This window comes from Janthinobacterium leeuwenhoeki, assembly GCF_051380795.1.
Lineage (GTDB): Bacteria > Pseudomonadota > Gammaproteobacteria > Burkholderiales > Burkholderiaceae_D > Janthinobacterium.
In genome coordinates this window covers 399,263-456,078 of record NZ_JBNYXT010000001.1, presented here as the reverse complement: position 1 = coordinate 456,078, position 56,816 = coordinate 399,263, and the positions used below count along the sequence as shown (strand labels likewise).

48 protein-coding genes (1 of these 48 cut by a window edge) are annotated in these 56,816 nt (G+C 63.1%); 35 read left to right on the top strand and 13 right to left on the bottom strand.

Going from position 1 to position 56,816, the window contains the following annotated elements:
• The 5 genes from ACQ4WS_RS01920 to bla form a co-directional block, all read left to right on the top strand.
• Window positions 1–1,280, top strand: the 3' portion of a protein-coding gene (locus ACQ4WS_RS01920; protein ID WP_436473144.1) for a DUF3422 family protein. Its footprint begins 67 nt before the window's first position; 1,280 of the gene's 1,347 nt are visible here — the last part of the coding sequence; its start codon lies off the left edge, out of view; the stop codon is at window positions 1,278–1,280.
• A 238-nt stretch (window positions 1,281–1,518) separates the two neighbouring features.
• Window positions 1,519–2,325, top strand: coding sequence for a hypothetical protein (locus ACQ4WS_RS01915; RefSeq protein WP_436473142.1), 807 nt, complete (start codon window positions 1,519–1,521; stop codon window positions 2,323–2,325).
• A 63-nt stretch (window positions 2,326–2,388) separates the two neighbouring features.
• Complete coding sequence (locus ACQ4WS_RS01910; protein ID WP_436473140.1) at window positions 2,389–2,781, top strand: BlaI/MecI/CopY family transcriptional regulator; 393 nt, start codon at window positions 2,389–2,391, stop codon at window positions 2,779–2,781.
• Window positions 2,778–4,535 carry a M56 family metallopeptidase gene (locus ACQ4WS_RS01905; RefSeq protein ID WP_436473138.1) on the top strand — a complete coding sequence of 586 codons (1,758 nt, stop codon included), beginning with the start codon at window positions 2,778–2,780 and terminating at the stop codon, window positions 4,533–4,535. The genes ACQ4WS_RS01910 and ACQ4WS_RS01905 overlap by 4 nt, the downstream gene beginning before the upstream one ends.
• A 79-nt stretch (window positions 4,536–4,614) precedes the next feature.
• The gene (bla, locus tag ACQ4WS_RS01900; protein ID WP_436473136.1) at window positions 4,615–5,556 is read left to right on the top strand and encodes a subclass B3 metallo-beta-lactamase; all 942 of its coding nucleotides are present in this window, start codon (window positions 4,615–4,617) and stop codon (window positions 5,554–5,556) included.
• A 5-nt stretch (window positions 5,557–5,561) separates the two neighbouring features.
• Here bla and ACQ4WS_RS01895 read toward each other — a convergent pair whose 3' ends face one another.
• Window positions 5,562–5,885: a tetratricopeptide repeat protein gene (locus tag ACQ4WS_RS01895; RefSeq protein WP_436473135.1), complete on the bottom strand. Its 324-nt coding sequence runs from the start codon at window positions 5,883–5,885 to the stop codon at window positions 5,562–5,564.
• 206 nt (window positions 5,886–6,091) lie between these two features.
• On the opposite strand from ACQ4WS_RS01895, the gene ACQ4WS_RS01890 reads away from it, so the two are divergent.
• Complete coding sequence (locus tag ACQ4WS_RS01890; protein WP_436473134.1) at window positions 6,092–8,179, top strand: TonB-dependent siderophore receptor; 2,088 nt, start codon at window positions 6,092–6,094, stop codon at window positions 8,177–8,179.
• A 135-nt stretch (window positions 8,180–8,314) separates the two neighbouring features.
• Complete coding sequence (locus tag ACQ4WS_RS01885; protein ID WP_436473132.1) at window positions 8,315–9,478, top strand: acetyltransferase domain-containing protein; 1,164 nt, start codon at window positions 8,315–8,317, stop codon at window positions 9,476–9,478.
• A 23-nt stretch (window positions 9,479–9,501) separates the two neighbouring features.
• Here ACQ4WS_RS01885 and ACQ4WS_RS01880 read toward each other — a convergent pair whose 3' ends face one another.
• Window positions 9,502–10,032 carry an isochorismatase family protein gene (locus tag ACQ4WS_RS01880; protein WP_436473130.1) on the bottom strand — a complete coding sequence of 177 codons (531 nt, stop codon included), beginning with the start codon at window positions 10,030–10,032 and terminating at the stop codon, window positions 9,502–9,504.
• A gap of 41 nt (window positions 10,033–10,073) precedes the next feature.
• On the bottom strand, window positions 10,074–10,991 hold the full coding sequence (locus ACQ4WS_RS01875) for a LysR family transcriptional regulator (RefSeq protein ID WP_436473128.1): 918 nt from the start codon (window positions 10,989–10,991) through the stop codon (window positions 10,074–10,076).
• Between the two features lie 142 nt (window positions 10,992–11,133).
• Between ACQ4WS_RS01875 and ACQ4WS_RS01870 the strand changes: the two genes are divergently transcribed.
• From ACQ4WS_RS01870 to mmsB, 3 genes are all read left to right on the top strand, one after another.
• On the top strand, window positions 11,134–12,330 hold the full coding sequence (locus ACQ4WS_RS01870; protein WP_436473171.1) for an ABC transporter substrate-binding protein: 1,197 nt from the start codon (window positions 11,134–11,136) through the stop codon (window positions 12,328–12,330).
• 117 nt (window positions 12,331–12,447) lie between these two features.
• Entirely contained in the window at window positions 12,448–13,962 is a 1,515-nt protein-coding gene (locus ACQ4WS_RS01865; protein WP_436473125.1) for a CoA-acylating methylmalonate-semialdehyde dehydrogenase, read from the top strand.
• A gap of 51 nt (window positions 13,963–14,013) precedes the next feature.
• Window positions 14,014–14,871: a 3-hydroxyisobutyrate dehydrogenase gene (gene mmsB, locus ACQ4WS_RS01860; protein WP_436473169.1), complete on the top strand. Its 858-nt coding sequence runs from the start codon at window positions 14,014–14,016 to the stop codon at window positions 14,869–14,871.
• Here the strand turns inward: mmsB and ACQ4WS_RS01855 are convergent.
• A complete protein-coding gene (locus ACQ4WS_RS01855) occupies window positions 14,868–15,257 on the bottom strand; it encodes a DUF1090 family protein (RefSeq protein ID WP_436473124.1) in 390 nt (129 codons plus the stop codon). The two genes, mmsB and ACQ4WS_RS01855, sit on opposite strands and share 4 nt — an antisense overlap.
• Window positions 15,258–15,410: 153 nt before the next feature.
• Here ACQ4WS_RS01855 and ACQ4WS_RS01850 point away from each other — a divergent pair, with 153 nt between their 5' ends.
• The 5 genes from ACQ4WS_RS01850 to ACQ4WS_RS01830 all read left to right on the top strand — a co-directional run bounded on the left by ACQ4WS_RS01850 (window position 15,411) and on the right by ACQ4WS_RS01830 (window position 21,307).
• On the top strand, window positions 15,411–16,232 hold the full coding sequence (locus tag ACQ4WS_RS01850; protein WP_436473122.1) for a tetratricopeptide repeat protein: 822 nt from the start codon (window positions 15,411–15,413) through the stop codon (window positions 16,230–16,232).
• Complete coding sequence (locus tag ACQ4WS_RS01845; protein WP_436473120.1) at window positions 16,229–17,224, top strand: tetratricopeptide repeat protein; 996 nt, start codon at window positions 16,229–16,231, stop codon at window positions 17,222–17,224. Before ACQ4WS_RS01850 ends, ACQ4WS_RS01845 begins: the two co-directional genes overlap by 4 nt.
• A gap of 65 nt (window positions 17,225–17,289) precedes the next feature.
• A complete protein-coding gene (locus ACQ4WS_RS01840) occupies window positions 17,290–18,504 on the top strand; it encodes an AGE family epimerase/isomerase (protein ID WP_436473118.1) in 1,215 nt (404 codons plus the stop codon).
• Window positions 18,501–19,424: a carbohydrate kinase family protein gene (locus ACQ4WS_RS01835; RefSeq protein ID WP_436473116.1), complete on the top strand. Its 924-nt coding sequence runs from the start codon at window positions 18,501–18,503 to the stop codon at window positions 19,422–19,424. Before ACQ4WS_RS01840 ends, ACQ4WS_RS01835 begins: the two co-directional genes overlap by 4 nt.
• 242 nt (window positions 19,425–19,666) lie before the next feature.
• Window positions 19,667–21,307 carry a diguanylate cyclase domain-containing protein gene (locus ACQ4WS_RS01830; RefSeq protein ID WP_436473114.1) on the top strand — a complete coding sequence of 547 codons (1,641 nt, stop codon included), beginning with the start codon at window positions 19,667–19,669 and terminating at the stop codon, window positions 21,305–21,307.
• 34 nt (window positions 21,308–21,341) lie between these two features.
• Here the strand turns inward: ACQ4WS_RS01830 and ACQ4WS_RS01825 are convergent, their stop codons facing one another.
• Together ACQ4WS_RS01825 and ACQ4WS_RS01820 are read right to left on the bottom strand one after the other, a co-directional pair.
• Window positions 21,342–22,427 carry a LacI family DNA-binding transcriptional regulator gene (locus tag ACQ4WS_RS01825; RefSeq protein ID WP_436473111.1) on the bottom strand — a complete coding sequence of 362 codons (1,086 nt, stop codon included), beginning with the start codon at window positions 22,425–22,427 and terminating at the stop codon, window positions 21,342–21,344.
• Window positions 22,411–24,324: a glucokinase gene (locus ACQ4WS_RS01820; protein ID WP_436473110.1), complete on the bottom strand. Its 1,914-nt coding sequence runs from the start codon at window positions 24,322–24,324 to the stop codon at window positions 22,411–22,413. The genes ACQ4WS_RS01825 and ACQ4WS_RS01820 overlap by 17 nt, the downstream gene beginning before the upstream one ends.
• A gap of 344 nt (window positions 24,325–24,668) precedes the next feature.
• Here ACQ4WS_RS01820 and ACQ4WS_RS01815 point away from each other — a divergent pair, with 344 nt between their 5' ends.
• The 5 genes from ACQ4WS_RS01815 to ACQ4WS_RS01795 all read left to right on the top strand — a co-directional run bounded on the left by ACQ4WS_RS01815 (window position 24,669) and on the right by ACQ4WS_RS01795 (window position 30,465).
• On the top strand, window positions 24,669–25,955 hold the full coding sequence (locus ACQ4WS_RS01815) for a maltoporin (RefSeq protein WP_436473108.1): 1,287 nt from the start codon (window positions 24,669–24,671) through the stop codon (window positions 25,953–25,955).
• Window positions 25,956–26,223: 268 nt separating this feature from the next.
• Window positions 26,224–27,477, top strand: a complete 1,254-nt coding sequence (locus ACQ4WS_RS01810; RefSeq protein WP_436473106.1) for an ABC transporter substrate-binding protein — start codon at window positions 26,224–26,226, stop codon at window positions 27,475–27,477.
• Window positions 27,478–27,589: 112 nt separating this feature from the next.
• Window positions 27,590–28,474: a carbohydrate ABC transporter permease gene (locus ACQ4WS_RS01805; RefSeq protein ID WP_071077887.1), complete on the top strand. Its 885-nt coding sequence runs from the start codon at window positions 27,590–27,592 to the stop codon at window positions 28,472–28,474.
• Window positions 28,471–29,346 carry a carbohydrate ABC transporter permease gene (locus ACQ4WS_RS01800; RefSeq protein ID WP_034757607.1) on the top strand — a complete coding sequence of 292 codons (876 nt, stop codon included), beginning with the start codon at window positions 28,471–28,473 and terminating at the stop codon, window positions 29,344–29,346. Before ACQ4WS_RS01805 ends, ACQ4WS_RS01800 begins: the two co-directional genes overlap by 4 nt.
• A 9-nt stretch (window positions 29,347–29,355) precedes the next feature.
• Window positions 29,356–30,465 carry an ABC transporter ATP-binding protein gene (locus tag ACQ4WS_RS01795; RefSeq protein ID WP_436473103.1) on the top strand — a complete coding sequence of 370 codons (1,110 nt, stop codon included), beginning with the start codon at window positions 29,356–29,358 and terminating at the stop codon, window positions 30,463–30,465.
• Between the two features lie 70 nt (window positions 30,466–30,535).
• Here the strand turns inward: ACQ4WS_RS01795 and ACQ4WS_RS01790 are convergent, their stop codons facing one another.
• From ACQ4WS_RS01790 to ACQ4WS_RS01780, 3 genes are all read right to left on the bottom strand, one after another.
• Entirely contained in the window at window positions 30,536–32,203 is a 1,668-nt protein-coding gene (locus tag ACQ4WS_RS01790; protein WP_436473101.1) for a ParB-like protein, read from the bottom strand.
• A 77-nt stretch (window positions 32,204–32,280) separates the two neighbouring features.
• Entirely contained in the window at window positions 32,281–33,312 is a 1,032-nt protein-coding gene (locus tag ACQ4WS_RS01785) for a ParB/Srx family N-terminal domain-containing protein (protein ID WP_436473099.1), read from the bottom strand.
• A 25-nt stretch (window positions 33,313–33,337) separates the two neighbouring features.
• A complete protein-coding gene (locus ACQ4WS_RS01780; RefSeq protein WP_436473098.1) occupies window positions 33,338–34,555 on the bottom strand; it encodes a hypothetical protein in 1,218 nt (405 codons plus the stop codon).
• 190 nt (window positions 34,556–34,745) lie between these two features.
• On the opposite strand from ACQ4WS_RS01780, the gene ACQ4WS_RS01775 reads away from it, so the two are divergent.
• Both ACQ4WS_RS01775 and ACQ4WS_RS01770 read left to right on the top strand, forming a co-directional pair.
• The gene (locus tag ACQ4WS_RS01775; RefSeq protein WP_436473096.1) at window positions 34,746–35,168 is read left to right on the top strand and encodes a type II toxin-antitoxin system RelE/ParE family toxin; all 423 of its coding nucleotides are present in this window, start codon (window positions 34,746–34,748) and stop codon (window positions 35,166–35,168) included.
• Window positions 35,113–35,463 carry a helix-turn-helix domain-containing transcriptional regulator gene (locus tag ACQ4WS_RS01770; protein ID WP_436473094.1) on the top strand — a complete coding sequence of 117 codons (351 nt, stop codon included), beginning with the start codon at window positions 35,113–35,115 and terminating at the stop codon, window positions 35,461–35,463. The genes ACQ4WS_RS01775 and ACQ4WS_RS01770 overlap by 56 nt, the downstream gene beginning before the upstream one ends.
• 15 nt (window positions 35,464–35,478) lie before the next feature.
• On the opposite strand, the gene ACQ4WS_RS01765 is transcribed toward ACQ4WS_RS01770, so the two are convergent.
• Genes ACQ4WS_RS01765 through ACQ4WS_RS01755 form a run of 3 tightly spaced genes read right to left on the bottom strand, consistent with a single transcriptional unit; the run spans window position 35,479 to window position 38,375 of the window.
• Complete coding sequence (locus ACQ4WS_RS01765; protein WP_436473092.1) at window positions 35,479–36,501, bottom strand: Gfo/Idh/MocA family oxidoreductase; 1,023 nt, start codon at window positions 36,499–36,501, stop codon at window positions 35,479–35,481.
• Window positions 36,502–36,529: 28 nt separating this feature from the next.
• A complete protein-coding gene (iolG, locus tag ACQ4WS_RS01760; RefSeq protein WP_436473167.1) occupies window positions 36,530–37,516 on the bottom strand; it encodes an inositol 2-dehydrogenase in 987 nt (328 codons plus the stop codon).
• On the bottom strand, window positions 37,509–38,375 hold the full coding sequence (locus tag ACQ4WS_RS01755) for a MurR/RpiR family transcriptional regulator (protein ID WP_034757651.1): 867 nt from the start codon (window positions 38,373–38,375) through the stop codon (window positions 37,509–37,511). Before ACQ4WS_RS01755 ends, iolG begins: the two co-directional genes overlap by 8 nt.
• A 288-nt stretch (window positions 38,376–38,663) precedes the next feature.
• On the opposite strand from ACQ4WS_RS01755, the gene ACQ4WS_RS01750 reads away from it, so the two are divergent.
• The 11 genes from ACQ4WS_RS01750 (at window position 38,664) to cobA (ending at window position 51,600) form a co-directional block, all read left to right on the top strand.
• Window positions 38,664–39,668: a sugar ABC transporter substrate-binding protein gene (locus ACQ4WS_RS01750; RefSeq protein ID WP_495542686.1), complete on the top strand. Its 1,005-nt coding sequence runs from the start codon at window positions 38,664–38,666 to the stop codon at window positions 39,666–39,668.
• A 171-nt stretch (window positions 39,669–39,839) separates the two neighbouring features.
• Window positions 39,840–40,961: an ABC transporter permease gene (locus ACQ4WS_RS01745; protein WP_086147302.1), complete on the top strand. Its 1,122-nt coding sequence runs from the start codon at window positions 39,840–39,842 to the stop codon at window positions 40,959–40,961.
• Window positions 40,962–40,964: 3 nt separating this feature from the next.
• Window positions 40,965–41,750 carry an ATP-binding cassette domain-containing protein gene (locus ACQ4WS_RS01740; protein ID WP_436473089.1) on the top strand — a complete coding sequence of 262 codons (786 nt, stop codon included), beginning with the start codon at window positions 40,965–40,967 and terminating at the stop codon, window positions 41,748–41,750.
• 8 nt (window positions 41,751–41,758) lie between these two features.
• Window positions 41,759–43,705 (top strand): bifunctional 5-dehydro-2-deoxygluconokinase/5-dehydro-2-deoxyphosphogluconate aldolase, encoded by a 1,947-nt coding sequence (locus ACQ4WS_RS01735; protein ID WP_436473087.1) that lies wholly within the window; start codon window positions 41,759–41,761, stop codon window positions 43,703–43,705.
• Window positions 43,702–45,531 carry a 3D-(3,5/4)-trihydroxycyclohexane-1,2-dione acylhydrolase (decyclizing) gene (gene iolD / locus ACQ4WS_RS01730; RefSeq protein WP_436473085.1) on the top strand — a complete coding sequence of 610 codons (1,830 nt, stop codon included), beginning with the start codon at window positions 43,702–43,704 and terminating at the stop codon, window positions 45,529–45,531. Before ACQ4WS_RS01735 ends, iolD begins: the two co-directional genes overlap by 4 nt.
• Window positions 45,528–46,448 (top strand): myo-inosose-2 dehydratase, encoded by a 921-nt coding sequence (iolE, locus tag ACQ4WS_RS01725; RefSeq protein WP_436473083.1) that lies wholly within the window; start codon window positions 45,528–45,530, stop codon window positions 46,446–46,448. The genes iolD and iolE overlap by 4 nt, the downstream gene beginning before the upstream one ends.
• Entirely contained in the window at window positions 46,445–47,242 is a 798-nt protein-coding gene (gene iolB / locus ACQ4WS_RS01720) for a 5-deoxy-glucuronate isomerase (RefSeq protein ID WP_436473082.1), read from the top strand. The genes iolE and iolB overlap by 4 nt, the downstream gene beginning before the upstream one ends.
• Before the next feature lie 13 nt (window positions 47,243–47,255).
• On the top strand, window positions 47,256–48,755 hold the full coding sequence (locus ACQ4WS_RS01715; protein WP_436473080.1) for a CoA-acylating methylmalonate-semialdehyde dehydrogenase: 1,500 nt from the start codon (window positions 47,256–47,258) through the stop codon (window positions 48,753–48,755).
• A gap of 73 nt (window positions 48,756–48,828) precedes the next feature.
• A complete protein-coding gene (locus ACQ4WS_RS01710) occupies window positions 48,829–49,467 on the top strand; it encodes an ANTAR domain-containing response regulator (RefSeq protein ID WP_436473078.1) in 639 nt (212 codons plus the stop codon).
• Window positions 49,468–49,624: 157 nt separating this feature from the next.
• A complete protein-coding gene (locus tag ACQ4WS_RS01705) occupies window positions 49,625–50,815 on the top strand; it encodes a CmpA/NrtA family ABC transporter substrate-binding protein (protein ID WP_436473076.1) in 1,191 nt (396 codons plus the stop codon).
• Between the two features lie 14 nt (window positions 50,816–50,829).
• Window positions 50,830–51,600 (top strand): uroporphyrinogen-III C-methyltransferase, encoded by a 771-nt coding sequence (gene cobA / locus ACQ4WS_RS01700; protein WP_436473074.1) that lies wholly within the window; start codon window positions 50,830–50,832, stop codon window positions 51,598–51,600.
• A 2-nt stretch (window positions 51,601–51,602) separates the two neighbouring features.
• Here the strand turns inward: cobA and ACQ4WS_RS01695 are convergent, their stop codons facing one another.
• Window positions 51,603–52,595, bottom strand: a complete 993-nt coding sequence (locus ACQ4WS_RS01695; protein WP_436473072.1) for a cyclase family protein — start codon at window positions 52,593–52,595, stop codon at window positions 51,603–51,605.
• Window positions 52,596–52,702: 107 nt separating this feature from the next.
• Here ACQ4WS_RS01695 and ACQ4WS_RS01690 point away from each other — a divergent pair, with 107 nt between their 5' ends.
• Together ACQ4WS_RS01690 and ACQ4WS_RS01685 are read left to right on the top strand one after the other, a co-directional pair.
• Complete coding sequence (locus tag ACQ4WS_RS01690) at window positions 52,703–53,593, top strand: LysR family transcriptional regulator (RefSeq protein WP_436473070.1); 891 nt, start codon at window positions 52,703–52,705, stop codon at window positions 53,591–53,593.
• A 138-nt stretch (window positions 53,594–53,731) separates the two neighbouring features.
• On the top strand, window positions 53,732–56,770 hold the full coding sequence (locus ACQ4WS_RS01685) for a CHASE domain-containing protein (RefSeq protein ID WP_436473068.1): 3,039 nt from the start codon (window positions 53,732–53,734) through the stop codon (window positions 56,768–56,770).
• Window positions 56,771–56,816 lie beyond the last annotated feature (46 nt).

Here is a 56,816-nt window from a genome sequence, read left to right as displayed (position 1 = left end):
GGCCGTTTTTGCAGCTCGATGCCCCCGAGCTGATCACCCATCTGGCCGTATATAAAGATGACAGCGGAGCGCCGGGCGCGTCGAATATGGCGGCCCAGCACGCCACTCTGGCGGCCCTGTGCACGCATTTCGGCGTCACGCCGCCCGCTGCCGAAGCCAAGTATTTTTATTACGACTTTGGCCGCTTCCGCCTGAAATGGGAATGCCACACGGAATTTGCCACGTTTACCTTTGCCGAGCATCCGGCCGCCGCCTTGCCTTTGGCGCAGGCGTTCGAGCGCATGCCGCTGGAGCAATTGCCGCAGCAGTGGCTGGTGGGCTTGAAGGGCAAGCTGATGGTGGCGGCCCACGTGGTGCTGGAGCAAGCAACTGAACCGGCCGAAATCTTCATGCAGGGCTTGTCGCACGTGTTTGAAGGCAATACCCTGGCCGGCAGCAAGGTGCTGCAGGGCGGCGAATTGTGGACGGATTTCACCATCCAGTCGGACGGCTTCAGCCGTTTCGTCATCCGCGATGCGGGCATGCGCTCGCAGCAGTCGGGTCGTTTGGTGCAGCGCGTGCTGGAAATCGAAACCTACCGCATGATGGCTTTATTGGGCTTGCCCTACGCCATGCAGGCGGCGCCATCCTTGAACGCCATCGAAAACGAACTGGCGACCCTGGCCGCCGCCATGGTCGACACGGATGACGCACCGGGTCTGGCCAAGGCGGACGAGGGCGTTGCCGAGCAAGCCTTGCTCGACCGTATCACGCGCCTGGCGGCCCGCATTGAAAAGCTGTCACTCGACAATAGCTACCGTTTTTCCGCCTCGAAAGCCTACATGGGCCTGGTCAAGGCGCGCATCGAGGAGTTGCGCGAAGTGCGTATCGAAGGCATTCCCACGGTCGAGGAATTCATGGACCGCCGTTTGACGCCCGCCATGAACACCTGCGAAGCGATGGCCAGCCGCCAGGAAGCGATGGCGCAACGCATCGCCAACACGAATGACTTGCTGCGCACGCGTGTGGGCATCGTGCAGGAATTGCAGAACCGGCAAATCCTGCAATCGATGAACGCCCGCGCGGCGCAGCAGCTGCGCTTGCAGCAAGCGGTGGAAGGCTTGTCGGTGGCGGCCATTTCGTATTACGTGATCGGCCTGTTCAGCTACACGGGCAAGGCGGCCAAGGTAATGGGCTTGCCCGTGAACCCGGAAATCCTCGTCGGCGCCCTGGTGCCCTTCGTGGCGGCCGGCGTCTGGCTGGGCCTGCGCCGCATGCATCACAAGCTGCACGTGGACTGAGCCGAACGACAGGGGCGCTGAAAATTTGCCATGTTTCAACATTCGACCGTCAGGTGTTGTTGAATGGAAGCAGAGTGTCAGCGGATGTTGCCGATGTTGTTAGTGAATATGTTTCTAAGCGCACGCTTGTCGATGAAGCCAGGCAACAGCAATTCAATGCACCTGTCGGTGACGATGATGCCATGGTTGGCGGACAATTATTGCCGCCATATACGTCCAGGATCGATTGCCACGGCTGATGCGCCTCGCCACCCGCCACGGCACGCGTGAACTGATGGAGTATGTTGTCCGGCATGCCTTCCTTCATGAACTGAGCTGGCAATCGTCCACCGTCAGCGAGCTCGATTTCAGCCAAGGCAATCTGGCGCGCCTGAACGTGCACATGGCAGGCGTCACATACTTGAAGCTCAACAAGGTTCTGCTTTCCCTGGCCTTGCGCAGGGCGCCGCCAGCCGGGCTGCGGCAGTTGCGCATCTGGGGCAAGCCGGGCATGGTCACGCATCTGCCCGCCACTGCGCAACTGAAACAGTTGCAGACGTGCGCCGCTCAAGTGCCAGAGCTTTCCACCTTGTGGATGAATAGCCTGCCGGACGACGCGGCCAAGGCCATCAAGGCCAACGTCAAGCCGGCGGCGGCGCAGGGACTGGAACTGTACATTAGCAAGCCGCCCAAGCCGGAATGGCTGGCTGAACACCTGCTCAATCCCTTGCGCGACTGGGATGGCCGCGAGCATATTTCCCCCGCGCATGCGAAAAAGGCGGCGCTGACCTACAAGAACATGCTGGCCGTGACGCGCAGCATCGATAGCGCCATGGAGGTGACGGCGGCCGCCGCCGCGCTGGAGGCGATGGTCACCGCCTATGTGGATGAATTCAACAAGATCGAGTGTCGGACGAGCATCATCGAAACGGTCGAGCGCGAGGAAATCTACACGGTGCTGGCGGAACTGCTGGCACAGCTCGGCGGGCAACTGGGTGGGCAGGGAGCGGCACTCGTCGATGAGGCAGCCTTGCTGGACTTGTTCGACCGCTTGCGCGAATTTTAGCCGCTTTCACACTCTAGAAAAAAAGTTCTAGACATGAGGTTCTAGAATGGGTATTCTAGCTGCATGTTAAAAAATACCTCCACTCCCCATCCCACCGCCGCCGAGCTGGACTTGCTGCGCATCCTGTGGCGGCGCGGTCCGTCCGACGCCCGCGCCGTGTATGAGGCCCTGGCTGCTGAGCGTGCCGATGCCAGCTACGCCACCGTGCTGCGCCAGTTGCAACTGATGCATGGCAAGGGCTTGCTGAGCCGCGATGAAAGCCAGCGGCCGCAGCTGTATGCCGCCGTCGAAGCGCAGGAAAAGCTGCAAACGAGTTTGCTCAAGGACTTGATCGGCAAGGTGTTTTCGGGTTCCGGCAAGGCGCTGGTGCTGACGGCGTTGCGCGAGCACGTGAGCGATGCGGAACGCCTGGAAATTGAAAAAATCCTGCGCAGCAAGGATGGCAAGGCGCCATGAACCTGGACATGCGCTTGGGCATAGAGTTGGGCAAGCTGGTCCCTGCACTGGGCTGGGTCTTGCTGTATTTTATCTGGCAGGGCTTGATCGTCGGCACCGTCTCCGCTGTCCTGCTCTGGCTGCTGCGCCACGCCAGCGCGCGCTGGCGCTATGCCGTCTGCGCGCTGGCGCTGCTGCTGTGCCTGTGCATTCCCTCGCTTCACCTGCTGTCTCTGTTGTCCGGCACCTCGCTGGCCCAGTTGCCGGTGGACGCGCCGCCCGCCTGGCGTGCCGCGCTGCAAGCGTGGATGCCGGCCCTGGTGCTGGCCTGGAGCGCGGGCGTTGGTTTGATGAGCTTGCGCCTGTGCCTGGGCCTGGCCTGGGTCGGCAAGCTGCGCCGCCAGGCCGTGGCTGCCCCCGCCATCTGGCAGGCGCGCCTCGATGCGCTGGCGCTGCGCATGGGCTTGCGCGGGCGGCCGCCGCTGAAGCTGCATGCGGGACTGAGCAGCCCCGTCACGGTGGGCTTCTGGCGTCCCGTCATCCTGCTGCCGGCCGCCTTGCTGAGCGGCATGCCCGTCGCCTTGCTCGAAGCGCTGCTGGCGCATGAACTGGCGCACGTGCGGCGCTGGGATTACCTGGTCAACCTGTTGCAAAGCGTGGCCGAGGCGCTGCTGTTTTTTCACCCCGTCGTCTGGTGGTTGTCAGCGCGCATGCGGGCCGAACGGGAACAGGTGGCTGATGCCCTGGCCGCGCATGGGCTGCAGGACCCGCAGCGGCTGGCCACGGCGTTGCATGCGCTGTCCCTGCACACGGCTGTGCCGCAGCATTCCGGCTTGCTGATGTCGGCACGGGGCGGGGCGTTGCTCACCCGCATCGAACGCCTGATGGCGCCCGGCCTTGATACGGCCGGCTGGAAACTGGCCGTGCCCGCCTTGCTGCTGGCTTGCGCCACCTTGCTGCTGCAGGTGCCGGGCAAGCCTGCCGTCAACGGGGCGGTGCTGGCCGAGGCTGCCGCCGCGATGCTGGCCTTGCCCGTCAGCGCGAAACACATGCTGGTATTCGATGACGCCAGCGGCAAGGTGCTGATGGCGAAGGATGCGGACGCCGTCGTGCCGATCGCCTCGATCACCAAGCTGATGACGGCCATGGTGGTGCTGGACGCGGGACTCGATCCCGATGAACAGCTGCGCATCGTGCGCGCCGATGGGGATGCTTCGCTGCAGCGCCACAGCCTGCTGGCCGATGGCGTGGCCGTGTCGCGCGGCGCGCTGTTGCAACTGGCGCTGCTGCCATCCGAAAACCGCGCCGCCGCCGCGTTGGCGCGTACCTATCCGGGCGGCAGCGCGGCGTTTCAGCAGGCACTCCAGGCGAAGATCCGCCACCTGGGCTTGCACCGCACTACCTTGCTGGACCCGGTCGGCAGTTCGCCCGCGAATACGTCCACGGCCAGCGAGGTGGCGAAGATCGTCGCGGCGGCCGCGCGCTATCCGGACATCGCGCGCATCACCAGCCATCCGCAAGCGAACGTGGCCGTCAATGGCAAGACGCGCACCTTGCATAACACCAACCCGCTGGTGGGCGGCAAGGGCTGGGACATTTTGCTGTCCAAGACGGGCAGCAGCAATGAGGCCGGCAGCTGTCTGACGATGCGCATGCGCAGCGGCGGCAAGCACGTCACCGTGGTGTTGCTGGACGCCGACGGCGCGCAGCGGCGCTCGCTCGACGCCGGACACATCCGCGACACCCTGGCCGACAGGACTGGCCGCATGCACTGATACCCCCCCCCGGGCGCGCCAGTGCGGGCGCCCTTCTTTTTACACTCTGGAGATGAAGATGACACTATTGGCGAAGTTGATGCTGGCTACGGTTGCGACCATGGCGGCAAGCACGGTGCAGGCAAAAACGCCGGCCCCGCTGCAGGATAAACCGGTTAATTGTGACAATTGCAAGGAATGGAATGCGCCCGTCAAGCCATTCAATATCCATGGCAATAGCTGGTATGTGGGTACGGCCGGGCTGTCGGCCGTGCTGGTGACGAGCCCGCAGGGCCATATCCTGCTCGACGGCGCGCTGCCCCAATCGGCGCCCTTGATCATCGCAAATATCCAGGCGCTGGGCTTTCGCATTGAGGATGTGAAATACATCCTCAATTCGCACGCCCATTGGGACCATGCGGGCGGCATTGCCGCACTGCAACGGGCCAGCGGTGCCACCGTGATGGCCAGCGCAGCGGCCGCCCCGGCGCTGCAAAGCGGCACCAATGGCAAGGATGATCCGCAATACCAGGCCAATCCCGTCGTGCACGTCGCCAAGGTGAGCAAGGTCAGCCTGGTGGGCGAGGGCGATACCGTCAAGCTGGGCCCTGTGACCTTGACGGCCCACATGACGCCGGGCCACACGCCCGGCGGCACGACGTGGACCTGGACCTCGTGCGAAGACACGCGCTGCCTGAACGTGGTGTATGCGGACAGCCTGAACCCGTATGCCAGCGGCGATTTCCGCTATACGGGCAAAGGCGCGGGCAAGGGCGGCTCGCCTGACGTTTCGGCCTCGTTCGAAGCGAGCATCGCCAAGGTGGCTGCCTTGCCATGCGACATCATCATTCCCGTGCATCCGGGCACGACGGACGTGCTGGGAAAGGCCGCCAGGCGCAGCGCTACAAGCAATCCCCTGATCGACGCCAACGCCTGCCGCGCCTATGCGGCTGAAGCGGGTGGCTTGCTGGCCAAGCGTTTGGCGAAGGAGCGGGGCGAGGCGGCACCGGCCGATGCCAAGGGCGACGCGCACGCGCATTAGCCGTTTTACGCTGCCGCCTGCTGCTGTTTTTGCAGGCGTTTCAGGAACACCGTCATTTCCTTGACGGCTTGCAGGTCGCCTTGCTGCTGGGCCACAGTCACGCCCGTGGTCCAGGCGGCCTGCGCTTCGTCCAGCCGGGTCAATTGGTGCAAGGCCTTGCCCAGCAGTTTCCAGGCGGCGGAATAGCCAGGCTGCTGTTGCGTCGCCTGCGCCAGATGGAGGGCGGCTTGCTCGGCGTCATGGTCTTTCAGGCAGGCGTCGCCCAGGCCAAAGCGCAGCAGGGCGTTGTCGCGCCCCTGCGCCAGCAGTTTTTCCAGTTTTTCACGCATCCCGGCTCCAGATTAATATACAAGTTAATTCTTGCATATTAATGCCTGGGGCGTTTCTTCGCAAACTATCGCTGGCCTGCAGTACTCAGCTGATGCTCTGATTTTCTGCCCATGGGTGGTGCCGTGCCGCAGGCAATGCTTTAATGAGACTTGATTATCATTTATAATGCAATTCGTTTGCATTTAATGCTCTTTCAGGAATCTCTATGCTCCTCTCTTTACCGCGTCCGATGGCGCTGCTGCTGGCCGCCGCCAGTCCGCTGGCCCTGGCGGACGGACTCGCTGCGCCGGATGTCGTCACCGTCAGCGCCGAGCGCCAGCATTACCGCAGCCTGTCCGCCACGGGCGCCACCAAGACGGACGCCTTGCTGATGGATTTGCCGCAAAGCGTGCGCGTGCTGACCGGCGACCTGCTGCGCGACGCGGGCGTGACGACACTGGCCGGCGCGCTGGATCTGGCCAGCGGCATCGCAAAGCAAAGTCCGCTGGGCGGCTTGTGGGACAGTTATGCCATGCGCGGCTTTACGGGCGACCCGAATTTCGGTTCCGACTACATGGTCAACGGTTTCAGTTCCAGCCGGGGCTACAACGGCATGCGCGACGCCGGCAACACGCAGAACGTGGAAGTGCTGAAAGGCCCCGCCTCGGCCCTGTACGGCCGGGGCGAGCCGGGTGGCACGGTGAACATCACGACGAAAAAGCCGAAGTTCGCGCCGGAATACGCCGCCGACGTTTCCCTCGGCAGTTTCCAGACGCGCCGCGCCGCCGTCGATTTGACGGGGCCCTTGAGCGACAGCATCGCTTACCGCCTGAACGCGGCGCATGAAGCAGGGCACAGCTTCCGCGATACGGTGAAAGTTGAACGCAGCCTGTTTTCTCCCTCCTTCCTCTGGCTGCTGGGCGAGCACACCACCGTGTCATATGAAATCGAAGCAGTGCGGCAGCGTGTGCCGTTCGACCGTGGCGTGGTGGCCGTGAATGGCCAGCTGGGTCTTGTCCCCGTGTCGCGCTTCCTGGGCGAACCGGGCGATGGCTCCATGACGGTCAAGTCGCTGGGCCAGCAGCTGTTTATCCACCATGCGCTGTCAGACGACTGGACGCTGCAGGCGGGCGCTTCTTACCGTGAAAGCGAATTGACTGGCTATTCGACCGAGGCGAACAAGCTGCTGGCCGATGGCCGCAGCCTGAACCGCCAGCGCCGCCACCGCGATTTTTCGGCCACCGATGTCTCCGCGCGCGTCGAGGTGCTGGGCAAGTTCAGGACTGGCGCGCTGGCGCACGAGGTGCTGGCCGGTGTCGACGCCTATCACTTCGACGACCACCGGGTACAGCTGCGGCGCAATCCCACCGCCGCGAATGCCTATGCCATCGACATTGTCAATCCCGTGTATGGCGGCAAGGCCGCTCCGCTGGCCCTGTCCATCGACACGCAGGAGGGGCAACAGGCGCGTGGCCTGTATGCGCAGGATCAGGTCGGCCTGGGCGCGCAATGGAAGGCGCTGGTCGGCGTGCGCCACGATACGTACACGCAGGACGTGACGAACAACCGCCTGAATGTGAGCAACCGCCAGTCGCTGTCGGCCACCAGCCCCCGCGCGGGCCTCGTCTACCAGCCGTCGAAAATGTGGTCGCTGTATGCGAGCGCGGCCAAGGGTTTCCGGCCCAACAGTGGCATCAGCATCGCCAACCAGGCGTTTCCGGCCGAGCGCAGCCGCTCGTATGAACTGGGCGCCAAGCTGGAAACGGGCAAGCTGACGGGCACCGTGGCCGTGTACGACATCCGCAAGAGCAATGTGCTGACGACGAATCCCGCCAACACGGACTTCGCCATCGCGGCGGGCGAGGTGGACAGCCGGGGCCTGGAGCTGGACGTGTCGGGCGAAATGGCGCGCGGCTTGCGCGTCTCGGGCGCGTATGCTTATACGGACGCCAGCGTCACGCGCGGCGACACTACGATAGTGACGGGCAGCCGCTTCGCCAACGTGCCGCGCCACAGTGCCAACCTGCTGGCCACGCAGCAATTTGCGCTGGCCACGGGCACGGCCAGCGTGGGCGGCGGTGTGCAATATGTGGGCGAGCGCCTTGGCGACGTCGCCGTCAGCAGCAGCTTTACCCTGCCGGCCTATACGACGGCCAGATTGCTGGCGTCGTATTCGCCGACGGTGAAACTGCGCCTGGCTTTGAGCGTGGATAATCTGTTCAACCGCAGCTACTATGCCAGTTCCTATAGCCAGCTGTGGGTGGCGCCGGGGGCCGAGCGCACGGTGACTTTGAATGCGCATTACAGGTTTTAACTGTGGTGCTGTTTGCATGTCATACACGTCCCAACCCACAGGCGGAAGGCCGGGGTCGGACCTTAAGGTCCGACCCCAGTTTTTGCCTGTGGGGTGAATAACACCATGGACTCACCAAAGTTTATATATCAACGAATGACTATTTCCTTGACTACCCCCGCCACCCTGCGCACCCGCATCGCCGTCATCGACGTACTGCGCGGCCTCGTCATGCTGATCATGCTGTTCGACCATGTGCGTGAAACCGTCTTCCTGCACCACCAGGTCGGCGATCCGATGGATGCGGCCCACGTCGATCCGGCCCTGTTCTTCACGCGCCTGGCGGCCCACGTATGCGCGCCCATGTTCGTTTTCCTGACGGGACTCTCGGCCTGGCTGTATGCGCATCCGGCCGCCGGCCCCCGCAGCGCTGGCGGTTTCCTGTTCAAGCGGGGCTTGCTGCTGGTGGTGCTGGAACTGGTGTTCGTCAATTTCGCCTGGAGCGGGGCGTTTCCACCGGCCGTGCTGTATCTGCAGGTGATCTGGGTCATCGGCCTGGCCATGATGGCGCTGGCCGTGCTGCACCGCTTGCCTTTGACGCTGCTGGTCGTGCTGGGCGTGGCGATTATCGCAGGCCAGCACTTGCTGACTGGCCTGCGCGCGGAAGAGGGCAGCTTTGCCTATTCCGCGCTGACGGTGCTGCTGCAACGCGGTTACCTGGTGGCCGATGGCGCCATGAAGATCAAGGTCAGCTATCCCTTGCTGCCGTGGATAGGCGTGATTGTGCTCGGCTATGCGGCCGGGCCCCTGTATGCGCGCAGCCGTTCACCGGAGGGGCGTCGTCGCCTGCTGCTGGCGCTGGGCGCGGACAGCTTGCTGCTGCTGGCCGTGCTGCGCGGCTTCAATATTTATGGTGAAACCTTGCCGTGGGTGGCCGGCGACACGGCCTTGCGCACGGCCATGAGCGTGCTGAACTTCACAAAATATCCACCGTCGCTGGACTTTTTGCTGTTCACCCTGGGCCTGGGTTTGCTGGGCCTGGCCTGGCTGGAAAGCGTCGATAACTGGTTCACGCGGGCTTGCGCCACCTTTGGCGGCGCGCCCATGTTCTACTATTTGCTGCACCTGTATCTGCTGCTGGTGACAGGCATCACCTTGACGGCCGTGCTGGGCGCCAATCACGGTAGCCGCTATGGCGTCGAGCATATCTGGCAAGTGTGGCTGATCGCGCTGGCCCTGATGCCCGTGCTGTACTTTCCCTGCCGCGCGTTTGCCAATTACAAGCGCACGTCGAAGCAGGCCTGGGTGCGTTATTTCTAGGCTGGTCTATTGCGTGAGAATGGTTATTTGATCAGCGCCAGCACGTCGCGGAAGCGCGGGTGCTTGCAGTCGCGCAACCATTCGAAGGCCAGCATCTCCACCGTCACCAGCTGCGCGCCCAGCTTGCCCAGACGGGCCAGTGCCGCATCGCGGCTGGCGGCCTGGCGCGAACCGACGGCATCGATGGCGATGATGACCTCGTACCCCAGCTCCAGCAAGCCGATGGCTGTCTGCAGCATGCACACATGGGCTTCGCAGCCCGTGACGACGATTTGCCTGCGCCCCGCAGGCAGGATGGCCTGCAAACCGTCGGCACAGGCGCCGAAATGCGTCTTGTGCAAGGTTTGCTGGCACAGGGCGGCGATCTCTTCCACGTTCGGTCCCAGTCCCTGGCGGTTCTGTTCCGTGCCCAGCACGGGCACGTCGAGCAGGCGGGCGATCTTTGCCAGGCGCAGGTTCTGTGCCAGCACCAGGCCGGCATCGTGGATGGCCGGCATCAAACGGCCTTGCAGGTCGACAATGACCAAAACAGCCTGGTTCGCATCCATCAGCATGGCATTCTCCTTTAATCAGCAATGGCGACAGTGTAGCGCGCTCAGGCTGGCCAGCTGGGCGCGGCCGTTTCGCCCATCAGGTAGGCGTGGTTCAGGTCGATGGCGGTACGCAGGTAGTTCCACAGGGCGCTGACCCGGGCGATGTTGCGCCGCTCGCTGGGCGAGATCATCCAGAAAGCGCGCAGCAGGTCGATCTCGCCATCGAGCACGGGCACCAGCTCGTTCGACTGCTGCGCCACGAAGCAGGGCAAAATCGCCAGCGCCTGGCCCGCGCGCGCCGCGTGGTACTGGGCGATCACGCTGGTGCTGCGAAACGCGCGCAGGGAATCGGGCGCCACGTTATCCATGTAGCGCAGCTCCGAACTGAAGACCAGGTCGTCCACATAGCCGATGATGGGGTGCTGCGCCAGTTGCGCCACGCTGGTGATGGGCGCGTGGCGCGCCAGGTAGCTTGGGGTGGCATACAGTTTCAGCCGGTAGTCGGACAGCTTCGTCACCACATACGGGCCGGACAGGGGGCGCTCGATGGAAATGGCCACGTCCGCCTCGCGCTTGGACAGGCTGACAAAGCGGGGCACGGCGATCAGGTCCACGCTGATGTGCGGATAGTGCCCGCAAAACTGCGCCAGGTGAGGCGCCAGCACGATGGCGCCGAAGCCTTCCGTGGCGCCCAGGCGCACCTGGCCCGACAGCAATCGGTTGTGTTCGCCCAGCTCCTCGGTGGCGGCAAACACCGTGCTTTCCATGGTTTCCGCGTATTCCATCAGGCGGTGGCCTTCGGGCGTCAGCTGGTAGCCCACGTAGTTGCGGTCGAACAGCTGCGTACCCACCTGCTCCTCGAACTTGCGCATGCGCCGCGACACGGTGGAATGGTCGATGCCCAGCTTTTTCGCCGCATCGACGAGACCTGCGCTGCGCGTCAGTTCCAGGAAGACCCGTACATTGTCCCAATCGAGCATGGCAAACCCTCTCTGTGCATTTTTGCAAAGGAATTATGCATTAATTTCACTTGAGTGCATATTTTTACACATGCAGAATGCAGATATACATATAAGAAAACCCGTTCACCTGGAGACACGCATGAAAAAAACCGTTCTGGCCATGGGCGCGCTGGCGCTTTCCCTGTCTTTCACCGGCGCGCAGGCGCAAATTTCCGATGGCGTCGTCAAGGTGGGCATCCTGACCGACATGTCCGGCCCGTATTCGGCCATGGGCGGGCGCGGCTCCGTCGTCGCCAGCCAGATGGCCGTCGAGGATTGTTTGAAGGCCGAATGCAAGGGCATGAAGATCGAGATTCTCTCGGCCGACCACTTGAACAAGGCCGACATCGCCGCCTCCAAGGCGCGCGAATGGATAGACCGCGACAAGGTCGACGCCATCGCCGACCTGACCAACTCCTCGGTGGCCTTGTCCGTGCAAAAACTGATGAAAGAGAAGGGCGGCATCGCCATGTTCAGCGGCCCGGCCACGGGACGATTGACGAACGAGGATTGCTCGCCGAATGGCTTCCACTGGATGTTCGACACGTATTCGCAGGCGGCCGGCACGGCGGCGGCATTGACCAAGCTGGGGCAGAAATCCTGGTACTTCGTCACCGTCGATTACGCGTTTGGCCATTCGCTGGAAAAGGACGCCAGCGATGTCGTCAAGCGCAATGGCGGCACGGTACTGGGCGCCGTGCGCCACCCGCTGAATGCCTCGGACTTCTCGTCCTTCCTGGTGCAGGCGCAAGGCTCGAAAGCGCAGGTGATCGGGTTGGCAAACGGCGGCGCAGACGTCGTCTCGGCCATCAAGCAGGCGCGCGAATTCCGCATCGGCAGCGGCAAGGACCAGCGCCTGGCCGCCTTGCTCGTGTTCCTCTCCGACGTGCATGCGCTGGGGCTCGATACGGCCCAGGGCCTGGTCTACGCGGACGGTTTTTACTGGGATTTCGATGAGCGCAGCCGCGCGTTCGCGAAACGCTTTGAAGCGCTCAACAAGGGTGCCAAGCCGACCATGGTGCAGGCGGGCGTGTATTCGAGCGTCTACCACTACCTGAAATCGGTGGCGGCGGCCAAAAGCGACGACTCGAAAATCGTCGCCGACAAAATGCGCCAGTTGCCCATCAAGGATTCGGTGATGAACAACGCCTCGATCCGTCCCGATGGCCGCGTCATCCACGACATGTATCTGGTGCAGGTGAAGACCCCGGCCGAATCGAAAGGCGCATGGGACTACCTGAAAGTGCTGTCCACCATCCCCGCTGACCAGGCCTTCAAGCCTATGGATGCGGCGGCGTGCAACCTGGTCAAAAAATAGGCTGGAATCTTAACGAAATAAATCAGCACCCCAACGGCGAAAGGCTGGGGTCGGACCCTCAGGGTCCGACCCCAGATTTTGCACTTGGGTTGATATCCACACTTTCCGGAGCCTCACATGAACCAAGCCCTCACCCAAGTCCCCGCCATCCCCCTGTACATCGGCGGCAAGCACCACGCTTCAAGCAGCAGCGAATGGCGCGACGTCGTCAATCCGGCCACGCAGGAAATCGTCGCCAAGGTGCCGTTTTCCACGCCAGACGAAGTCAATCTGGCCGTCGCCACGGCCAAGGAAGCGTTCAAGACTTGGCGCAATACGCCGCTGGCCGCGCGCATGCGCATCATGCTCAAGTATCAGCACCTGATCCGCGAAAATATTGGCGCCCTGGCCGAACTGATCACGCGCGAACATGGCAAGACCCTGCCCGACGCGGAAGGGGAGGTGATGCGGGGCCTGGAAGTGGTGGAACACGCGTGTTCGATCGCCACCCTGCAACTGGGCGAGATCGCGGAAAACGCGGCCACGGGCGTCGATGTCTACAACATCTACCAGCCGCTGGGCGTGGGCGCCGGCATCACGGCGTTTAATTTCCCTGTCATGCTGCCGTGCTTCATGTTCCCCATCGCTATCGCCTGCGGCAATACTTTTGTCTTGAAGCCATCGGAGCAGGACCCGTCATCGACCATGTACCTGGTCGAACTGATGTATCAGGCAGGCTTGCCTGCGGGTGTGCTGAACGTCGTGCATGGCGGCGCCGACGTCGTCAACATGCTGTGCGACCATCCCGACATCAAGGCCGTGTCCTTCATCGGCTCCACCCATGTGGGCACGCATGTGTACCGCCGCGCCAGCGAATCGGGCAAGCGCGCGCAATCGATGATGGGCGCGAAAAACCATTGCGTGGTGCTGGCCGACGCCAACAAGGAGCAAGCGATCAATAACCTGATCGGCGCGGCCTTCGGTGCGGCCGGCCAGCGCTGTATGGCCAATTCCGTCGTCGTGCTGGTGGGTGAGGCGCGTTCCTGGCTGCCGGAAATCGTCGCCCGCTCGCAAGCGCTGAAAGTGGGACCGGGCAGCGACCGCGATGCCGACCTGGGACCGATGGTTTCGAAAGCGGCCATGCAGCGGGCGGAAAAACTGATCCAGTCGGGCGTGGACGAGGGCGCGCAACTGCTGCTCGATGGCCGTGGCCACAAGGTGGCGGGCTACGAGAGCGGCAACTTCATGGGGCCGACGATTTTCTCGAAGGTGGCAGCGTCGAATTCCGTCTATACGCAGGAAATCTTTGGCCCGGCCATGTGCGTGGTCGAGACGGAAACGCTGGACCAGGCCATCGCCTTCATCAACGCCAACCCGAACGGCAACGGCACCTCGATCTTCACCTCGTCTGGCTGGGCGGGGCGCAAGTTCCAGAACGAGATCGACGTGGGGCAGGTGGGCATCAACGTGGCCATTCCCGTGCCCGTCGCCTACTTCAGTTTTACGGGGTCGCGCGCGTCGAAACTGGGCGACCTGGGCCCGAACGGCAAGCAAGCCTTGTACTTCTGGACGCAGACCAAGACCGTCACGGCGCGCTGGTTCGCCCCGGACGACGGCGGCAGCGGCGTCAATACCACCATCTCGATGAAATAAGGGGCAAGGATGAGCGTGAGCACCAATATCGTTTTCATCGGCCTGGGCAACATGGGCTTGCCCATGGCGCAAAACCTCGTGCGGGCCGGCCATGCGGTGACGGGTTTTGACTTGCTGCCGGCCAGCGTGCGCCAGTTTGCCGATGGCGGCGGCCTGGTGTCCGATGACCAGGCGGCGGTGATAGGCCAGGCCGACATCGTCATCACCATGCTGCCGGCCAGCCGCCACGTTCTCGGCGCCTACCTTGGCGAAGCGGGCATCCTGGCGCAGGCGCGGCCGGGCACCTTGCTGATCGACTGTTCGACGATTTCCACCGAGGCGGCGCGCCAGGTGGGCCGTGCGGCGCAGGAAAAGGGCATGCCCATGCTGGACGCGCCTGTCTCCGGCGGCACGGCGGGCGCCACCAACGGCACGCTGACCTTCATGGTGGGCGGTGAAGTAGCGGCGCTGGCGGCGGCGCGGCCTTACCTGGAGATCATGGGCAAGGCGATTTTCCACGCGGGCGGCTCGGGTTGCGGTCAGACGGTCAAGATCTGCAACAACATGCTGCTGGGCATACTCATGATTGGCACCAGCGAAGCGATACGCCTGGGCGTGGCCAATGGCCTGGATCCGAAGGTGGTGTCGGACGTGATGGCGAAAAGCTCGGGCCGCAACTGGACCCTGGACGTGTACAACCCGTGTCCGGGTGTGGCCGAGAACGTGCCCGCGTCGCGCGGCTACACGGGGGGCTTTGGCGTCGACCTGATGCTGAAAGACCTGGGCCTGGCCGTGGAAAGCGCCTTGGCCAGCGGCGCGGCCGTGCCGCTGGGCGCCCTGTCGCGCAATTTATATAGTTTGCACAGCAAGGCGGGATCGGGGGCGCTGGACTTTTCCAGCATTTATCAGCTGCTGGGCGAGAAAGCTTAGGGCTGTTGCACCTGCAGGGCCGCCAGGTCGGCCCTGGCTTTTTCCAGCTTGCCTTCCAGCTTGGCGATTTTCTTCGGCTCTTTATTCGCTTCCTGGGCCAGGCGCAGCGAGCGCTCCGTCTGGTTCACCTTGGCCTGCGCCTTGACGATCTTCTTGTTGTGACGTTCGACCAGGCTGCTGTCGCGGCAGTGGGCGTTGACTTCGTTGAGCGCGCGCGTCAGGCCCGCGACCTTGTTGGACAGGCCCTGTTCCTGCGCCTGGCGCAATTCGCTGCGGATGCTTTCGCGCTTGGCGGCGCAGCCGGCCAGCTGGGTGTCGGCGGCGCTGGCGCCCACGGAGGCAGCGGCGAGCAGCAGGGACAAGGCGGTGGTGGCAAGGCGGTTCATGGCGTTCCTGGGTATGGGGTTGAGTTGATGCAATGTAAGCCCGCAGGCGTGCCCTGTCAAACTTCGCCTGCAGTGCGCGCCTGTCTGGCCGGGCATCGGCTACCATGCGTGTTTTCTTCTTCCCGACACCGTCGCATGCCCAGGAAATTCCTCTTGCTGATCCCTTTGCTATTGCCGCTGCCTGTTCTGGCGCAAACTTCGCCCACCTTGCTCGACCTGCAGCTGATCGCCATCAAGGCGCGGGCCGATGTGACTACCCATAGCCCGGAAAGCATCGCCGAGTTTGCCGAGACCCGGCGCAGCGCCGAAGGCGGCGACGTGGAAGCCCAACTGGCGCTGGCGCGCATGCTGCAGCTGGGCGTCGGCGCGCCGCAAGACACGGCGCAGTCGATGGCCTGGATACGCAAGTCGGCCGAAGGCGGTTATGCGCCGGCGCAGGGAGACCTGGGGCTGGCCTACACGGTGGGCGGCAAGGTGCCCATCGACCGGGCACAGGGCGAGTACTGGCTGCGCAAGGGCGTGGCGCAAGGCGACGCACTGGCGCAAACCATTTTGGCGCTGGAATTCATCAATGGCGACAGCAGCGCCGAAGAACAGGCGCTGGCCATCGAATGGCTGAAGGCGGCGGCAGAGCAGCACTTTGTTCCTGCCTATAACGCGCTGGGCGAGCGCCTGATGCGGGCGGCCACGGACGATGCACAGCGCAACGAGGCCTACACCTGGTATCAACGATCGGCGCGTGAAAAGCAGCCGGCCGGCATGCGCAACCTCGCCCATGCCTATGAGCTGGGCCTGGGCGTGGCGCCGTCGGACAAGTGGGCCCTGGTCTGGTACGAACGGGCCGGATGGAGCGGCGACCTGCCCGCCGTGCGGCGCATGATCGAGGTGTATGTCAAGGGCGAACTGGGACAGCAGGCGAATGCCGACGACGCGGCCGAATGGCGCGGCAAGCTGGCTGAAAAGGAAAAGAAATGAAGACCATCATGTTGCTATGGACCTTGGCGCTGGCGCAGCCCGTGCTGGCCCAACCAGTCGCCCAGCCAGTGCCGCACCAGCATCCGGCGCTGGTCGAATTCGATATGTCCGGCCTCGATGACATGCGCGCAAGGGTGCAGGCCGTGATCAACCACCCGGCCGACCTGTCGCCAGACAAGGTCGCCGCCTTCGGGAAGACGCGCGCCGCTGCCGAAGGGGGCGACAGCGCCGCCCAGCTGGAACTGGCGCAGATGCTGCACGGCGGCGAGGGCACGCCGTGCGACGTCGACGCCGGCCTGGCGTGGATGAAAAAATCGGCCGAAGGCGGCTATGGCCCCGCGCAGGCTTTCCTGGGCGTGGCCTATACGCTGGGACAGGGCATGGCAATCGAGCGCAAGCTGGGCGAATACTGGTCGCGCAAGGGCGCCGCGCAAGGCGTGGAACTGGCCAACTTCACGCTGGCCATGCACTTCGAAAATATCCACAGCAGCCCGGAAGAACAGGCGCATGCGCTGCACTGGCTCAAATACTATGCCGAAAACGGCTTTATTTACGCCTACAATGACATCGGCTACCGTCTGATGATGACGGCCAAAGACGAGGCGCAGCGCAAGGAAGCATTTGGCTGGTACATGAAGGCGGCCAAGGTGCTCGACCCGCCCGGCTTGAACAATGTGGCCTACTCGTATGAAGTGGGGCAGGGCGTGCCGCAGAGCGACGAGGCGGCCCTGGGCTGGTATGAAATGGCGGCCATCGCCAAAAGCCCGCCGGGGCAGACGGGTTTTGCGCGCTTGCTGGAGCAGGGCCGTGGCGGCCCAACCCGGCAAGGGCCGGCGCCCAAGCCCTTCGCGCTGTACCTGCTGGCGGCGAAGCAGGGCGACGCGGAAGCCATGGAACGGCTGGTCAGGGTGTACGATAAGGGCGAGCTGGAACAGGCGGCCGACCCCGCGCAGGCGGCACTGTGGCGCGAAAAGCTCAGGCTGGCCAAGTAGACCGAGACGGGGTGAAAACGGCATGCTATCATCATTGTTATCGATAACAATATCATGAGAGACCGATGAATCCCGATTTCCGCTCCAGGGAAATGCTGGAAAAGCATATCCTGCACACGATGCACTTTTATCACCCGCGCGCTGTTGACCCGAGCGGCGGCTTTTATCACTTCTTCCTCGATGACGGCACGGTGTACGACGCCAGCACGCGCCATCTGGTCAGCAGCACGCGCTTCATCTTCAATTACGCCATGGCTTACCGCCACTTCGGCGGCGACGATTACCTGGCGGCCCTGCGCCACGGCGTGGCCTTCTTGCGCGACGTGCACCGCGACCCCGCCACGGGCGGCTATGCCTGGCAACTGTTGTGGAAAGACGGCGTCAAGACGGTGGAAGATGGCGCCAACCACTGCTACGGCCTGGCCTTCGTGCTGCTCGCCTATGCCCATGCCTTGCAGGCGGGGATGCCGGAAGCGCGCGCGTATCTGGACGAGACCTTTGAACTGATGGAGCAGCGCTTCTGGCTGCCCGAACACGGCCTGTATGCGGATGTGGCCAGCGCCGACTGGGCGACGCTTGACGGCTACCGGGGCCAGAACGCCAACATGCATGTCTGCGAAGCCATGCTGGCCGCGTTCGAGGCGACGGGCGAGGCGCGCTATCTGCACCGCGCCGTGACGCTGGCGCACAATATTACGGTGCGCCAGGCGGGCCTGGCGAAAGGCATGATCTGGGAACACTACAAACCTGACTGGTCGATCGACTGGGATTACAACCTGCACGACAAGAGCAATATCTTCCGTCCGTGGGGTTATCAGCCCGGCCACTTCACGGAATGGGCCAAGCTGCTCTTGATCATGGAGCGTCACGCCAAGTTCATGGCCGGCCCGTCCGACTGGCTGCTGCCGCGTGCGCGCGCCCTGTACGACACGGCCCTGGCCAAGGCCTGGGATGGCGCGCATGGCGGCATTCATTATGGTTTCGGCCCGCAAGACGAGATCTGCGATGGCGACAAATACTTCTGGGTGCAGGCGGAAAGCTTCGCGGCGGCCGCCGTGCTGGCCGCGCGCACCGGGGACGAGGCCTACTGGCAAAGCTACGACAAGATATGGGACTATAGCTGGACGCACTTCGTCGACCACGAGCACGGCGCCTGGTACCGCATTTTGACGCCGGAAAATGCCAAGATCAGCGACGAGAAAAGCCCGGCCGGCAAGGTTGATTATCACACCATGGGCGCCTGCTATGAAGTGCTGAACGTGCTTGGCGGTGTCGCATGAGTGCAGCCAATTTTCCACGCTTTGTTTCGGCCGGCGAAGCGCTGACGGACATGCTGCGCACGGGTGCGGACTCCTGGAACAGCCAGGTGGGCGGCTCGACCTGGAACGTGGCGCGCGTGATGGCGCGCTTGGGCGTGCCCAGCGCCTTTGCGGGCGGCGTCAGCTGCGACGTCTTCGGCGATGCGCTGGCCGCTGCCACCGCGGCGGCGGGCCTGGACATGCGTTTTTTGCAGCGCCATGCGAAGTCGCCGCTGCTGGCCATCGTGCATGAACTGCATCCGCCCACCTACTACTTCATCGGCGACGACAGCGCCGACCTGCATTTCGACGCGTCGCTCTTGCCGGCTGGCTGGATGCAGGGGGCGCAATGGGTGCATTTCGGCGGCATCAGCCTGGCGCGCGAACCGCTGGCGGGCAAGCTGCTGGCGCTGGCGCAGGAACTCAAGGCGGCTGGCGTGAAGATCAGCTACGACCCGAATTTCCGCATCATGATGGATGAGCGCTACGACGCCACCCTGCGCCGCATGACGCAGCTGGCTGACGTGATCAAAGTGTCGGACGAAGACCTGGCGGGCCTGTTCCGCCACGACGACATCGATGGCGCGTTTGCCTTGCTGCGCAGCTGGAATCGGCAAGCCACCTATTTGTATACGCGCGGCGCGCAGGGCGCCGCCCTGTATCAGGGCGAGCAAGCATGGCAGGCGGCGCCACCCGTCATCGAGGTGGTCGATTCGGTGGGGGCGGGCGACGCCAGCATCGGCGGCTTGCTGTACAGCCTGATGTACCGGCTTGACTCCGACGGCGGCCAGCACTTGCGCTTTGCCGTCGCGGCCGGGGCGGGCGCCTGCCTGGCGGCCGGTGGCGCGCCGCCGTCGGTGCAATTGGTGGAATCGTTGCTTGAGCGCACTATATTGGGATGATGTGGGTATGCAGAGTGTATTAAGGGCGCCAGGGCGCCCTTTTTGCACGAATAGGCGTAAGCTTTGCTCTCTTGCCATGTCAAGAGCCTGTGCCGGGAGGGCATTCATCTGCGGAGACAGGCTCCAGGGTAGGTTCCAGTGCATCCGCTGAAAAATATGCCGTTCCGCCCAGTGCCATGCATGGCGCTACCTGGCCGGACCTGTGCGCTTTACAGAGCATGGGCGCTGAGAAGGAAGTCCGCATGCATAAGATATGGAAATTTTTCAATCCCAGGAGCTTCAAATTCAAGATGGCTGTGCTCGTGGGCGTGCTGGTGCTGTGCGCGACGGGTTCTGTGGCGCTCACATCGCTCTCTGTCGCGCAAGGGCAGATGGCATCCGTCATCGGCAACCAGCAATATGCCTTGCTGGCCAGCGCGGCGGCATATATCGACGCAGACTTGAATGCGAAGAAAGCACTGCTCAAGGTACTGGCGGAAGGGCTACCCGCGGATGTGTATCAAGATCCGCAGCGCATGCAGGCATTTATTGAAAACCATCCAACCCTGCGTGAGGAATTTTTCAATCTCGTCGCCTTTGATGCTACTGGGCAATTAATTGCCAGCATGAATGACCGTAGCGTGGTCGGCAAGCTCAATTTCGCCACGCGCGACTACTTTATCGATACCGTCAAATTCAGGGAAGGCGTGATATCGCGTCCATTCAAGAGCCTGCTGTCGGGCAAGCCCATTGTGCTTGTAACCGAACCGATCTATGACGAAGCCGGTACATTGCTGTATGTGATTGCTGGCGGCATCAATTTGCAAAGCCCGACATTTTTCGGCCAGTGGGAGCAGCTCAAGCCGGGCAAGAGCGGTTATCTGTTCATGTTGACCGACGACGGCACGATACTCCAGCATCCGGACCCGACGCGCGTCCTGAAGTTGGTGAGTGAGGAAAAAGGTGGGGTGACACCTTCCACCTTGGCCGCCTTGCGTGGATTCGACGGCTGGACGCAGGGTAAATCCAAACTGGGCGTGCAGGCGATTATCACGTACAAGCATTTGCATGCGGCCAATTGGATCATCGGCGCCGTCTACCCTGAAAGCGAGGCATTCACGCCGATCACCGATATTTATGCCAAAGTCATCATGGCATCCTCAGGCGTCGCCTTGCTGGCCAGTTGTGCCGGTTGGCTCGCGGTGCTGCTGCTCTTGCGTCCCTTGGGCGACCTGGGCCGGCATGTGGCGAGCATACGCTCAGGCCATGCCGATATTGCGGTGTTTGATATCGCCCGCAAAGACGAGTTCGGCAAGCTGAGCCGTGCATTCTATGCGCTGTCGCTACAGAGGGAAGCTGCGGAGAGCAACCTCGCTGCGCTGGCGCGCACTGACATGCTGACGGGCTTGCACAACAGGCGCATGTTTGACGAGGCGCTGGCTGCGGCATTGACGCGCGCCTGCCGCGCTGGTACGGGCCTGGCGCTGGCCTATCTGGATATCGATTATTTTAAAAAAATAAATGATACATACGGACATGGTATCGGCGACCAGGTATTGATCGAATTTGCCCAACGGCTCAAGGCTTGCGTGCGGGCCTCGGACACGGTAGCGCGCCTTGCCGGCGACGAGTTCGTCATCATTTTTGAACAACTGACGGATCAGTCCGAGCTTGCGATACTGGGCAAGAAAATCGTGCAAGAGATGGTCGTGCACTTCGATTGCGGCGGCATCGGTCTGCATGTCTCCACCAGTGTCGGCCTGGCGTTCTGTGCCCGGGGCGATACGACGGCAGGGGCATTCTTGACGGCGGCCGATACGGCGCTCTACAAGGCAAAGAGCGCTGGCCGCAACGGTTATGCCATCACTTCCATCGGCAGCCCCGCCTTGACCGAGGCGGTGTAGGACATCGCCTGTTCTGGCAGCGTCAAGGTCGGCGCTATTCCTTTGCCGCCGGCGGCGCATGCCTGCCCGACGATGCCCGCTGTATCAGCGTAAATTCCATCAAGTGATGCGTGGCCGGTACGCTTTCCCCCGCGCGGCGCTGGCGGATTTCGTCGATGACGAGATTGACGGCGGCGCGCGCCATGTCGGCGATGGGCTGGTGGATGGTGGTCAGCTCGGGCCAGACCGTGCTGGCGACGGGCGTGTCGTCGAAGCCGCACACGCTCAATTGCGCCGGCACCTGCAAGCCCATGCCGTGCGCCACGGCCAGGGTGGCGGCAGCCATGTCGTCGTTGCTGGCGAAGATGGCGCTGGGGTGCGGTGCGTGCGCCAGCAACTGGCGCGCCGCGTCGAGTCCCGAACGATAGGTGAAGTAGCCTTGCGCCACCCTGTGCGGCGGCACGGACAGATGCGCTTCGCGCATGGCGTCTTCGAAAGCCTGGCGGCGCAGCAGGGCCGGCGTGTGCGCCGGATCGCCCTCGATGAAGCCGATGTCGCGGTGGCCCAGCGCGAGCAGATGGCGCGTCATGGCCAGTGCGCCTTCGTAGTCGTCGATGCGCACGGCCGAGACGCCGGGCGAGGGGCGTGCCGTGGCCACGGCGATGGCGGGGATGCCCATCTGGTTCAGCTGCGCCAGCACCTCCGGCGAATCGCACAGGGGCGGCGGCACGAGGATGCCATCCACGCCGGCCGCCACCAGGCAGGCAATGCCGGCGCGCTGGCTATCCAGGTCTTCGCAGCGTTCGAGCAGCAGCTGGCCGCCGCCCTGGCGGCACTGGTCCATGGCGCCAACTAAAAATTCGCTGAGGAAGGCGGCGCTGGGATTGCTGTACAACAGGCCAATGCGCAGGGTGCCCGTGCGGGCTGCCCTGGCCGCCAGGTTGGGCTGGTAGCGCAGGCTGGCGATCGCCGCCTCGACCTTGTCGCGCGTGACCGCGCTGACGCTGGCGCGCCCGTTGATCACGCGCGATACCGTCATGGCCGACACGCCGGCCACGCGCGCCACGTCATGCACGGTGGCGCCGCTGGCGGCGTCGGAGGAGGCGGGGGCGGCGTGCGCCGCCTTATTCGAGGTGGCCACCGAATTTCAGCTTGCCGCTGATGCGCATGCCGTGCAATTGACCCTCTTCCAGCTCGGCGGCGCTGGTGCGCTGCGCCGTGTCGCGCCGCGCCAGTCCCACGGACAGGATATCGAGCATCATCAGCTGCAGCAGGCGCACGATCATGGGCACGAAATTGAGATTGCCTTCCGGGTGGTTCAAGGTCAGCAGCACGTCGGCCAGCTTGGCCAGCGGCGAGCCACTGGCCGTAATGGCCAGCACGCGCGCGCCGCAGCCCTGCGCCACCTTGACGGTGCGCAGCAGGTCGGGCAGGGCGCCCGAACGGGAAATGACCAGTGCCACGTCGCCCGGTTTCAGCATGGCGGCGCTCATTTCCTGCGCCTGCGGATCGGCAAAGAAGCTGCTGACGATGCCCAGGTTGAGCAGCTTGTGCTGCATGTCGTCGGCTACCACGCGGGCGCTGCCCACGGCCAGCAGCTCCACGCGCTGCGCGCCGCGCAGCAGCTCGATGGCCGCCGTCAGCGCCTTCACGTCGAGCATGTCGCGCAGGGCCAGCGCGGCCGAGGCGTTATTGCCCAGCACCTTGCGCGCCAGTTCGGCGTCGGAATCCGAAATCTCCACATGGCAGTGGGCCACCGTGATGGCGCCGCCCGTCAGGCCGGAAGCGAGCTTCAATTTGAAGTCGGCCAGGCCCTGCACGCCGATCGAGCGGCAAAAGCGCATCACGGTCGGCTGGCTGACGCCGACGCGCTGGGCGATTTCGGCGATCGGCAGGGTCAGCATCGCGTTCGGCTCTTTCAAGACCCAGTCGGCTACCTTGCATTCCGAGGGGCTCATCCTGCCGCGCGCCTGGCGCACGGATTCGAGCACGGGCGCGCCGGAATGGGCACGTTTGAGTTTTTGCGCCAGGATGGCGGCGATGCCCAGGAAAGTCGGCAGTTCGGCCGTGATCAGGAAGGTGGGAATCTGTGCCAGGTAGTCGTTCAGGCGGCCCTTTTGCTCGAAGCGTGCGCGGAATTGCGACTGTTCGAACAGGGGGCCCAGGCGCGGCACGATGCCCCCGCCTATATAGATGCCGCCCAGCGCGCCCAGGGTCATGGCCACGTTGCCGGCGATGGAGCCGAGGATGGCGCAAAAGCAGTCCACCGCTTCCAGGCACACGTCGCATTCATTGTTCAGGGCACGGCTGGTGATATCGGCCGCCAGCAGTGGTAGCGCGTCGGGCTTGCCGGCGCGCTCGGACAGGGCGCGGTAAATCAGTTCCAGGCCGCGCCCGGAGGCGAGGCGCTCGGCCGAGACGTGCGACAGCTCGCGCCAGGCGAAGGACAGCACGTCCATCTCGCGCTGGTCGCAGGGCGCGAAGCTGACGTGGCCCCCTTCGCTGCCCAGCGCGATCCAGCGGTCTTCGGCGGGGATCATGCCCGACACGCCCAGGCCCGTGCCCGAACCGAGCAGGCCGATGACGCTGTCGGCGCGCGCCATGCCGCCGCCGATCTGCAGGCGCTGGTCGCGCCGCAAATACGGCAGGGCCATGGCCAGCGCCGTGAAGTCATTCACCACCAGCAAGGTGTCGAGGCCCAGCGTGGCGCGCATCGCCTCGATCGAGAAGAACCAGTGATGGTTCATCATGCGGATATTGTCGTCGTCGATGGGATTGGCGATGGCGATGGCCGCATGGCGCACGCGCGCCGAACCGGCGGCGCGCGCCTCGCTGCTATCCATATACGCGGTGATGGCGTCGAGCAGCGAAGCGTAGTCGTCGCAGGGCAGTACGGCGACCGCTTCCAGGTGGCCCTGGCGTGTTTCGAGCACGAAGCGGGCATTGGTGCCGCCGATGTCCGCCAGCAGGCGCGGCCCTTCACTGAAACGTTCCGCCGGATCGCTGCCTGCTATTTCCATTTTTTCATCAATTTTCATGGCGGTGCCTAGTCTCGTATGCGTGCGCGGTCGTGGCGGCGCACTGTCGTTATGGCAAAAACCAAAGATTTTAATTCGTATACGTGCCGCGTGCCGAAAAATGCAGGGTGCCTGCACAAATGCTTGTCCATAGTGCCGGAAACGGTGGCGCCAGGGGGAAAAGCAGGGCAGTCAACGCGCCTATTAGTACGCAAATAAAGTGTCGCAGAGTAGTCGTAGGATTACAACATAATATGTTGATATTTGTTCGTAGTATAGTTACTATGTCTCTGCTGGAAAGAATTCTGGCCAGTACATTCGGCCACGAATGACTAGATAAAAAATAACTACTGAGGAGACTTACCATGCTGCATCGCAACATGTTGAAGGCCGTGTTGAAAACACTGCCGGCTGCCATCGTCTTAGCCATCGCCAGCGGTTCCGCTGCCGCCGACCCCATGTACCCATCCGACGCCGAAGGCTTCCACGGCTACCTGCGCGCTGGTGCCGGCAGCAATACCTCGGGCGACGGCGGTTCGCAAGGCTGCTTCGGCCTGGGTGGCAATACCATGAAATACCGTCTGGGCAATGAGTGCGATGCCTACACGGAATTCGGCTACACCAAGTCCGTCGCCAAGTCCGGCGGCGTGAACTACCTGGCCACGATCTGGGTCAATGCTTACGCGCCAAACTCCGATTTCGGCAGCAACAAGCTGGGCATCGTCAAGGCTTATGTCGAAGCGCAGGGACTCGATTTCCTGAGCGGCGGCACGGCCTGGGTCGGTAAACGTTTCTACTACCGTCCTGACATCCACATGCTGGACTTGCAATACATCAATATGAACGGCACGGGCGCCGGCCTGGACCGCATTCCTGCCGGCCCCGGTAAATTCTCGTATGCCTTCTTCAAGGACAGCGATATCAATACCGTGTCGAAGACCGGCGTTGTCAGCACCAAGTCTGCCGTGCGCCAGAACTTCATCTTTGGCGAAATTCCTGTCAATGAAAACGGCACGCTGGACCTGGCCGCGACCTACATCATCGGTGAAGGCAAGGACAACGACGCGAATGGCCAGAAGCACAATGGCTGGCAACTGTCGGCATTCCACCGTCAAGGTAAAGTGTTCGGCGGCGGCAATACCTTCGGCGTGCAATATGGCGTCGGTCCCGGCACTGGCAACGGCGCGCAGTTCGGCGCTTCGGGCGACACCAGTTTCGGTTCGGATGTGAAACGCACGCGCGTGTTCAATGACATGGCGATCCAGCCGTTGCCGAACTTTGGCATGGAATTCGTCGCCCTGTGGCAAAAAGACGAGTCGAATGCCAAAGGTTCCTCGACCTGGACTTCGGTCGGCGTGCGTCCTGTGTACGCCTTCACCGACAATTTCAAGCTGGTGGGCGAACTGGGTACGGACCGCGTGACGCAAGCGGGCGGCCTGCCAGCCAAGCGGCTGACCAAGCTGACCATCGCCCCGACGATCTCGGCCGGCCCTGGCCTGTGGTCGCGTCCTGAACTGCGCGCTTTCGTGACGTACGGCAAATGGAACGATGCGGCCACCGCCTCGGTCAATGCGTCGAACAACGGCGGCCCGATCTACAACAACAATACCAGCGGCACGTCGTACGGCTTCCAAGTCGAAACCTGGTTCTAAGCACCGAACCAAACGGTTTTGTTCAGTGTTGACGTTTGTAAGTGCAGATCAACCTGGCGCATCCTTCGCGGATGCGTTTTTGGCGCCGTCCCGTGATATAAATACAATGTACGCATGTCATGGATCACGGCGCCGTCTTTTCACTGAAGATGATGCCCGTTTGCAAGCGGGTCTGAGCACAAGAGCGCCGGTACAGGCGCAGATTTCACCTTTTTCGGCCCCGTATGCCGAAGCCCCCTAAAAGCTTGATCAAAAAAGGAATGTGGAGATGAAACTGAAATTCAAGATTACCCAACTGGCCGCATTGACCACCCTGGCATTCGCTGGCAGCGCCTTTGCGACCGACGTGGAAGTGTTGCACTACTGGACCTCCGGCGGCGAAGCGAAGTCCGTGGGCCAGTTGCAGCAAATCGTGAAGGAAAGCGGCTTCGGCTGGAAAGACTTCGCCGTGGCCGGTGGCGCTGGCGAAAACGCCGCGACCGCGCTGAAAACCCGCGTCATTTCCGGCAACCCGCCAACGGCCGCCCAGATCAAGGGCCCGTCGATCCAGGAGTGGGGCGCGGAAGGCGTGCTGGCCAATATCGACGATGCCGCCATTCCAGGCAAATGGGATGCCGTGCTGCCGAAAGTGGTCGCCGACATCATGAAATACAAAGGCCACTACGTTGCCGCTCCCGTCAATGTCCACCGCGTCAACTGGATGTGGGTCAACCCGGAAGTGCTGAAAAAAGCCGGCGTGGCCACCACCCCGACCACCTGGGATGCGTTCTTCGTCGCAGCAGAGAAGATCAAGAAATCGGGCGGCGTCGCGATCGCCCACGGCGGCCAGCCATGGCAGGACGCCACCGTGTTTGAATCCGTCGCGCTGGGCGTGGGCGGCACGGAATTCTACAAAAAGGCCATCCTCAAGCTGGACCAGAAGGAATTGACCGGCCCGACCATGCTCAAGGTGTTCGACACTCTGGGCAAGGTGAAAACCTACATCGACAAGGATGCGGCCGGCCGCGACTGGAACCTGGCCACTGCCATGGTCATCAACAACAAGGCCGGCTTCCAGTTCATGGGTGACTGGGCCAAGGGCGAGTTCACGGCCGCAGGCAAGGTGCCGGGCAAGGATTACCTGTGCGTGGCAGCGCCTGGCACGGACAAGGCCTACACCTTCAACATCGATTCGTTTGCCATGTTCACGCAAAAGGATGCGAATGCGAAGAAAGGGCAGATCGCCCTGGCCAACGCCATCATGAATCCGAAGTTCCAGTCGATCTTCAACCTGAACAAGGGTTCCATCCCCGTGCGTTCCGGCGTTTCCAAGGACAAGTTTGACGCTTGCGCCCTGAAATCGATGGAAGACATGGACGCCACCAACAAGACCGGCGGCCTGGTGCCATCGTTCGCCCATGGCATGGCCCTGGCATCGGCCACGCAAGGCGCCGTGACCGACGTCATCGCCAAGTTCATGAACACCAACATGAGCTCGAAAGACGCGGTTGCAGCATTGGCCAAAGCGGCTAAAGTGAAGTAATCACGACGGCGCCGGCACTCCCGCCGGCGCCTGCTGCATCGCATGCACCGCAGGCCTGCGCCCTGGCATCCGCCCAGCACAGGCCACACGCAGTTCTCTCTACGGCTCTCCTATGTCCATACGCAAGCAATTCGACCGATGGATACCGCAGATGGTGCTGGGCCCCACGCTCATCGCCAGTCTGCTATTCGTCTATGGTTTTATCTTTTTGACCGGTTGGCTGTCGCTGACCGAATCGCGGCTGATGCCGAACTACGAGTTCGCCGGCCTGGTGCAATACGTCGAGCTGTTCGACAACGAGCGCTGGTGGACCTCGCTCAAGAACCTCGGCATCTTTGGTGTCCTGTTCATCGGTTGCAGCATCGCCATCGGCCTGTTCCTGGCGATCCTGCTGGACCAGAAAATCCGCGCCGAAGGCGCGCTGCGCGCCATCTACCTGTATCCGATGGCGCTGTCCTTCATCGTCACCGGCACGGCCTGGAAATGGATGCTCAATCCCAGCCTGGGCCTGGAAAAGGTCATGCACGACTGGGGCTGGACGTCGTTTACCTTCGACTGGCTGGTGAACTCCGACATGGCCATCTACACGGTGGTGATCGCCGGCGTATGGCAATCGTCGGGCTTTGTCATGGCCCTGTTCCTGGCCGGCCTGCGCGGCATCGATGATGAAATCATCAAGGCGGCGCAAGTCGATGGCGCGTCGCTGCCGACGATCTACTGGCGCATCGTGATTCCCGCCATGCGTCCCGTGTTCTTCAGCGTGCTGCTGATCCTGGCGCACATCGCCATCAAGAGCTTCGATCTGGTCATCGCATTGACGGCTGGCGGACCTGGCAATTCGTCGTCCGTGCCGGCCATCTTCATGTACCAGTTTTCCTTCACCCGCGGCCAGCTGGGCCTGGGCTCGGCATCGGCAATGATGATGCTGGCCACCATCGTGGCCGTGCTCGTGCCGCTGATGTACCTGGAAACACGCAGCGCAAAGGCGATGAGATGACACACACTCCTACACGTAACAACAAACTCACCCTGGGACGGGTGGTGTTGTACCTGCTGCTGATTCTGTTCGCGGTGTACTACATCGTGCCCCTGTACGTGACCCTGTCGACGTCGTTCAAGTCGCTCGACGAGATCCGCAGCGGCAACCTGTTGGCGCTGCCGCATGTGTGGCAGTTCGACTCCTGGTCCAAGGCCTGGTCTTCGGCCTGCACGGGCGTCACCTGCGACGGCATGCAGCCGTTCTTCTGGAACTCGATCAAGATGGTGATTCCCGCCGTGCTGATCTCGACCTTCCTGGGCGCCTTCAACGGCTATGTCTTCGCGCACTGGCGCTTTCGCGGTTCGGAAATCCTGTTTGCCGCCTTGCTGGTGGGCTGCTTCATTCCGTTCCAGGTGGTGATCCTGCCGATGGCGCGTTTGCTGGGCGAATTCGGCCTGGCCAATACCACTACGGGCCTGGTCTTCGTGCACGTGGTGTATGGCACGGCCTTCACGACCCTGTTCTTCCGTAATTACTATATCGGCGTGCCGGAAGAATTGATCAAGGCAGCGCGCATCGACGGCGCCGGCTTCTTCCTGATCTTCCGCAAGATCGTGCTGCCGATTTCGGGTCCGATTTTCGTCGTCTGCATCATCTGGCAATTCACGCAAATATGGAACGACTTCCTGTTCGGCATCGTCTTCGCCAGCGGCGATTCGCAGCCGATCACGGTGGGCTTGAACAACCTGGTCAACACGTCCACGGGCGTGAAGGAATATAACGTCAACATGGCCGCTGCGGTGATTGCCGCGCTGCCGACCCTGCTGGTCTACCTGGTCGCAGGCCGATATTTTGTGCGCGGTCTGACCGCAGGCGCAGTCAAAGGTTAAGGAAAGAATATGTCCAGTTTATCGATACGCAGCATCCGCAAGGTGTACACGAATGGCGTCGAAGTCCTCAAGGGCATCGACATCGAGATCAAGGATGGCCAGTTCCTGATCCTCGTCGGCGGCTCCGGCTCCGGCAAATCGACCTTGCTCAATATGGTGGCCGGCCTGGAAAGCGTCACCTCGGGCGAAATCCTCATCGACGGCAAGGTCGTCAACGACTTGCCGCCCAAGGACCGCGACATCGCCATGGTGTTCCAGTCCTACGCGCTGTACCCGTCGATGACGGTGCGCGAAAACATCGCCTTCGGCCTGAACGTCAAGAAGGTGCCGAAGGCGGAGCAGGAAGAAATCGTCGCCCGCGTCGCCGAAACCCTGCAGATCACGCATTTGCTGGATCGCCGTCCGGCGCAGCTGTCGGGCGGCCAGCGCCAGCGGGTCGCCATGGGCCGCGCCATTTCGCGCAAGCCGTCGCTGTTCCTGTTCGACGAACCGCTGTCGAACCTGGACGCCAAGCTGCGCGTGGAAATGCGCGCCGAGATCAAGTTGCTGCACCAGCGCCTGAAAGCGACCATCGTCTACGTTACGCATGACCAGATCGAGGCGATGACCATGGGCGACCTGATCGCCGTCATGAAGGATGGGGTGGTGCAGCAACTGGGCACGCCGCAGGAAATCTATGACAACCCGGCCAACCTGTTCGTGGCCGGTTTCATCGGCTCGCCATCGATGAATTTCATTACCGTAAAGCCTGTCATCGAGGGCAGCGAAGTGTTTGTCGCCATCGAGAACGCGGGCAAGAGCATGCGCCTGGCCCTGCCGTTCGCGGCCGACAAGCTGCGCAGCTATGCGGGCCGCGAGGTGATCCTGGGCGTGCGCCCGGAACAGATCACGGACATGAGCAGCGCGCATGGCGACGTGGGCCAGGAACTCGGTTGCCTGATCGACCTGGTCGAGCCGACCGGCCCGGACACCTTGCTGACGACGCGCCTGAACGGCGCTGCCGTGACGTGCCGCACGCACCCGCGCGAAGCCGTGCTGCCGGGGCAGACCATGCAGCTGTCGTTCAATCTGTCGAAAGCGGCCCTGTTTGATCCGGCCAACGGCGAACGCATCGCCTAAGCGTTGTCGCCATAAAAACGGCCCGCTTGTCCTGGTGACAAGCGGGCCGTTGTTGTTTACGTTGGCGTGATTATTTTGCCAGCGCTTTCTTGTACCCGACGGCGTAGCTGAGCTTGCCCGCCGGTTTCACCAGGTCGTCCAGCGCCGCCTGGTTGAAGACGCCCGTCCAGCCCAAGGTTTGCGCCGTCACGCCGCGGCTGACGATATCGTTTGCCTTCAGGCCCGCCATCGCCGTCGAGGCGCTCTTGATGGTGGCCATGTAGCTGGTGACGTCGCGCGTATCCGTCTTGGCCAGGTCGATGCCTGCCTGCGTGCGCAGCCAGTCGGCCCAGTAGAATTCGAGGAATTCCGTGGCCGCCGACGGCACCACGTAGCCGGCGTCGCGCGTGAAATAGACGAGCGAGCGGTACGGGTCGTTGCCCAGCGATTTCAAGCCTATGGACGCAGGCAGCTGGCTGGTGGCAATCGCCTTGTTGTCGCCATCTTTCAGCCAGACCTTGTTGACTTTTTTCATCTGCGCCCAGAAATCGTATTCATTGAGCTTGCTGAAATTGTCCGTCACCTTGACCCACACTTTCAACTGGTGGTTCTGGCCATTGTCGGCATCGCGGAAGGCGCTGAAGGTGTGGTGGCCGTCCGTCAGGTACAGGGTGCCGTTCGGGCCGATGACGACGGTTTTCATGTCGCCCGGCCTGGTGCCCACGGCGGCCTTGCACTGGAACGTGGCCGGTGGATTGATCAGGGTGGCGCCGGCCACGTTGGCCGTCTTGCTCACCACATCATCCTGGCCATTGGCTTCGCACAGTTCGGCGAATTTCTTCGGCTTGTTGGTCTTGGCCATGACCAGGTCTTCGGCGCCATAACGACCCAGCTTGTAGTACACCTGGTCGTAGCCGATGGCCGGTTGCGTGGGGTGCAGTTCGTCGAGCGACACTTGCAGGAAGACGGGCGCCGCATCGGTGCCGGCAGCCGTGGCGGCCAGGATTTGCTGGCGTGCGCTGAGCACCGGCGGCGTTTCCAGCACGCTCTTGCCAGTGGCGAGCGGCGCGCCGCCATCGATGATCTGCGCGACGATGCTGCCGCTGGCATTGACGATGTCGATATCGCTGCCGCTTTGCTTGACTTGCAGATTGTCGAGCAGGACGTCGGCCGGGTCCTTGCTGCTTGGGGTCAGGGGGCCGTTGACGAAGTCATAGCTGGCTGCCATGCCCAGGGTTTGCAGGGGCGCCGCCAGGGCCGTGCCCAGCTGCGTCTGCGCCGTTTGCAGTCTGGCCGCATCGATGGCGGCCAGACTGGCCGCCGGCGCGCTCGACGGGATGCTGCCCAGCAGCTGCATGGCGATGACGGAGGTGAGCGGCGTCAGGTTGACGGCGCTTTCTTTCAGCGTCAGCGCATACAGGATGGTGCCGCCGTCTGGCGTGACGGAGACGAGGAAGGGCGCTTTCGCCGTGGCGGCCAGAGTGATAGCCACTTTGCCCTTCGCGTCCGTGGTGCCGCTGCCGACGGCATTCTTGCCGGCGTCGAGCACGGTGACGGAGGCATTCGCCACGGCCTTGCCGGTGGCCGCTACCACGTTCAGGATGCGTGCAGGCGTGACCGGGGCGACGGGATCCACCGGGGCGACGGGCGCCGTGGTGGTATCGCGGTAGTCTTTGCCGCCACAGGCGGCCAGGCTGGCGCCCAGTGCGAAGGTGATGGCAATGGCCAGGGTGCTGCGGCGGATGTGGTGCTTGTACATGGGGTCCCGTGATGTCGGCTTGAAAAGTGCCGACATGCTAGCGGGCGCAGATGTCAGGATGATGACACGCAGGGAGGTTACCGATGCAGCAGCGACTTGCGGTAGTCGATGGCGTAGCCCAGCTTGCCCTTATCTTCGGTCAGTTCATCGAATGCTTCGTGGTTGATGTCGCGCCGCGCGCCCAGGTCCGCCGCGCGCTTGCCGCCGCTGACGATCTCTGCCGGTTGCAGCGCCACCATCGCCTGCGCGGCGCGCAGGATGGCGCTGGCATACGCGGCGGGATCAAGCAGATCGACACGTTCCAGGTTAAGCCCCGGTTTGCGGCGCAGCCAGTCGGCCCAGTAAAATTCGAGAAATTCCGTGGCCTTGTCGGGTGGCTCGTAGCCTATCCCGCGCGTAAAGTAGACGAGCGAGCGGTACGGGTCGTTGCCCAAGGACTTCAGGCCGATGGCCGACGGCAGCTGCCGCGGCGTGATGGCCTGGTTCTGGCCGTTTTTCAGCCACACCTTGTTTTCTTCGCGCATGCGGGCCCAGAAAGCCGTTTCGCCCAGCGCACTGAAATTGTCGCTGACCTTGACCCAGACCTTCAATGGATGATTGCGCCCGCCATCGGCATCCCGGAAAGTGGAAAACGTGTGGTGGCCATCCGTCAGGTACAGGGTGCCGCGCGGGCCGATGACGACGCTCTTCATATCGCCCGGACGGCTGCCCACGGCCGCCTTGCAGCGGTAGCTGGCCGGTGGCGCGGCCAGGGTGGCACCGACCACATTGGCCGTGCCGGGCAAGACGTCGCCCTGGCCATTGGCCTCGCACAGGTCGGCAAATTTCTTCGGCTTGGCGATGTCGGCGAGGTGCTTTTCTTCGGCCGCATAGCGTCCCAGCTTGTAGTACACCTGGTCGTGGCCGATGGCTGGCTGGGTCGGATGCAGTTCATCGAGGCGTACCTGCAGGATGCGCGGATGGGCGGCGCTGCCCACGACGGTGGCCATCAGCGCCTGCTGGCGCGCGCTGAGCGCCGGTGCCGCTGCGACGGCGGCATCTTTGGCCCATGCCGCAGGGCTGAAGGACAGGGCCAGCAGCAGGGCGCTGGCGGTGTGCGTGATGTGCATGCGACTCTCCTTTAGCGCTGGCGCCTCATGCCAGCAGCGCGCTGGGCACGCGCGGCGAAGACATTAAATCGCGGAAGGCGGCCCAGTGTGCGGCGCGCGTACTGCCCTGGCGCTCGACATAGGCTTTCGCCATGTCCTGGCCCAGGTTGTAGTTGATGACATAGGCGCCCATGGCATCGTAGAACTGCAGGCGCTGCGCCGATTTTTCGGCCGGGTACAGGCGCACGTTGACCAGCCATTCCAGCGCTGCTTCGCGGCTCAGGGCGCCTTCGAGGTACTGGCGCGCGATGTCGTTGTCGGCATAGGCGAGTTTGGCCAGCAGCGTGTTGAGTTGCGCATAGCGGGGCGCCAGCGCAGGGTCCAGGCCGGCCAGTGGGTACAGCACCTGCTGTTCGAAGGCCAGCCGTTCTTCATGCGTGAAACTCAGTTCGATGCCGTAATTGGCCGTGCCTTCGGCGATCAAGGATTGCGGCGAATACAGTGGGTAAATGCAGTATTCCATCCAGCCCTTGCCGCGCACCAGGTCGCGTTCCAGCAGCACGTTGTAGACGTGGTGGCCCGGATAGGCTTCATGGCAGCCGAGGTCGACGGCGCGGTCTATAGACACGGGCAAGTCCGTATTGATCTGGATCACGCTCTGGTAGTTGCCCTTGTACCAGTTGTAGCCGCTCCAGGGTTTGCCGGTGACGAATTCCAGCACAAAATCTTCGCCTTCGGGCAAGGCGATGTAGCGCAAGGTGCGTTCGCGGCCCGCGCGGATGGCCGCCTCCATGACGGCGCGCAACTTGTCGGCGGGAATGACGAGTTGTGCGCGCAAGGCGTTGACCCTGTCGCTCACCGTGCCGTCGCCCGGCAGCAGGGCGTCGATCTGCGCCACCAGTTTTTCATAGTAGGCGCGGCTGTGGTGGGGCGAAACAGCATCGTACAGGCGCGCGCTTTCCGTATCGAAGTCCAGGCGTGATCCCTGCAGCATGTCGACCTTGGCCAGTACGGCTTGCAGCTGCTTGCGCAGGTTCAGGGCGCGCAGGCAGCTGGTCTCGGCCAGCAGGGCCAGCGCCGTGTTTGCGCCATCCTTGATGTCGCTCAAACCCTGTTGTTGTTCTAGCGCTTCTTGCTGCCATGCGGGCGGGCCGTAATAGGCGTCCACATACGAGGCATCGTGCTGGCCCATGGCCAGGACCAGCTTGACGTAGCGTTCAGCCGCGCTGGCGAGTAAAGGGGAGTTGCTGTCGGTGTGCGTCATGGCGGCCTGGTTTTTGCGGTTGGGCAGATGCTTATTGTATAGCGCAATCGGATGCGCGTGAGGCGTGTAGGCGCCACATCATTTCTTTACAGTAACTGGGGAAACGCATCTTGATGTAGCTCAGTGAACCCGGCATTCGCGGCCTGCGTGCGCGGCTTTGGTAGCAAGATGGGTGGTCTTCTTTTTTCGTATGCGCGTGATTTTCTCCTTGATCTTTCTTCGTTTATGGACGAATATGATGTACGAGATCCGGCACTACCTGACATCATCGGGCAGGGATTTATATACGGAATGGCTGAAGCGCCAGCGCGACAATAAGGCCAGGGTGGCCATCGTCCGGCGCGTGCTGCGTATGATGCCCGGCAATTTTGGCGACCATAAATTTTGCCACGATGGCGTGTGGGAATTGCGCATCGATGTGGGTGCCGGCTACCGTATTTACTATGCCATTGCCGGCGAGCAGATCATTTTATTGCTGTGTGGCGGCGACAAGCGCACCCAGCCGAAAGATATCGAATACGCCTGTGCCTGCTGGCACGACTGGAAGGAGAGAGGACATGAAAGAGGACGTGAAACAGGTCGCGAGCAGACCACCAAGAGACCGCTCGCATGACGAAGCGATGGCCGAACTGTACCGCGACGATCCCGCCTTCGCCCTTGAATTGATCAACAATATCCTCGTCGATGGCGATCACGGCGAACTGCTGGCCATGCTGCGTCAATTGACGCGTGCCTTTGGCGGCGTGCCGGCCGTGGCGCAGGCGGCCAAGCTCAATCCCACCCAGCTGTACCGCACCTTGTCGCCCGATGGCAATCCTTCCTTGAGCACCTTGACGGCCATCCTCGATGCCATGGGCCTGCGGCTGGCCGTGGAACCCAGGCAACCGTTTCCTGCGCCGGCTGCCTGAGCTGTTTGCAAACGCCTAGAATTCCACCGGCCGCGCCTCGCGCATCGCTTGCGTCATGGCCAGGCCGATGCGCGTCGCTTCCGTCGCGTCGTGCAAGGTCAAGGACAAGGTGCGCCGGCCCAGTGCCGCATCCGTAAATTCCTGCGCCTCGATCAGAAAGGCGTCGGCGAAGCGGGCATAGAAGTCCGGCGTGCATTCATTGCGCACGCCATGCGCATCCGAAATTTCCACCCTGTTCAGGCGCGGATTGCTGCCCACGGCCAGGCGGCCGCCCGTGCCGAACACTTCCGTCAGGGTTTCATGGCCATGCGCCATGGTGCGCGAGGCCATGAAGCTGGCCATGCTGCCATCGCTGAACTCGACCGTCGCCAGGCCATTGTCCACGTCGCCGAAAGCCTGCAAGCCCGTGTGGATGGCGTTGGTGCCGCTTGCATACACGCGCCTGGGCACGGGGTTGCCCAGCAGCCAGCGCGCCAGGTCGATATCATGCACGCTGCAATCGAGGAAGATGCCGCCACTGGTGGGGGCGAAGCGCATGAAGGCGCCGCTGGGGTCGTTCTGGTCGCAGGTTTGCGAACGCACCAGGTACGGCTTGCCGATACAACCTTGGGCGATCTTTTGCTGCGCGTCGTGGTAGCTGGCGTCGAAACGCCGCACGAAGCCGATCATGACGGTCAGCTGCGGGTGGCGCGCCGCCTCCGCTTCCACTTTCAGGCAGTCAGCCAGGTCCAGCGACAGCGGTTTTTCGCAAAACACGTGCTTGCCGGCGCGCAGGGCGGCGATGATCTGCTCCGCATGCAGCGAGGTGGGTGTGACGAGAAACACGGCGTCCAGGCCCGGATGGGCTAGCAGGGCGTCGTAGTCCGCATAGCCGGTGGTGATGCCCAGCTGGCTGGCAGCCCAGTCCAGTTCGGCTGGCACGGGGCTGCAGGCGGCCACCACTTCGGCATTCGGCACGCGCTGCGCCAGGTTGATGGCATGGCGCTGGCCTAGCCGGCCCAGGCCGACGATGCCGACTTTTAATGTTGGGGATGACATGCTGTCTCCAGGTATTTTTATTATTAATCTATAAGGTGACCACGCGCTGTTCACGCCAGGATAGCGTGGCGGCCTCGGCCAGTTCCAGTGCCTTCAAGCCATCGTGGACGGTGGTGCGCAGCGGCGTGCCATGGCTGAGAGCGTCAAAGAAATGCGCCATTTCCTGCGCGTAGGCCACGCGATAACGTTCCAGGAAAAAATCTTCCGGCTTGTCCACGCTGACGTTGATGGCGCCATAGGCCGTCACTTCCGTCGGCTTGTGGTTGCCCGCCTGCAGCATGCCGGCGCTGCCCAGCACTTCGAAACGCTGGTCGTAGCCGTAGGCGGCGCGGCGCGAGGCATTGATCTGGCACAAGCGTCCCTTCGCCGTGCGGATGGTGACGACGGCCGTGTCCAGGTCGCCCGCCTCGCCGATGGCCGGATCGACCAGGCAGCTGCCCGTGGCGTGCACGCTGACGGCTTCATCGTCGAGTATCCAGCGGAAGATGTCGAAATCGTGGATCAGCATATCCTTGAAGATGCCGCCCGACACCTTGATGTAGCTGACCGGTGGCGGGCCAGGATCGCGGCTGGTGACGATGAGTACTTCCGGCGTGCCGATCTCGCCCGCTTCGATGCGTGTCTTGACGGCGTTGAAAGTCGGGTCGTAACGGCGCTGGAAACCCAGCATGCACAGGACCCTGGCTTCCTTGACGGCGGCGGCGCAGGCGCGCGCCCGGTCGAGGGTCAGGTCGACGGGCTTTTCGCAAAAGATGGCCTTGCCGGCGGCGGCCGAGCGCAGGATCAGGTCCGCGTGCGTGTCCGTGCTGGACGCGATGACGACGGCCTTGACGGCCGGGTCGGCCAGCGCCGCTTCCACGGTGGCGCTGCTGCCGCCGTGCAGACCGGCCAGGGCGGCCGCCGCTTCCTGGTTGACGTCGACGACGTACTTGAACTGCACGCCGGGTTGGGCAGCCAGGTTGGCTGCGTGGATTTTGCCGATGCGTCCGGCGCCGAACAACGCTACTTCAATCATCATGTTCTCCTGGGGTGTGGATTTCTTCGATGTCGAGCTCTAATTTGTATGCCAGCGCGATGAACAGCGCCTGGCACAGGCAGATGGTGCTGGTCAGCGAGCGGAAGGCGAAGGCGCTGCCCTCGGTGACGGTGAGCAGCGCGTCGGCGGCCCGCGCGAGCGGCGCCAGCTTGCTGTCGGTAATCACCAGAACCTTGGCGCCCTTGTCTTGCGCCGCCTTGATGCACTGCTGGGTTTCCTTGCCGTAAGGCGAGAAACTGATGGCGATCGCCACATCGCGTTCACGCACGCTGCGCATCTGTTCGCGGTGCATGCCGCCCAGTCCGCTAATCAGGTGCACGCGCTTGTCCGTGTGTTCCAGCGCGTAGGCGATGTAGGAGGCGATCGGAAAGGACCGGCGCACGCCGATCACATAAATATTTTCAGCCTTGAGCAGCAGGTTGACGGCCGCTTCCAGCTGCGCGTCGTCGAGGCCGGCGGCCAGATCGTCGAGGCCGGCGCGGCTGGCGCCGACGAATTCGCGCGTCAGATCGCCTGCGCTGAGGGCGGCGTCGCGCGTGGAAATGAGCTTGCGGATGCGCTGCTGGTAGTCGGGCGTGGCGCCGGCCTGGTCCGTGTACGCCTGGCGGAACACATCCTGCATTTCGGAAAAGCCCGTATAGCCGAAGCGCTGCGCGAAGCGCACGATGGCGGACGGCTGCACGTCGCAGGCGGCAGCGATGTCGCTGATGCGCTCAAGCATCAGGCTGGCCCGGTGCTTTTCAATGTATTGGGCGATGACTTTCAACTGGCGCGACAGATTGTCGTACTCGGCGGCAATATGCTGCATCAGCTGTTCGATGGGGGCGGTGGCTGCCATGCTTACTCCTTGGTGTACTTGCTGGGCCGCTGCATACGTGCGGCTGGTTCTGGCGAGAATTATAGGAGTGAATCCAGAAAATAGAAACGAATTTCTATTTATATTTATTTTGAAAATTTTATTGCATTTGTCTTTTTTGTGGCCTAAGCTGTGCGCAGTGCATCGGGTCTTGCCGGTTTCCCGGCTCCCCGCTGACACGCGACAAAAGCTGGCAACTATAAAAATTAATCCTTCAAGGAGACATTCATGCAAAGCAATAAGCGTAAGGGATTTCTGAAAAGCCTGGCCATGCTGGGCCTCGGCCTGGGACTGGGTCTGGGCATGAGCGCCAGCCACGCGGCGGGCGAGAAATTCGTGCTGATCAGCCATGCGCCTGATTCCGATTCCTGGTGGAATACGATCAAAAATTCCGTCAAGCAAGCAGGCGAAGACTTCAATGTCAGCGTCGACTACCGCAATCCGCCGAATGGCGACCTGGCCGACATGGCGCGCCTGGTCGAGCAATCGGCCGCCCGCAACTACGACGGCGTGATCGTCAGCATCGCCGACTTCAGCGTGCTGCAAAAACCGCTGGGCCTCGTTGCCGCCAAGAAGATTCCATTTGTCACGATCAATTCCGGCACCCTGGCGCAAAGCGAGCAGCTGGGCGCCGTGATGCACGTGGGCCAGCCTGAATATGAGGCAGGCAAGGGCGCCGGCGAGAAAGCCAAGGCGGCCGGCATCAAGTCCTTCGTCTGCGTCAACCACTATGCGACGAACCCGTCGTCATTCGAGCGCTGCCGCGGCTTTGCTGAGGCCATCGGCGTCGATTTCAAGGCTGCCACCCTGGATGCGGGCGAAGATCCGACCACCATCGAAAGCAAGCTGAGCGCCTACCTGCGCAACAACCCGAAAACCCAGGCCGTGCTGGCGCTGGGCCCCACCTCGGCCCACGCTTCGCTGAAGGCGCTGGAAAAAATGGGTTTGAAGGGCAAGATGTGGTTCGCCACCTTCGACCTGTCCGATGAGATATCGAAAGGCATCAAGGATGGCAGCATCCAGTTCGCCATCGACCAGCAACCCTATCTGCAAGGCTATATCCCCGTGGCCGTGCTGGCCATCATGAAGCAGGACAAGACCACGGACCTGGCCAAGGTACGCGAAAAGCTGATCAATAACGCCAAGTTCAAGGCGCGCCTGGCCGAGTATGGCCTGGCACCATCGTATGGCCCGCGCCATATCGGTTCCGGTCCTGGATATGTCACCAAGGACAATATCGGCAAGGTAGAGAAATACGCCGGCCAGTTCCGTTAAGCCCCCGCTTTTCAATTCAATCAAGACCTTAGTCGTTGTCCCCGCGCGCAGGCCATGCTTGCCGGCGCGCGGGTCCTGCCGTCCTGGAATTGTTGTCGAGGCTGGCAGGTTGCTATAAAACAAGGGAGACATAGCATGAGTACCGTGAAACTAAGCGTGGAACAGGGCGGCATGGCCGCCTCGGGCACGCCGCCGCAAAAGCAGGGCTTTGATGAGCGTGTAGGGCAGGTCAGCTGGCTCAAGCGGCTGTTCAGCCGTCCGGAATTCGCCTCGATCTCGGGCGCCATCCTGGTGTTCGCCTTCTTCATCCTGACGGCCGGCGACTCTGGCATGTTCAACCTCGATGGCGTGATCAACTGGGCGCAAGTGGCCGCCTACCTGGGCATCATCGCCATCGGCGCCTGCGTATTGATGATCGCCGGTGAATTCGACCTGTCGATCGGCTCCATGATCGGCTTTGCCGGCATGATGATCGCCATCCCTTCCGTCTACTTCCACTGGCCCGTGTGGGCCGCCATCCTGTTCGCCTTTGCCGGTTCGATGGCGCTGGGCTGGCTCAACGGCTACCTGGTCATCAAGACGCGCCTGCCTTCGTTTATCGTCACCCTGGCCTTTTTGTTCATCCTGCGCGGCTTGACCCTGGCCCTGTCCATCATGTTTGCCAACCGCACCATCGTCAGCGGCATCGGCGCGCTGGCCGCCGACGACTGGCTGGCCACGACCCTGTTCCATGGCGAAGTGGGCACCTCGCTGTTCGCCTGGATGGCCAAGGCGGGCTGGATCACGGCGCTCGACAATGGCGCGCCGCTGGTCAAGGGCATCCCCAAGGTCATCGTCTGGTGGGCCGGCCTGGCGCTGGTGTCCGGCTTCGTCCTGGCCCGCACCCGCATCGGCAACTGGATTTTCGCCGTCGGTGGCGACGCCAACGCGGCCAAGAACGTGGGCGTGCCTGTGAAAACCATCAAGGTATCGCTGTTCGTCTTCACGGCCTTCTGCGCCTGCCTGTTTGCCACGCTGCAAGTATTTGACGTGGGATCGGCCGCCGCCGACCGCGGCATGCAAAAGGAGTTCGAAGCCATCATCGCGGCCGTCATCGGCGGCGCCTTGCTGACGGGCGGCTACGGTTCCGTCGTCGGCGCATGCTTCGGCGCGCTGATCTTCGGCGTGGTGCAGATCGGCATTACTTATACGAATATCAATTCGGACTGGTTCCGCGTCTTCCTCGGCGTGATGCTGCTGATCGCGGTACTGTTCAACAACTTTGTCCGTGCCCGTGTCACGGAAGCGAGATAAGCCATGAGCGAATACATCCTTGCGCTGGAAAACATCAGCAAACGTTTCGGCTCCGTCATCGCCCTGCAAAACGTCACCCTGCGTTTGAAACCGGGCGAAGTGCATTGCCTGCTGGGCGACAACGGCGCCGGCAAGTCGACCCTGATCAAGACCCTGGCCGGCGTGCACCGGCCCACCAGCGGTGAGTATTTGGTTGACGGCAAACCCGTCAGCTTCAATTCGCCGAAAGAGGCGCTCGACCTGGGCGTGGCCACCGTCTACCAGGACCTGGCGCTGGTGCCCTTGCTGTCGGTGGCGCGCAATTTCTTCATGGGGCGCGAGCCGATCAGGAAAATGTTCGGCGTGCTGCCCGTGATGGATATGGAATACGCCGCCACCACGGCGCGCGACAAGCTGGCCGAAATGGGCATCATGGTGCGCGACCCGAACCAGGCCGTGGGCACCATGTCGGGCGGCGAGCGGCAATGCCTGGCCATTGCCCGCGCCATCCACTTCGGCGCGCGCGTGCTGATCCTCGACGAGCCGACGGCGGCACTGGGCGTGAAACAGTCGTTCAATGTCCTGAAACTGATCTACAAAGCGCGCGAACGGGGCTTGTCCGTGATCTTTATTACCCACAATGTGCACCATGCCTACCCGGTGGGCGACTCGTTCACGCTCTTGAACCGCGGCAAGTCGCTGGGTACCTACACCAAGGAAACCGTTTCCAAGGACGAAGTGCTCGACATGATGGCGGGCGGTGCGGAAATGCAAACGCTGATGAGTGAACTCGACGGTGTCACGATTTAAGGATAGCCATGAATAATTCCACACAATTTGCCCAGGGCCGCGCGCTCGACGTCATTTGCCTGGGCCGCCTGGCGGTGGACCTGTACGCGCAGCAGATCGGCAGCACCCTGGAAGACGCGACCAGTTTCGCCAAGTACCTGGGCGGCTCGTCGGCGAATATCGCCTTCGGCACGGCCCGCTTGGGCTTGAAGTCCGCCATGTTGTCGAAGGTGGGTGACGACCATATGGGCCGTTTCCTCACCGACACCTTGTCGAAGGAAGGTTGCGACGTCAGCCATGTCGGCATCGACCGCGACCGCCTGACGGCCTTGGTGATGCTGGGCATCAAGGATAAAAACACCTTCCCCCTGATCTTCTACAGGGAAAATTGCGCCGACATGGCCATCGACGAGTCGTCGGTGGATGCGGCCTTCATTGCCTCAAGCAAGGCGCTTTTGATCACCGGCACGCATTTTTCCACGTCCGCCATGCACGCCGTCAGCACGCATGCGCTCAAGCTGGCGCGCGCCAATAAGGTGCGCACCGTGCTGGACATCGATTACCGGCCCGTGCTGTGGGGACTCTCCGGCAAGGCGGACGGCGAAACGCGTTTCGTTTCCAACGAAGGCGTCACCAGACATTTACAAGCGATCCTGCCGCAGTTCGACCTGATCGTCGGCACGGAAGAGGAATTCATGATCGCCGGCGGTGGCGCCGATATCATGGCCAGCTTGCGCGCGGTGCGGGCCGTCACCCTGGCCACCTTGGTCGTCAAGCGGGGCCCGCTGGGCAGCGCCGTCATCGACAATGTGGTGCCGCACAGCCTGGACGACGCGTATAACTACCGTGGCGTGCGCGTGGAAGTGCTGAATGTGCTGGGCGCGGGCGATGCGTTTCTGTCCGGCTTCCTGAAAGGCTGGTTGCGCGGCGAGGATTACGAGGCGTGCTGCCGCTATGCGAATGGCTGCGGCGCCCTGGTCGTGTCGCGCCACGGCTGCGCGCCGGCCATGCCGTCGCCCGTCGAGCTCGACTATTTCCTGGCCAATGCGACGAAGCTGACGCAGCCAGACCAGGACGCCACCTTGTCGCGCCTGCACCGCACGACGGTGGCGCGCAAGGAGTGGAGTGAGCTGTGCGTGTTCGCGTTTGACCATCGCACGCAATTCTTTGAGCTGGCGCAACAGACGGGCGCGCCCGAGTCTGCCATTGCGGCCCTGAAACAATTGATGGTGCAAGCCGTGGCACAGACGGAAACGGCCTTGCAGCTGGCTGGCAAGACGGGCGTGCTGATCGATGGCCGCTATGGCGTCGATGCGCTCAACGATGCGACCGGGCGGGGCTGGTGGATAGGCCGTCCCGTGGAATTGCCGGGCTCGAACCCGCTGCAATTCGACTGGGGCCGCTCCATCGGTTCGCACCTGCTCAGCTGGCCGAAGGAACACGTGATCAAATGCCTGGTGCAGCTGCACCCGGACGACGCCGTGGAAAACCGGCTGGAACAGGAAGCGCAAATCAAGGCCCTGTATGACGCGGCGCAAGTGAGCGGTCACGAACTGTTGCTGGAAGTCATACCGTCCGATGCCTTGCCGCAGGGCGACGATACGGTCTTGCGCGCCGTCAAGCGCCTGTACAACCTCGGTATTTACCCGGAATGGTGGAAGCTGGAAAGCATGTCGGCCCAGCAATGGCAAGCCATCGACGCCCTCGTGCATGAGCGCGATCCGTATTGCCGTGGCGTTGTCTTGCTGGGATTGAATGCGCCGATTACCGCCCTGGCCGCCAGTTTTGAACAAGCCAGTGCCAGCACCACCTGCCGCGGCTTCATGGTAGGGCGCACCATCTTCCAGGAACCGAGCCGCCGCTGGCTGGCAGGAGAGCTCGACGATGCGGCCCTGATCGCCGCCGTGCGCGCCAACTTCGAGCAACTCATTGTCCTGTGGCAGCGCACGCGCAACAGCCTGGAGCGTGCAGCATGAGCGCCACGATCAGATTGACCATGGCGCAGGCGCTGGTGCGCTATCTTGCCGCCTTGCGTACCGAGGATAGCCAGCCTCTGTTCGGCGGCGCCTTCGCCATCTTTGGTCACGGCAACGTGGCAGGCCTGGGCGAGGCGCTGTACCAGTACAAGGATGTGTTCCCCACCTACCGCGCCCACAACGAGCAGGCGATGGCGCATGCGGCCATTGCCTATGCGAAAGCGCACATGCGCCGGCGCATGATGGCCGTCACCAGTTCCATCGGTCCCGGCGCTACCAACTTGCTGACGGCCGCCGCCCTGGCGCACGTCAACCGCTTGCCGGTACTGCTCTTGCCCGGCGACGTGTTCGTCTCGCGCGCGCCGGACCCGGTGCTGCAGCAGCTGGAAGACCCAGCCGACGGCGGCGTCTCGGTGAACGACGCGTTCAAGCCGCTGTCGCGCTACTTCGACCGCATCGTGTATCCGGAGCAGTTGCTCACCGCCTTGCCACGGGCGATTGCCGCCTTGACGGACCCGGCTGCCTGCGGTCCCGTGACCTTGTCCTTGCCGCAAGACGTGCAAACCATGGCGTATGACTATCCGGCCGACTTTTTCGAGCCGAGAGTCGTGCGTTTCCGCGCCGTGCCGCCCGTCGAGCAGGAGCTGGAAGAAGCGGTGCTGCTATTGAAAAACGCAAAACAGCCGCTGATCGTGGCCGGGGGCGGCGTGCTGTATGGCAAGGCCGGCGCTGCCCTGCAGGCGTTTGCCGAGCGCCACGGCATTCCCGTTGCGGAAACCCAGGCAGGCAAGAGCGCCTTGCCATGGGACCATCCGTTGCAGCTGGGTGCCATCGGCGTGACGGGATCGCCAGCCGCGAATGCGCTGGCGGCGGAAGCGGACGTGGTGCTGGCTATCGGCACGCGCCTGCAGGATTTCACGACGGGATCGAATTCCTTGTTTGCGCAGGCGCAACTGGTCAGCCTGAACGTGAATGCATTTGACGCGCTGAAACGCCGCGGCCTGGGCGTGCAGGCGGACGCGACACTGGGCTTGCAGGGTCTGTCGCGGCTGCTGGGCAGCTGGAATAGCGCGGGCCACTGGATGGACCGGGCGCAACAGGCGGGCAATGCCTGGCGCGTGACGGTCAAAAGCATTACGGGGAAACGCGAGGTGGCCGGCTTGCCGTATGACGGCGAAGTCATCGGTGCCGTGCAGCGTTCCGCACCGGATTCTACTGTGCGCGACATCGTAGTCTGCGCGGCTGGGACCTTGCCGGCTGAGCTGCACAAACTGTGGAGAACATCGACGCCGGGCGGCTACCACATGGAATACGGCTACTCGTGCATGGGCTATGAAATCGCCGGCGGCCTCGGCGTCAAGATGGCGAAACCGGAAGCGGAAGTCATCGTCATGCTGGGCGATGGCAGTTATCTGATGATGAATTCTGAAATTGCCACTTCCGTCATGCTGGGTAAAAAACTCATCATCGTCGTGCTCGACAACCGGGGTTACGGCTGCATCAACCGATTGCAGCAGGCCTGCGGCAACGCCTCGTTCAACAATATGTTGCCCGATAGCGCACCCGTGGTCGACTTTGCCCTGCATGCGCAATCGCTGGGCGCGCTGTCCGAACACGTTGCTAACATTGGCGAACTCGAGCAAGCCATGCTGCGCGCCCGGGCCGCCTCGCGCACCTATCTGATCTGCATCAATACGGACGACACGCGCACGACCGCAGAGGGGGGGTGCTGGTGGGAAGTGGCCGTGCCCGAAGTCTCCACCCAGCCCGGCGTGCAAGCTGCGCGCGCCCGTTATGAACTTGACCGCCAAGGACAAATAAAATGAACGCACCAATCTGGAATGTGAAGATCGGCATCAACCCGATCTCGTGGATGAACGACGATTTGCCGAGCCTGGGCGGCGAGACGCCTTTGGCAACGGCCTTGAAAGAGGGCGCCGAGATCGGTTACGTGGGGTTTGAACTGGGCAACAAGTTTCCCAAGGATGCGCCGGCCCTGAACGCCGTGCTGGGAAAATACAATCTTGCCTGTGTCTCCGGCTGGTATTCGGGCCGGTTGGCCCATCGGTCGGTGGAAGAAGAAATCGCTTCTGTTGGCCCGCATTTACGTTTGCTTGCCGACAGCGGCGCCAGCGTCATGGTCTACGGCGAAGTGGCCGACGCCATCCAGGGCGAAGCGCGCCCCCTGTATAAACGCCCGCGTTTCCAGTCCGCACAGCAATGGCAGGCTTACGCTGACAAACTGACGGCCTTTGCCAGGCACTTGCTCGACAATGGCGTGCGTCTGGCCTACCACCATCACATGGGTGCCTACGTGGAAACCCCGGCTGACGTGGACCAGTTGATGGCCTTGACGGGGCCGGAAGTGGGCTTGCTGTTCGATACGGGTCATATCACCTTTGCCGGCGGCGACGCGCTGGCGGTTTTAAATAAGCATATCGATCGCATCTGCCACGTGCATTGCAAGGATGTGCGCCCCAACGTGGTGAAACTGGCCCGCAATGGCCACTGGAGTTTTTTGCAGGCCGTCATCAATGGCGCCTTCAGCGTGCCCGGCGACGGCAGCATCGACTTTCCGGCCATCCTGACGCGTTTGTATCTGCACGGCTACGAGGGCTGGCTGGTGGTAGAAGCGGAGCAAGACCCGGCCGTCGCGCCCAGTTATGAATACGCGAAGATGGGCTACGACTACCTGGCGCATCTCGTCGAGGCGATTCCCCGTTTGAAACGGGAGGCGGCATGAGCCCGCTGCTGGTCAAGGCCCGGCCTGGTTCGACCATCGTCGAGGTGACGCCCGAGTCTGCCGGCTGGACGCACGTGGGCTTTGCCGCGCATCGCCTGGCAGCTGGCGAGCATATCAGCCTGGAGACGGGCAGCCGCGAACTGTGCCTCGTCGTACTGACGGGCACGGTCACGGTGCAGGCCGGTGATGACGTGTGGCGTGACATCGGCAATCGCCAGAGTGTGTTTGACGATATCTCGCCCTTTGCCGTGTATGTGCCGTTGGAAACAGTGGTCAGCATCACGGCAGTGAGCAGCGCGGAAGTGGCCCTGTGCAGCGCGCCCGCCACCACCCACCGTCCGGCGCGCCTGATCGAGCCATCCTCCATGACGCGCTCCGTGCGCGGCAAGGGCGCCAATACCCGCTATGTGTGCGACATCCTGCCGCAGACGGAAGAGGCCGATGGCTTGCTGGTGGTCGAGGTGGTCACGCCGTCCGGCCATTCGTCCAGTTATCCGCCGCACAAGCACGATAGCGACAATGTTCCGCAGGAAAGTTCGCTCGAAGAAACGTATTACCACCGCCTCCATCCGGAGCAGGGCTTTGCGTACCAAAGAGTCTACACGGATGACCGTTCCATCGACGAAGCCATGGCCGTGGAAAACCACGACGTGGTGATGGTGCCCAGGGGCTACCACCCCGTCACCGTGCCGTATGGCTACGACGGCTATTACCTGAACGTGATGGCCGGCCCGCGACGCGTGTGGCACTTTAAAAATGACCCGGCCCATGAGTGGCTGATGCATTCCAAATAATCAAGGACAAGAGATGACTACCCCGATGATCGGCCACTTTATTGGTGGCAACCCGATGGCTTCGCGCTCCGAGCGCACGAGGGATGTGTTCAATCCCGCCACGGGCGCCGTCACGGCCAAGGTGGCGCTGGCCACGCAATCCGAGCTGAACGCGGCCGTGGCCGCCGCCCACGCGGCCTTTCCCGCCTGGTCGCAAACCTCGCCCCTGCGCCGGGCCCGCGTCATGTTCAAGTTCAAGGAATTGCTGGAAGAACATGCGGATCAATTGGCCGCCCTGATCACGGCCGAACACGGCAAGGTGTTTACGGACGCGAAAGGGGAGGTGACGCGCGGCATCGAAGTGGTGGAGTTTGCTTGCGGCATTCCGCAAATGATGAAGGGAGAATACTCGGAGCAAGTGGCCGGCGGCATCGATGCCTGGTCGATCCGCCAGGCGCTCGGCGTCTGCGTCGGCATCACGCCCTTCAACTTTCCCGTGATGGTGCCGATGTGGATGTTCCCGATGGCGATTGCCTGCGGCAATACGTTCGTATTAAAACCGTCGGAACGCGACCCGTCGGCAAGCCTGTTGCTGGCGCAGCTGTTGACGGACGCGGGCTTGCCGGACGGCGTCTTCAACGTGGTGCAGGGGGATAAGGAAGCCGTCGATGGCTTGCTGCATCACCCGGACGTGCGCGCCGTCAGCTTTGTGGGTTCCACGCCGATTGCCGAGTATATTTATGCCACCGGCTGCGCGCAGGGCAAGCGCGTGCAAGCCCTGGGCGGCGCGAAAAACCACATGGTCGTCATGCCGGACGCGGATATTCCGCAGACGGTGGACGCCCTGATGGGTGCCGCCTTCGGTTCGGCCGGCGAGCGCTGCATGGCCATTTCCGTGGTGGTGGCGGTGGGCAATGTCGCAGATCAATTGGTCGAGGCTTTGGTGCCGCGCATCGCCGCCTTGAAAATCACGCAGGGCATGGATTTAACAGCGGAAATGGGCCCCGTGGTGACGCAAGTGCACAAGGAAAAGATTGCCGGCTACATCGCCAAGGGTGTGGAAGAGGGCGCCAAGCTGGTGGCCGACGGGCGCGGATTCGTGCTGCCCGGCCATGAACAGGGTTTTTTCCTTGGCGGCAGCCTGTTCGACCATGTCACGCCGGAGATGACGATCTACAAGGAAGAAATCTTCGGCCCCGTGCTGTGCATCGTGCGCGTGCCTGATTTCACCACGGCGCTGGACCTGGTCAACGCGCATGAGTACGGTAACGGCACGGCGATTTACACGCGCGATGGCAACACGGCGCGCGAATACACGCACCGCGTGCAAGTCGGCATGGTCGGGGTGAATGTGCCGATTCCCGTGCCGATGGCTTTCCACAGCTTTGGCGGCTGGAAGCGCAGCCTGTTCGGCGACCACCATGCGCATGGCCCGGAATCCGTACGTTTCTACACGAAACAGAAAGCCGTGACGCAGCGTTGGCCGGCATCGACGGCTGCCGGCGCCGAGTTTGCCATGCCGACCCTGAAGTAAAGCACATTGTAAGCCCGCTGGTTCGCTTCTTGCTTACTGCAATGGTTGTGTTTAGCCATTGCAGATCGCTCCCATGACGTCCAGCCGTACCCAGCCTTTGCGCATCGTTGTCGTCAACACTATTGTCGAGCACGGCGTACACGAGAATGCGGCCTTGGCTGCCCAAGTGCAGCGCGGCAATGCATTGCGCATCGGCTTGCTGGAATCGGGCTTCGACATCGTCGCCTCCCTGCCAGCCGACCTCTACCTTCCCGAGCGCATTGCGCAGTTGCAGCCTGACCTCATCATCATCGATGCCGAATCGGACGCGCGCGACGTGCTTGAACACATCGTCATCGCCACGCGCGACGAGCGCCGCCCCATCGTCCTGTTTACGGAAGACGGCGCCACGGCCAGCATTGACGCGGCCATGGCGGCTGGCGTGTCCGCCTATATCGTGGCCGGCTTGCAGGCCGAGCGCATTCAGCCCGTGCTGAATGTGGCCCTGGCGCGCTTTCGCCAGGAAGAAAAATTGCGCGCCGAATTGCTCGACACGCGGCACAAGCTGTTTGAGCGCAAGGTGATCGAACGGGCCAAGGGCCTGTTGATGACGCATCAGGGCTTGACGGAAGAGCAGGCTTACCAGCGCTTGCGCAGCATGGCGATGAATAAAAAGCTGAAACTGGCAGAAATTGCCCAGCGCATCCTCGACGTGGAGGACTTACTGGGATGAATCGTCCATTTCCTGACACATGCTGGTGCAGTGCACCATTCCAGTGCACTTTCTGGCGCCCTGAACAGGATATGCACAGGCACGTTCCTTGCTGCAGGATGGGCATGGCCTTGCTCATATCGGCGTGGCAAAACAGTATTTATCAGCAAGGAATGGTATGACAGAGCAAGCGGGCAGGCAGGCAGAACGCAGCGCCCAGGTGATGCGCTCACTGCAGCCGGAAAAACCGACGATACGCATCGGCTACCTGCCGCTGACCGATTGCGCCTCGCTGGTGATGGCGTCGAAGCTGGGCCTGGATGAAAAATACGGTATCAAGATCGAACTGAGCCGGGAAATGTCGTGGGCCGGCGTGCGCGACAAATTGAATAACGGCGAACTCGATGCGGCCCACGTGTTGTACGGTCTCGTGTATGGCGTGCAGATGGGCATAGGCGGGCAGCAGCACGACATGGCCGTATTGATGAACCTGAACCATAGCGGCCAGGCCATCACCCTGTCGGCGGCGCTGGCGCGCGAGGGGGCCCGCGATGGCCCGACCTTGGCGCGGCATATGCGCGACGCGGTGCGGCCTTTTGCGTTTGCGCATACTTTCCCGACCGGCAACCACGCGATGCTGCTGCACTACTGGTTGGCCGCGCATGGCATCGATCCGCTGCGCGATGCGCGCGTGATGACGGTGCCGCCGTCGCAGATGGTGGCGGCCTTGCGCGCGGGCCAGATGGATGGCTTTTGCGTGGGCGAGCCGTGGGGCTACAAGGCCATCGTCGATGGCGTGGGCGTGACGGCTGCCAGCAGCGGCGCTATCTGGCCCGACCATCCGGGCAAGGTGTTGGGCACCAGCGCCGCGTTTGCGCAGCAGCATCCGAACAGTTGCCGCGCCCTGATCGCCGCCGTGCTCGAGGCGGGCCGCTGGATCGACGCCAGCGATGCCAACCGGCTGGCCATGGCGGCCACCCTGGCCGAGCCCGCTTACTTGCATACGCCGCAGGAAACGCTGGCGCCGCGCATTCTCGGCCATTACCAGGATGGCCTGGGCAAGACCTGGGACGAGGCACACGGTTTGAGGTTCTACCACGGCGGCACCGTGAATTTCCCCTACCTGTCCGACGGCATGTGGTTCATGACCCAGCACCGGCGCTGGGGCTTGCTGCGCGACGAACCCGATTACCTGGCGGTGGCAAGGCAAGTCAACCGCATCGATCTGTACCGCCAGGCGGCGGAAATGACGGCGACGCCCTTGCCAGCGTCCGCGATGCGCAGCTCGACCCTGTGCGACGGCGTCGTGTGGGACGGCAGTGCGCCGGAAGCGTACGCGGCATCGTTTGCCATCGGCCACTTTTTTTAATGGGAGAGTGCATCATGGCGCAATTTGGTAGCGTGACCCTGGTCGGCGCCGGTCCCGGCGACCCGGACCTGCTGACGATCAAGGCGGTAAAGGCCATCGCGCGGGCCGACGTGGTGCTGATCGACGACCTCGTCAACCCGGCCATCCTCGTGCATGCGGCGCCCGGCGTGCGCGTGGTCGAGGTGGGCAAGCGGGGCGGCTGCGCGTCCACGCCGCAAGCCTTCATCGAGCGCCTGATGCTGGCCGAAGCCCGTGCCGGCCTGCACGTGGTGCGCCTAAAAGGGGGCGACCCCTACCTGTTCGGGCGCGGCGGCGAAGAGCGCGCCTATCTGCGCAACCACGGCGTGGCCGTCGAGGTGATCCCGGGCATCAGCAGCGGCCTGGCGGCGCCGGCAGGCATCGGCGTGCCGCTGACGCACCGCGGCTGGAGCCAGGGCGCCATTTTCGTCACGGGCCACGGCAAGGATAGCGCGTCCGAGCCGAACTGGGCGGCATTGGCGCAAAGCAAGCTCACCCTCGTCATTTACATGGGCGTGGCCCGGGTGGCGGCCATCCAGGCGGGCTTGCTGGCCGGCGGCATGGCGCCCGGCACGCCCGTGGCCGTGGTGCAGTCGGCCAGCCTGCCGGCGCAGCGCCAGTTGCTGAGCACCTTGCACGCCTTGCCCGGTGACTTGCAGGCCAGCGGCCTGGGCAGTCCCAGCATCATCGTCGTGGGCGAGGTGGTGCGCTGCGCCGATGCCTGGGATGACCATGGCGCCGCTACCTTGCTGGCCGTCTCGGTCTGACCCTAGCGGATCGGCAGGGCCACGGGACGGATGGGCGCCGCGTCGCCGCCGCGAAATTTCAGCGAGGCGCCGATGAAGGCAAACTGGTAGACCTTGTCGCGCGATAGCGCTTCCAGGTCGACCAGTTCCAGGATGGGCGTGCCCTGCTGCGCCAGCAGATAGGTGTGCACTGGCAGGTAGTTGCCTGCCACTTCGGACGGGAAAGCCTCGAAACTGAGGTTGTCCGCGCCCACCACCATGGCGCCGCCATCTTCCACGAGGAATTTTGCCGCGTCCAGCGACAGGCCGGGCGGGTTCGCCATATAGGCTTGCGCCTGCTCATAGTGCTGCATGCGGCCCGTGCGTATCAGTACCACGTCGCCTTTTTCCAGCGTGATGTGCTGCTTGGCCAGCGCGGCGCGCAAGTCTTGCCGCGTGACGCGGTAATTGTCGGGTAGTTGCGACATGCCCTTGGCCACGGCCACGTCGATCAGTACGCCGCGCGCGACGATGGGCGGCAGCTTTTCCGCGCCCGTCACGGTCCAGCCCCGGTCGCCCAGGTATTGCTCTTCCGTAAAACCATTCCAGGTCTTGCCGTTCAAGCCGAAGTGATTGAGGGCGTCGATATGCGTGCCCATGTGCGCATACATGGACACGGCCGAGCCCGTGTAACTGACGTGGCGGTTCATCGTGTCGCCCACCTGCATCGCGTCGGCCACCACGTTGCCCTTCGGCGTGTGCGTCATCCACATCTGGTAGGGCGGATCGCCTGCCGCCTGCCAGCTGGGCATGCCGACATAGAAATCGACGGCCAGGTCATAGCTCTTGCCGCCGTCGATGCGCGCCAGGATGGCGGCGCGCGAGGCCGGCGTCATCAGGTTCAGGCGGCCGATCTCGTCTTTCGGGCCCCAGGGGCTGATGCCCACTTCGGGCAGGGCGGCCGCCGGGGTGGCCTGCACTGCGCCTGCCAGCAGGGCCAGCAGCAGGGTGCTCAGGGTGGCGGATGGTGTGAACATGGGGACTCCTTGCGTGACATGAATGAAGAAGCCGCCATCATATTGTTTTCTATTTAAATGATAATCAGCGATAAAATAATAAGATATTTAACTGCAGGGAAAGAATTATGGATGTCCTGGCGCACATGCGCGTGTTTCGCAAGGTGGTCGAGCGCGACAGCTTCAGCAAGGCGGCGCTGGACTTGAACCAGTCGGCAGCGGCCATCAGCAAGCAGGTGCGCCAGCTGGAAGCGCATCTGGCGACGGTACTGCTGGTGCGCACGACGCGGCGTATGAGTTTGTCGGACGGCGGGCGCGCCTATTATCTGGAATGCTGCCGCCTGCTCGATGAAATCGATGCACTGGAACTGGCTACGCGCGGCTGCGCCGGCAAGGTGGCGGGGCGGCTGCGCGTGAATGCGCCGCTGTCGTTCGGCTTGAAAGTGCTGTCGCCGCTGCTGCCTGTCTTCATGGGCCGCTATCCGGAAGTCAAGCTCGAAATGACCCTGGACGACCGCCTGCGCGACGTGGTGGGCGAGGGCTATGACGTGTCGCTGCGCATCCGCGCCGCGCTGGCCGATTCGACCCTGGTGGCGCGCCGCCTGGGCGATGTCGAGCAGATGATTTGCGCGGCGCCCGCCTACCTGGCGCGGCGCGGCACGCCCCGCCAGGCGCAGGACTTGCACGGCCACGATTGCCTGGCTTACCGCCTGGCCGACAGTCCCGGCATCTGGCAGCTGGCCGGCCCGGAAGGGGCGAGCAGCATCGTGCTGCCCGTGCGCTTTTCCGCCGACAGCAGCCTGCTGCTGGCCGATATGCTGGTGGCGGGCATCGGCGTGGGCGCGCTGCCGTCGTTCGTCGCCTTGCCGCTGCTGGCCAGCGGCGCCCTGGTGCGCGTGCTGCCTTCGCACGGCATGGCCGCGCGCGGCGTGTATGCCTTGACGCCCGATGGACGCCATGTGCAGGAAAAAGTGCGCGCCTTTTGCGACTTCCTGGCCGGGGCGCTGCAGGTCGCTTAGGCGCGGTGTTTTCCAGTGCAACCATCATGCGCGCTTTTTTTCTTCCACAAGCGCGTCGGGCAGGGGCTTTGATAGTATCCTCGTACCTGTTGGGTGGCCTGTGCCGCACATTCGAGGAACCGGAATAAGCGATCGACAATGCACACATTGAGCAAGGGCGGGACGGTAGCGGGCATCAGGATCTGGGCAGGAGGCTTGCTGCTGGCATTGGCGGTGGGCGGCGCCCTGTATGCGGGCGCGGCGCGCACGGTCAATGACGACGCCGAACAGCGTTTCGACAATCTCACGCTTGGCGCCCAGCATAGCCTGGCCACGCGCGTGAAAAGCTATTCCGACTTGCTGCGCGGCCTCGAAGCGCTGTTTCGCACCAGCGAGCAGCTGACGCGCCGCCAGTTCCACGATTACGTGGCCGGCCTCGATATCGTGCGCCAGTTCCCCGCCATCGAATCGGTCAACTACGCGGCGGCCGTTCCGTCGGCGCAGCGCGCCGCCTTCATCGAGGCCGTGCGCAAAGATACCAGCCTGGCGCCGCGCGGTTATCCCGCATTCACCATCCGCCCGCCCGGCGAGCGGCCGGAATACACGGTGCTCACTTACCTGGAGCCCGATTCCCTGCTGGCCGAACGCATGGGCGTCGATATCGGCGCCAACCCGCTGGTGGCGCAGTCCCTGGCGCAGGCGCGCGACAGCGGCGAGGTGAGCGCATCGGGCCAGGTGATCATGATCAAGGGACCGCCCGCGCACGTGGGCCTGGGCATGCGCCTGCCCGTGTACCGCAATGGCATGCCGCAAGGCAGCGTGGCCGAGCGCCGCGCCGCTTATCAGGGGTCCGTCGGCATCGGCTTTGGCGTGGCGCAGCTGGTGCATAGCGCACTCGAACGCAGCGCCCTGGAACCGTTGCACCTGACCTTGTACAGTGCCGCCGACCCGCAGCCTGCCGATGGCGTCTGGCGCGTCACGCCGCAGGACCGCCTGCTGTTCAATGACGATGGCGACCTGGCGGCGGCGCCGCCGCAACCGGGCGGCGATGCCGACTATTTCGACCAGGTGCTGCCGGTGGCTTATCAGGGCGGCCTGTGGAAAGCCCATTTCCGCGTGCGCAAGGCGGAGCTGTACAGCCCCTTCGACCGCTATTTCCCATGGCTGGCGCTGGCCGTGGGCGTGGCCGGCAGCCTGCTCATTTATGGCTATATCTTTACCCTGTACCGTTCGCGCCGCAACGCGGTGGCGCAGCGCACCTTGCTCGATACGGTACTCGATAGCGTCGACGCCTACGTCTACATGAAGGATGCCGACCTGCGCTACCGTTACGTGAATGCGCGCACGGCGAAGATACTGGGCCGTTCGGCGCAGCAGCTGATCGGCCGCCAGGATGGCGAATTGATGCTCGGCGATGCGGCGGCGTCCGCGCAGCAGACCGAACGCCAGGTATTCGACAGCGGCGCCAAGTTCGTCGGCGAGGAGCGCTTCGTCGATGCGCAGGGCCAGGTGCATCACCTGTGGAGCGTGAAGGTGCCGCTGGGCTTGCCCGGTCCCGTCACGGGCCTGATCGGCCTGTCCACCGACGTGACGGAATTGCACCGCTTGAAGGAGCAGGCCGACGCGGCCAGCCAGGCCAAGAGCGACTTCCTGTCGAACATGAGCCATGAAATCCGCACGCCGATGAACAGCATCATCGGCATGGCGCACCTGGCGCTGAAATCGGTAGCCGACGCGCGCCAGCGCGACTATCTGCAAAAAATCTTCCATTCGGGCCAGCACTTGCTGGGCCTGATCAACGACATCCTCGATTTTTCCAAGATCGAGGCGGGCAAGCTGGAACTGGAAGTGCTGGACTTCCGTCTCGACACCCTGCTGGCGAACATCGCCAGCCAGCTGGGCGACGCGGCCGCCGTCAAGGGCCTGGCGCTGCAGTTCGATATCGCGCCGGAGCTGCCGCAGCGCTGGCGCGGCGACCCGCTGCGCCTGGAGCAGGTCTTGCTGAACCTGGCCAGCAACGCCATCAAGTTTTCTGACAAAGGCAGCATCTTCGTGCGCGTGCGCCAGTCCGAGGAGCGCGGCAGCCACGGCATGCTGCGCTTCGAAGTGCAGGACCGGGGCATCGGCATGAACCCGGAAGAGGTGGCGCAGCTGTTCCGCTCCTTCCATCAGGCCGACCCGTCGACCACGCGCAAGTATGGCGGCAGCGGTCTGGGACTGGTGATCAGCAAGCAGCTGGTGGAGCTCATGGGCGGCAAGGTGGGCGTGTACAGCCAGCCGGGCCTGGGCAGCACTTTCTGGTTTACGGCGCGCCTCGAAAAAAGCGCGCAAGCGGGCGAGGAGCGCATTGCCGAAGTCGAGCCGGAAGTGCTGGGGGTGATACGCGGCGCGTCCATCCTGCTGGTGGAAGATAACGTCTTCAGCCAGCAGGTGGGCTGCGAATTGCTGGAAGACGCGGGTGCCACCGTCTGCGTCGTCGGCAACGGCCGCGAGGCGCTGGAATTGCTGGCCCACCAGCGCTACGACTGCGTGCTGATGGACGTGCAGATGCCGGAAATGGACGGCTTCGAGGCGACGCGCCGCATCCGCGCCGACCCGCAGCTTGCCGGCCTGCTGGTGATCGCCATGACGGCCAATGCGGGCAGCGAAGACCGCGCCCGCTGCCTGGCGGCAGGCATGGATGAATTCGTGACCAAGCCAATCGCCCCGAATCTGCTGTTTCACCTGCTGGCGAAATGGTTTCGCCTGCGTGGCGGCATTGGCGGCATCGGCCATGCGCGCGCGGGCGACAGGCCGACGGCAGCACCGAAAGCGCCGCCGTCGGCCGCGGCGCTTGAATTGCGCGACACGGCCATCCTCGACCTGGCCACCCTGGCGCTCACGTTCAGCAATGACGCCGTGAAGATGCGTAAATACACCCAGCTGTTTCTCGACACGGCGCGCGACGGCATCGCCGAAATGGAGCAGGCCATGGCGCTGGAAGACCTGGGGCGCCTGGCCGACCTGGGCCATCGCAGCAAATCGTCGGCGCTGGCCGTGGGTGCCCATGCCTTTGCCGGCCTGTGTACGTCGATCGAAGGCTTGCGCCTGGGCGGCGACCTGCAGCAGGCGCGCGCCTTGCTGACGGCCCTGGGGCCGGCGCTGGCGCAGGTGGCGGAACAAATTTCAATGGAATTTTCCTCCAGCGACGCCCCCTGACGCAAGCAGCGGCGATAATATGCCTTTGACGTCTCCGGCCACCCGG

Bases quoted from the DNA above. Each gene is read 5' to 3' on its own strand.
- ACQ4WS_RS01790 (WP_436473101.1), bottom strand. From the start codon at position 32,203: ATGTACAAGCACCACATCCGCCGCAGCACCCTGGCCATTGCCATCACC.
- ACQ4WS_RS01715 (WP_436473080.1), top strand. From the start codon at position 47,256: ATGACTACCCCGATGATCGGCCACTTTATTGGTGGCAACCCGATGGCT.
- ACQ4WS_RS01845 (WP_436473120.1), top strand. From the start codon at position 16,229: ATGAAGACCATCATGTTGCTATGGACCTTGGCGCTGGCGCAGCCCGTG.
- iolB (WP_436473082.1), top strand. From the start codon at position 46,445: ATGAGCCCGCTGCTGGTCAAGGCCCGGCCTGGTTCGACCATCGTCGAG.
- ACQ4WS_RS01770 (WP_436473094.1), top strand. From the start codon at position 35,113: ATGAAAGAGGACGTGAAACAGGTCGCGAGCAGACCACCAAGAGACCGC.
- ACQ4WS_RS01815 (WP_436473108.1), top strand. From the start codon at position 24,669: ATGCTGCATCGCAACATGTTGAAGGCCGTGTTGAAAACACTGCCGGCT.
- ACQ4WS_RS01915 (WP_436473142.1), top strand. From the start codon at position 1,519: ATGCGCCTCGCCACCCGCCACGGCACGCGTGAACTGATGGAGTATGTT.
- ACQ4WS_RS01890 (WP_436473134.1), top strand. From the start codon at position 6,092: ATGCTCCTCTCTTTACCGCGTCCGATGGCGCTGCTGCTGGCCGCCGCC.
- iolG (WP_436473167.1), bottom strand. From the start codon at position 37,516: ATGATTGAAGTAGCGTTGTTCGGCGCCGGACGCATCGGCAAAATCCAC.
- ACQ4WS_RS01800 (WP_034757607.1), top strand. From the start codon at position 28,471: ATGACACACACTCCTACACGTAACAACAAACTCACCCTGGGACGGGTG.
- ACQ4WS_RS01805 (WP_071077887.1), top strand. From the start codon at position 27,590: ATGTCCATACGCAAGCAATTCGACCGATGGATACCGCAGATGGTGCTG.
- iolD (WP_436473085.1), top strand. From the start codon at position 43,702: ATGAGCGCCACGATCAGATTGACCATGGCGCAGGCGCTGGTGCGCTAT.
- ACQ4WS_RS01820 (WP_436473110.1), bottom strand. From the start codon at position 24,324: ATGAAAATTGATGAAAAAATGGAAATAGCAGGCAGCGATCCGGCGGAA.
- ACQ4WS_RS01795 (WP_436473103.1), top strand. From the start codon at position 29,356: ATGTCCAGTTTATCGATACGCAGCATCCGCAAGGTGTACACGAATGGC.
- ACQ4WS_RS01750 (WP_495542686.1), top strand. From the start codon at position 38,664: ATGCTGGGCCTCGGCCTGGGACTGGGTCTGGGCATGAGCGCCAGCCAC.
- bla (WP_436473136.1), top strand. From the start codon at position 4,615: ATGCTGGCTACGGTTGCGACCATGGCGGCAAGCACGGTGCAGGCAAAA.
- ACQ4WS_RS01785 (WP_436473099.1), bottom strand. From the start codon at position 33,312: ATGCACATCACGCACACCGCCAGCGCCCTGCTGCTGGCCCTGTCCTTC.
- ACQ4WS_RS01740 (WP_436473089.1), top strand. From the start codon at position 40,965: ATGAGCGAATACATCCTTGCGCTGGAAAACATCAGCAAACGTTTCGGC.
- ACQ4WS_RS01775 (WP_436473096.1), top strand. From the start codon at position 34,746: ATGCGCGTGATTTTCTCCTTGATCTTTCTTCGTTTATGGACGAATATG.
- ACQ4WS_RS01810 (WP_436473106.1), top strand. From the start codon at position 26,224: ATGAAACTGAAATTCAAGATTACCCAACTGGCCGCATTGACCACCCTG.
- ACQ4WS_RS01870 (WP_436473171.1), top strand. From the start codon at position 11,134: ATGGGCGCGCTGGCGCTTTCCCTGTCTTTCACCGGCGCGCAGGCGCAA.
- ACQ4WS_RS01875 (WP_436473128.1), bottom strand. From the start codon at position 10,991: ATGCTCGATTGGGACAATGTACGGGTCTTCCTGGAACTGACGCGCAGC.
- ACQ4WS_RS01895 (WP_436473135.1), bottom strand. From the start codon at position 5,885: ATGCGTGAAAAACTGGAAAAACTGCTGGCGCAGGGGCGCGACAACGCC.
- ACQ4WS_RS01685 (WP_436473068.1), top strand. From the start codon at position 53,732: ATGCACACATTGAGCAAGGGCGGGACGGTAGCGGGCATCAGGATCTGG.
- cobA (WP_436473074.1), top strand. From the start codon at position 50,830: ATGGCGCAATTTGGTAGCGTGACCCTGGTCGGCGCCGGTCCCGGCGAC.
- ACQ4WS_RS01765 (WP_436473092.1), bottom strand. From the start codon at position 36,501: ATGTCATCCCCAACATTAAAAGTCGGCATCGTCGGCCTGGGCCGGCTA.
- ACQ4WS_RS01735 (WP_436473087.1), top strand. From the start codon at position 41,759: ATGAATAATTCCACACAATTTGCCCAGGGCCGCGCGCTCGACGTCATT.
- ACQ4WS_RS01705 (WP_436473076.1), top strand. From the start codon at position 49,625: ATGACAGAGCAAGCGGGCAGGCAGGCAGAACGCAGCGCCCAGGTGATG.
- mmsB (WP_436473169.1), top strand. From the start codon at position 14,014: ATGGGCTTGCCCATGGCGCAAAACCTCGTGCGGGCCGGCCATGCGGTG.
- ACQ4WS_RS01905 (WP_436473138.1), top strand. From the start codon at position 2,778: ATGAACCTGGACATGCGCTTGGGCATAGAGTTGGGCAAGCTGGTCCCT.
- ACQ4WS_RS01840 (WP_436473118.1), top strand. From the start codon at position 17,290: ATGAATCCCGATTTCCGCTCCAGGGAAATGCTGGAAAAGCATATCCTG.
- iolE (WP_436473083.1), top strand. From the start codon at position 45,528: ATGAACGCACCAATCTGGAATGTGAAGATCGGCATCAACCCGATCTCG.
- ACQ4WS_RS01745 (WP_086147302.1), top strand. From the start codon at position 39,840: ATGGCCGCCTCGGGCACGCCGCCGCAAAAGCAGGGCTTTGATGAGCGT.
- ACQ4WS_RS01855 (WP_436473124.1), bottom strand. From the start codon at position 15,257: ATGAACCGCCTTGCCACCACCGCCTTGTCCCTGCTGCTCGCCGCTGCC.
- ACQ4WS_RS01755 (WP_034757651.1), bottom strand. From the start codon at position 38,375: ATGGCAGCCACCGCCCCCATCGAACAGCTGATGCAGCATATTGCCGCC.
- ACQ4WS_RS01910 (WP_436473140.1), top strand. From the start codon at position 2,389: ATGTTAAAAAATACCTCCACTCCCCATCCCACCGCCGCCGAGCTGGAC.
- ACQ4WS_RS01710 (WP_436473078.1), top strand. From the start codon at position 48,829: ATGACGTCCAGCCGTACCCAGCCTTTGCGCATCGTTGTCGTCAACACT.
- ACQ4WS_RS01865 (WP_436473125.1), top strand. From the start codon at position 12,448: ATGAACCAAGCCCTCACCCAAGTCCCCGCCATCCCCCTGTACATCGGC.
- ACQ4WS_RS01695 (WP_436473072.1), bottom strand. From the start codon at position 52,595: ATGTTCACACCATCCGCCACCCTGAGCACCCTGCTGCTGGCCCTGCTG.
- ACQ4WS_RS01830 (WP_436473114.1), top strand. From the start codon at position 19,667: ATGCATAAGATATGGAAATTTTTCAATCCCAGGAGCTTCAAATTCAAG.
- ACQ4WS_RS01780 (WP_436473098.1), bottom strand. From the start codon at position 34,555: ATGACGCACACCGACAGCAACTCCCCTTTACTCGCCAGCGCGGCTGAA.
- ACQ4WS_RS01835 (WP_436473116.1), top strand. From the start codon at position 18,501: ATGAGTGCAGCCAATTTTCCACGCTTTGTTTCGGCCGGCGAAGCGCTG.
- ACQ4WS_RS01885 (WP_436473132.1), top strand. From the start codon at position 8,315: ATGACTATTTCCTTGACTACCCCCGCCACCCTGCGCACCCGCATCGCC.
- ACQ4WS_RS01880 (WP_436473130.1), bottom strand. From the start codon at position 10,032: ATGCTGATGGATGCGAACCAGGCTGTTTTGGTCATTGTCGACCTGCAA.
- ACQ4WS_RS01690 (WP_436473070.1), top strand. From the start codon at position 52,703: ATGGATGTCCTGGCGCACATGCGCGTGTTTCGCAAGGTGGTCGAGCGC.